The following is a 48,609-nucleotide window of genomic DNA, read 5'->3' on the forward strand; positions in this document are numbered from 1 at the left end:
GGCGCAGAAAGTGCTGGAAACGACGTATGCGAATCCGAGTTTTTTCCAGAAGGATGCTTCCGATGGGCAAAAGATTCAGAGCTCGACCGTCATTCTGGACAATAAGACCGGCGGCGTCATGGCGCTGATCGGCGGGCGCGATTACCAGCAAAAAGGGTTCAGCCGCATTTACTCGCAGCGTCAGCCGGGCTCCTCGTTCAAGCCAATTGCGGTCTATGGACCGGCGCTCGAAACCGGCAATTACACGCCGTATTCGGTGCTGGACGATACGCAGACCTCTTTCGGCAATGGCACGTATTCGCCGCGCAACTTCGACCGGATTACGCATGGGCAAGTGACGATGTTCGAAGCGGTGAAAAAATCGTACAATTTAGCACCTGTCTGGCTTCTGGAACAATTGGGCGTGACGCAGGGCATGGACTTTGCGAAAAAGCTCGGGATTCCGCTGGATCCGCAGAAGGATCGCAACTTGTCTATCGCGCTTGGCGGCTTGACGAATGGAGCTTCGCCGCTGCAGATGGCGGGCGCGTATTCCGCTTTCGCGAATCAAGGCGTGCAGAACAAGACGCATGCGATTCTGAAAATTACGGATGCCGGGGGCAAGGAAATCGCCGCTTACAAGCAGGAGAAGAAGCAGGTCATGAAAGCCAACACGGCTTATTATATGACCTTGCTGCTTCAAGGGGTCGTCGACGGCGGGACAGGAACGAAGGCCAAGTTCAACCGGCCCGTTGCCGGCAAAACCGGCTCCACCGGCCTGGATATTAAAGGCATTGAGCAGTACGACCGCGACGTCTGGTTCGTCGGCTATACGCCGGAGTGGACGGCGGCGGTATGGGAGGGCTTCGACAAGGTCGATTCGAAGCATTATGTCACGGTGGGCAGCGGCGGACCTTCGGCGATTTTCAAAGAGATCATGTCGAAGTCGTTGGAAGGACGTCCGGTGACGAGCTTCGTGAAGCCGGCGAATGTGCCGGATTTGACGGAACCGCCTCCGGTCGGTACGATTACCGATCTTGCGGCCGTCTATGTGCCGGAGAAAAAAACGGTGAAGATTACCTGGAGCCCGACTGGCGATAAAATGGGCTACCAATTGTATCGCAAAGGCGCTGCCGACGCGGAGGCCAAAATGGTCATTCAGTCGGCAACGCCGGAAGTCGACGATCCTACGGTAGAAAGCGGCGCTTCTTACCAGTACTACGTGATCCCGCTCGCACTCGATACGAATACGCAGGGGCCGAAGTCGAACGTCGCGACCGTCGACGTTCCGAAAGATACGGGCCAGCCGACCGGCAGTCCCGGCACGTCGCCGTCCCCCGGCGTATCGCCGACGCCGTCTCCAGGCGCTCCAGGCTCGTCACCATCGCCTGGAACCAAGCCGTCCCCTGGCGTCTCCCCTAAGCCTGGTGAAGGCGGCGTGCCTGGCACGAGCCCAACCCCGACACCGAGCCTGAAGCCTGGCGCGGGCGGAGGCGCCGGTGCCGGCGGCCCCGGCACGGGGACCGACGGAGGCACGGGAGTAGGCATCGGCGGCGGTACGGGCGGCAATACGAGTCCGACGCCAAGTCCGACGCCGACGAATAAGCCTGCGGACGGAACGGTCCGCAGCGGCACTTAATTTTTAACGATCATGGAGGCTAATCGCAATGAAACGATCTATTCAACGAAGCAAGACAATGGAGCTGCTTCCTCTTGCAGTATTGGCTTTGACACTTGTCGTCAGCGGCTGCGGCAATAAGCCGGAGAAGGGGGCTGCTTCTCCGGCAAGCTCTGCGGCGGCAAGCACGGCGCCTGCCGGCTCTACATCGACTGCGCCGGCAGCCACGGCTGCGGCAAACAGCGCTCAAAAGCAGTGGAGCAAAGCGCCGGATATGACCATTGATACGAACAAAACGTATCAAGCGGAAGTCACGACCTCGAAAGGCACATTCACGATCGATCTGTACACCAAAGAAGCGCCTAAGACCGTCAACAACTTTGTGTTCTTGTCCAAAGAAGGGTTCTACAATGGCGTGACGTTCCATCGCATCATCAAGACATTCATGGTGCAGACCGGCGATCCGACGGGGACAGGCCGTGGCGGTCCGGGCTACAAGTTCGCGGACGAGCTCAAAACAACGCATAAATACGAGCCGGGCACAGTCGCAATGGCGAACTCCGGCCCGAATACGAACGGCTCGCAGTTCTTTATCTGTTCCGGCGCCGATTGCGCGAATTTGAATCGGATGCCGAATTATACAATTTTTGGAAAAGTGACCGATGACAGCATGGCGACGATTGCCAAAATCGCCGACACACCGGTAGAACTCGACCCGAATGGCGGCGATTCTTCGCCAAGTAAGCCGAAAGAAAAAGTAACGATTAACACGATTTCCATCAAAGAAAAATAAACTATAGCAGCACATGATTTTATGGTGAGTTGTACAGGAGTGGATGCTTCGTGAAACAACCATGCCTATTGTTCCACGGTTTTACAGGCGGGCCGTACGAAGTTGAGCCCCTTGCCCGTCATTTGCGCGAGCAGGGACAGCACTGTGAGGTGCCGCGGCTTCCCTGGAACGGGGAGACGCACCATCAGCTTCATACATCCCGCTGGGAAGATTGGGTAAGTGCCGCCGAACAGCACGCACAGCGGTTGACGGAGGCGCACGGCAGTTTTGATATGGTGGGCTTTTCAATGGGCGGTCTGCTGGCTGCGCATCTTGCTGTGCGCTTTCCGGTCCGCAGGCTCATCTTGCTCAATACGGCTGTCATCTATGTCAGCCCGGGCAAGATGCTCAGCGTGATGCGGGATGAATGGAAATACAAGCGGAAGATTTCGCTGGATAAGGCCAAATCGACGCCACTGCTCGCCACATGGCAGTTTACGCGTCTGGTTCGGCATTTGAAGCCGGAGCTTAGCCTTGTCGATAAACCGACGCTGATCGCCCAGTCGGAGAACGACCAAGTGATTCATCCGCTAAGCGCCCGCTACATTTACAGCAAGGTGAAGGGACAGCGCGAACTGTATTGGCACAGCCGGGGGGATCATCTGATCTGCCTGAGCGAGGATGCGCCGGTGCTGTTTCGGCAAGTGAGTGCATTTTTGGAAAAGGAGTAGTCGAGCAGATGGCAAAGCCGGATGTAAACAAGAAGCAAAGTGCTCCTGCTGCGCCAGCTTCAAGACGAAAACGGGTCTCGACAGGCAAGAAAAAAGCGCCATCTAAGCTGTACCGGTCATTCGTGAGATTTTTCCAGCTTGTGGTCGGCGCTTTTATTTTGCTTGTATAAGAGACAGTATTTATTCAGTGGAAGGTACAAATCGGCGTGCAGCAGCCGCTGCCGAATCAGGTTGACGTCGGCATCGTGCTTGGCGCTTCGTTGCGGCAGGATACGCCAAGTCCAGGCTTGCAGGAACGTCTGGATTTGGCGGTCGATTTGTACAAGCAGGGGCGCTTCAAGCATGTGATCGTTTCCGGAGGGTTGGACCATAACGGGTCGAAGCTGACGGAAGCGGAAGGCATGCGCAATTATTTGGTGGCGAAGGGCGTGCCGGAGAAACAGATTCTGCTGGAGCCTCGCGCGACCAGCACGTATGAGAACTTGTTATTCAGCAAACAAATTATGCAGGAAAACGGACTTGTCAGTTCGATTATTGTGACGCATCGTTATCACAGCGCCCGTTCACTTGATATTGCCGAAACGATTGGGCTGCAGCAGCCTGTTGTGTCGTCGATCCGATCCGAGGTGCTGTTCATGCCGTATCACGATACGCGCGAAACGTTGGCTTATACGAAATGGTATGGCACGAAGCTGCTTTTGAAACTGGGGATTCCCGTTTCGGAGGCGGCTTTTTCTCATTTTGGCTGGTGAAGCGCAAAGAAGCCTGGCAATGCTTCGCCAGGCTTCTTTACTGCGTATGCACCTTCCAAGGCGCTAACCGTTCACAATCGTTCCACCATTCACATGCAAAATTTGCCCCGCCATATATGCGGAATCGTCGCTGGCAAGAAAGACGTAGCTTGCCGCCAGCTCGCCCGGCTGTCCCGCGCGCTTCATCGGCGTCGTCGAGCCGAATTCGGCCACTTCCTCCGACGTGAACGTAGAAGGAATAAGCGGCGTCCAAATCGGACCGGGGGCTACGCCGTTGACGCGGATGCCTTTCGGGCTGAGTTGAAGGGAAAGCGAACGGGTGAAGCTGACGATCGCGCCTTTGGTCGCTGAGTAGTCGACGAGCTGCTCATGCCCGTGATACGCGGTGATGGAGGCGGTGTTAATGATGGCACTCCCTGCTTTGAGATGCGGCAGCGCTGCTTTCGTCAAATAAAATTGCGAGAAAATGTTCGTTCGGAACGTACGCTCCAGCTGTTCGGAGGTGATCTGCGTAAAATCGGTTTGCGGATGTTGCTCGCCGGCATTGTTCACGAGAATGTCCAGCTTGCCGAACGTGCCGATGGCTTGTTCAATGATTTTTTGGCAGAACGCTTCGTCACCGATGTCGCCGGATAACGAGACACATTTACGCCCTGCATGCTCCACATGGCGCTTCGTCTGCTCTGCATCGTTATGCTCGTTCAGGTAGACGATGATGACATCGGCGCCTTCCTTGGCGAACGCAACAGCGACGGCGCGGCCAATGCCGCTGTCTCCGCCGGTAATGACAGCGACTTTGTCTTTCAGCTTCCCGGCGGGCTTGTAGCTGGCTTGCTCAAAATTGGGCAGCGGATTCATCTCGGATTCGATGCCCGGGCATTGGTTCTGATGCTGCGCCGGAAACATCGGCTTGGGTTGTGTAGCGGTTGTCATGGTGGTGCTCCTTTCATCCCTGAATGCATGGGCAAGCAGTTCGCCGTCAGGCGAACGACCCGCCTGTGAAATTCTTCATTAGGATGTAACAAGGAGCAGGAGATCATACTTGCTTCACGCGATAGTGATACCGGTATACGGTGTCAAAACCCAGCTTGCGGTAAAGGTTCTGCGCGGGCTTATTGTCGGCGACTACCTGCAAATACAGCCTGGATGCCCCCTGTTCCAAACTCCAAGATGAGAGGGCTGCGAGCAAATGGTAGCCATAGCCGTTCCCGCGGTGCGCTTCGTCGATGACGACATTGAAAAAGCCGGCCCATTCGCCCTCTACGACAACTGTCGCTACGCCAATCACTCGATCCCCAAGCCTCAATTGCACGAACGCCTTGGGCGCCGGCATCCGATCGTAGAGCTTGATGTAGAAGTTTCGCCGAGACTCGGCATATCCTTCAAGTTGCAGGAAACGACTGATCCACGCTTGCGAAGCGCTTGGGGCCAAACGAACTTCCGGCGCGGCAGCGTCCGAGCAGCGGCGCGCCAGCTTGTCTTGCGCCAGTTGCGCGGACCTCCCGCTCTCCGCGGTCATAATGACACAAGGCGTATCCACGAGATAGCCATTCGCCTCCAAATAAACGTCCAGCCCTGCCGGTGAGGCATCGCCGACTTGAAAAATCGCCGGCAGCTCCAGCGCCCGGTAATACCGTTCAATCTCCTCCAGCCAGTCCGGCTTGGCCGGAAATTCACCGTTGGTCAGCACGCTGTTTGCTCGCCGAGTTACGCCTTCGGACGCGCGAAGCTGCCAGCTCCCCAGCGCATCCGTTCTTTCGCTGGGCCAGGCACACGCAGCAATCCCATCCAGAAATCGGTAATAGCGAATGTCATTGGTCATTGTTGTTCACCTCAGGTACAATAGAACTGAAATCAAGAATCTATTAAATATACAACATTCAAAGGAGAACCGTCATGCGATTTATCGATAACGAAGGCATCACAGACCCGCGAATCAATCTCGCCATTGAGGAATATGCGCTCAGAGAGCTGCCCGCCGAGGAAAGCTACCTGCTTTTTTATATCAACGAACCATCGATCATTATCGGCAAAAATCAGAATACGATCGAGGAGATCAATCCGGATTATGTGAAGGCGCATGGGCTTCATGTCGTGCGTCGTCTTTCCGGCGGAGGAGCCGTGTATCATGATTTGGGAAATTTGAATTTCAGCTTCATTACGAAGGATGATGGCGATTCCTTTCATAATTTCCGCAAATTCACTGCACCGGTCGTTGATGCACTTGGCAAGCTGGGCGTGCAGGCAGAGCTAACGGGGCGGAACGATCTGCAGGTCGGCGAGCGGAAAATATCAGGGAATGCCCAATTCTCGACCAAAGGCCGGATGTTCAGCCATGGGACACTGCTTTTTGACTCGGAAATGGAGAACGTCGTGTCGGCCCTTAAAGTGGACCCGGACAAAATCCAATCCAAAGGCATCAAATCGATCCGCAGCCGTGTGGCGAACATTGCCGAGTTTCTACACGAACCGCTCACCATGGCAGCGTTTCGTTCGAAATTGCTGACTTCAATCTTTGGGACAGAGGAGGAGGCTCAGATTCCGGTGTACAATCTGACGGAGGCGGATTGGCGGCGAATTCGGCAAATTTCCGAAGAGCGTTATGCCAATTGGGACTGGAACTATGGCAAAAGCCCGAAAAGCACGATCCAACAAGCGAAGCGGATCGAAGGGGTGGGCAAAATCGACGTGCGGATGACGATTGAAGAAGGCAGCATAGCAGCTGTCAAAATTTACGGCGATTTCTTCGGCGCCAGCGATGTGGCGGAGCTGGAAGCGCGGTTGACGGGTGTTCGTTATGAGGAATCCGCGATTCGCGAACGGTTGGCAGGCGTCGAGTTGAAGCGGTATTTCGGGCAGTTGACCTTGGACGCTTTTGTCGCTTTGCTCCTGGTCTAAATCGGCATTTTACCGCGTAAGATGGTGGATACGAACATTCAAACCATCATGCTTATGAGGTGATCGACATGAGTGGTAGGAGCTTGCCATCCAGACAAATCAATATCGTTCTGCGGCAGCCGGAAGGCGGCGGACAGCGCCGGCTTGCAGATGGAACGGGCGGGCAGACGAACGCTTCCCCTCTTGCTGAAGCTGAGCCGCAAACGACGGGCAAACGTACGCCGATGGACGGTCCGTTATCGGACATTTTCAAAGAGCTGAATCAATTGATCGGCCTCGATAATGTGAAGGCACTGGTGCATGAAATTTATGCGCTGCTGCAAATCTCCCAGTTTCGGGCGGAAGCGGGGCTTGCGAGCAATGCGCACGTGTATCATATGATTTTCAAGGGAAGTCCGGGAACGGGTAAAACGACGGTGGCGCGGCTGATGGGGCGCATGTTTCATGCGATGGGCGTGCTGAGCAAAGGGCATTTTATCGAGGTGGAGCGGGCGGATCTGGTCGGCGAATATATCGGGCATACGGCGCTCAAAACGCGTGAATTGATGAAGAAGGCGATGGGCGGGATCCTCTTCATTGATGAAGCCTACAGCCTGGCGCGCGGCGGCGATAAAGATTTCGGCAAGGAGTCCATCGATGCGTTGGTGAAAGGGATGGAGGATAAAAAGAATGAGTTTATTCTCATTCTCGCCGGTTACAGCGATGAGATGGAGCAATTTCTGTCGATGAATCCCGGGCTGCCGTCGAGGTTCCCGATTCAGATCGAGTTTGAGGACTATCCGATCGAGCAGCTTTTACAGATTACGGAACTTATGGCTAAGGAACGCGAGTACGTGCTGCTGCCGCAAACGCTGACGAAGCTGAAGGCTCACTTGACGGAAGAGCGTGCGGCGACCTGGCGGGCGTTCAGCAATGCGCGCTATGTGCGTAATATTTTAGAGAAAGCGATGCGCCATCAAGCGGTCAGGCTGCTCAGCCAGTACGTGAATGCACCTTCCAAGCACGAGCTGATGTCCATCAGGCCGGAGGATCTCAAATTTAAATAACGGTATTGGGTTCGCTTTCATCGAGCGGGCCTTTTTTTTTGCAAAATTTTAATTGACAGTTAAACGGATAGGAGTAAAATAGACTGAGTGATGGCGATTGATAATCATTATCAACAAACAAATAAATACCACTGTAGTTAGGGGCTGTGGCAATGAAAAAAACGATCCTTTCGGCTTTCGTAGCCTTGTTAATCCTTCTCAACGTTCCTCTCCTTGTTTTCGCCAAAGGTGAGGACGAACTGGCCAAAGCCGATCAAGGCATCATCCAGGCCATTCAAGCTGCGGAGACCGGCAAGCTGGATGAGGCGTCCCAGTTGTTCGACAAGTTCCAGATGGGTTGGCTGTCTTATGAAGACAGCATTAAGGAACACTCGCTCGCTGCTTATCAGAAAATTGAAGAGGCGATGGGGCAAGTTTCGCTCCAGACACTCAAACAACCGATAAATGCGCAAAAGCTGATAGAAGCTTTGAAACTGCTGCATGAGATGAACGCTAATTTCATAAGCGGCAATCTGCAGGCGTTTGGTGGAGCGGTGCAAAATAACGGCGATGTAACGGTCGCTTCACTGGTCAAGCTGCTGGAAACGGCCACAGATCAACTGAAAGCGAACGACTCGGCAGGGGCGGCGGCAAGCATACAGTCCTTGCGCGATTCGTGGCTGGTTATCGAGGGCATCGTCCTTACGCAATCATCGGCGGTCTACACCTCGATGGAGCGAGACATGGTTACGGCGTATGCACAGCTCACCGCAAATCCGGTGCAGACGAGCCAAGCGGCCGAGACGATTGCGCGTATGCACAAGGATTTAGAGCCGCTTGCCGCCAAATCAAGCTATACGATGCTGGACGCGACCACGATTCTGCTGCGTGAAGGGCTTGAGGCTCTGCTCGTGATTATCGCGCTGCTGGGCTTTCTGAACAAATCCGGCCACGGCGACAAAAGGCGTTGGATTTGGTACGGCGTCTACGGCGGCCTCGCGATCAGCGTGGCGTTGGGCATCGTCGTGCAGCAGCTATTCTCGGCGAGCGCCTTCGGCAACAACAACTTCCTGATAGCGGGCTGCACGGGCATTTTTGCCTCAGTCATGCTGCTGTATATGAGCTACTGGCTGCACAGCAAGTCCAGCATCTCGAACTGGCAGGCGTACATACGCAATCAGAGCATAAAGGCTCTCGCGACAGGCAGTCTCGTATCGCTGAGCATTCTCGCGTTCCTGGCGGTGTTCAGAGAAGGCACGGAGACCGTTCTGTTTATGATCGGGATGGCGTCGTCCATTTCCCTCGGCTCTTTGCTCGGCGGCGTTGCCATCGGCGTTGTGCTGCTGATCATTATCGCATTCCTGATCCTCAAAATCGGCTTGCGCATTCCGATGCGGCCATTTTTCTTGGTTTCCAGCATTTTCGTATTCTATTTGTGCTTCAAATTTGCCGGTATGGGCGTGCACGGTTTGCAACTAGCCGGTTATTTGCCGGCGACGACGGCTTCCTGGCTGCCTAGCTGGGATTTCTTCGCCCTATATCCAACGCTGGAAAGCGCGATTCCGCAGTTGGTTCTGCTGGTCTTTGCCTTAGCGGCGGTTCTATGGGACTGGCGCAAGAAGTTACAATTTCGCAAGACGATGATTTCGCAATAAAGCGATATGCCTATGGAGGGGTTTTCAAATGAAAAAACAATTAACCGTTATACTCGTTGCTGCGGCAACCACACTCGCGCTGGCAGGCTGCGGCAAATCGGAACCGACAGAGGTTGCGAAAGTTCCGTTTAAAGAAGGGGCTGCGACGATGATTGCAAGCGTCGATTCACTTAAGACGCAGCTTGATGCTTCAAAGGTCAAAGAGGCTAAGAAATTGTCGGATGCGTTGGAAGAACAATGGGCGAGCTTTGAAGACGAAGTGAAGCCGAAGTATCCTGAGCTCTATTTCAAAGTAGAGAAATTTTTAGCGCCGCTTGAAGCCGGTCTGAAAGAGGATAAACTCGACTTCCCAACCCTGACCGTCCTGAACACGAACTTGAAAGCGGCGCTCACCGAGCTGTCGACGTCTTTTACAGAAAATAAAGGTGCTGTCAACAAAGATGTGATCGAGGCAACACCGGCGCTGAAGGAGGCTGCGGCAGCCTATAATCAATATGTGCAGGACCAGGGGAAACAACTTGTAACACTGCTGGATCAACTGAATACGGCGGTGAAAAGCGGCGATTTGCAAAAAGCGCAGGAAGCGTACGGCGCATCGCGCATGCCGTATGAACGCATCGAACCGATCATCGAAACGTTCGCCGATTTGGACGGCGTGATGGATGCGCGCGTAGATGATTTTAAGAACGAAAAAGATCCGAACTTCACCGGCTATCACCGCATTGAATACTTGCTGTTCGTGAAGAAAAACGTGAAGGACGCCGAGCCGTTTGCGGCTCGACTGCTGGAAGACGGCAAGAAAATGCAGCAAAGCATTGCGGGAACAACGATTGCGCCAACCGATTTTATTGCGGGCGTTGGCGAATTGATGGAGGAAGCGCAATCCAGCAAAATTACCGGTGAAGAAGAACGCTGGAGCGGAGCGACCGTGCCGGTCATTCGGGCGAATGTGGAAGGCGCGCAAGCGATCTACGATCTAGTGAAGGGCGAGTTGAAGAAGAAAGATCCTGCGCTCGATGAGAAAATCAACAAAGGCTTGACGGACGTCATTGCCGCCATGAATTCGTTATCTCCTGCCGGACCGACGTGGAACGATTTTAGTAAAATAGAGCAAGCGAAGCAAGTCGAGTTGAAAAACAAGCTGGAAGCGTTGGCAGAGCCGTTGGTAAAAATGCCGGGTACGCTCAGTAAATAAGGCTTAATAGGGGAGATACGGGATGTCGAATAAAATGAACCGTCGGGCGTTTCTGGGGATGACAGCGGCAGGCGCCGCAGGGGTAGTGCTCGGCGATTTGCTGGGGAAGGCCAATTCAGGCTTCTCAGGGGACAGTGAGCAAGCTTCTGCCGCGACTGTAAACGAAACGCTGGACTTCTACGGCGTCCATCAGACCGGCATTGTCACGCCGCAGCAAAACTGCGTCAATGTGGCAGCTTTCGATGTGACGACAGACAACGTGAACGAGCTGCGCGAGCTGTTCCGCAAGTGGACAGACATGGCGGCCTCGCTGATGGCCGGCAAGCCGCTTGCGATCGAGCCGCAGCCTTTGGAGTTTCCGCCGACCGATACCGGCGAGCAGATGGGCCTTCAAACTGGCAAGCTGAGCCTGACGTTCGGCGTCGGCGCCACGTTGTTCGAGAAGGACGGGGCCGATCGCTTCGGCCTCCGCTCTCGGAAGCCTGCAGGGCTCACGGAAATGCCTATTTTCCATAAGGACTCTTTGGAAGATCAGCTGACGCACGGTGATATTATCGTACAAGCGTGCTCCGATGACCCGATGGTCTGCTTCCACGCCATTCGCAACCTGGCCAAAGAAGCGCGGGGGGTGGCTCACCTCCGTTGGCAGCAAACCGGCCAGCTTGGCGTCAAGTCGGAAGGCACGAAACGCAACCTGTTCGGCTTCAAGGATGGTACGGCGAATCCGGCGCTGCAGGACGAGACGTTTATGAACAAAAATGTCTGGGTGGACGCGTCGGACGGTGTGCCTTGGCTGACAGGCGGCACGTATATGGTTTTGCGGCGCATTCAGATGCGGATCGAGACGTGGGATCAGCAGACGTATGCCCAGCAGGAAGGCATCATCGGTAGGCAAAAGGTGTCCGGCGCGCCGATGGACGGCCGCAAGGAAGCGGATGTGCCGAACTACGCCGAAGACGCGCAGGGCAAAGTGACGCCGCTGGACTCTCACATCCGGCTGTCGAATCCGCGCACGGGCGAGAACTCGGAGCGGGAGCGCATTTTACGGCGGGGCTACAATTTTATGGAGACGCTAGACAGCGTAGGCCGGATGAACGCGGGCTTATTGTTCGTCTGTTATAACCGGAACATTCAAACGCAGTTTGAAGCGATTCAGAAGCGGCTGACGAACCCGAAAATGCCGGACCAGATGCTCGCCTATACGGAAACGAAGGGCGGCGGCTATTTTGCCGTACTGCCGGGTGTGACGGCGAAGGGCGGTTATTTGGGGCAAGCGCTGTTTGGATAAGCAAAGCGTACGTGATGAAGACGTTTTCCGCTCACGCGGTGTCGTGGGGAGGAAACGTCTTTATTCATTTTTTCCACCCTGGGCAAATTGACTTTCCCTTTCATTTCCTCCACAATGATGAAGGAAATAGCGAGGAAGATCTGACAGCGCGTGGAAGCCTGATCAGGGGATAGAAAGGAGTCATGTAGATGAAAGCAGTCTCACATACCGTGGAGCAGGACGTCGCCGATCGGGCGGTTCTCGTCAGTCTTGTGACACAGAAACAGAAGAAGAATGAAGAACTCGCGGAATATTCCTTATATGAGCTAGTGCAATTGGCGGAAACAGCCGGTGTTGCCGTGCTGGATACGATGACGCAATATAAAGAGTCCAAAGATACGAAATGGTTCATCGGCAAAGGCAAGGTCGAGGAGCTGAAAGCGAAGCTGGAGGAGCTGGGCGGTAATACCGCAATTTTCGATCAAGAGCTGTCCGGTGCGCAGGTGCGCAATCTGGAGGCGGCGCTGGATGTGAAAATCATTGACCGGACACAGCTGATTTTGGACATATTTGCACAGCGGGCGAAGACGAGGGAAGGTATTATCCAGGTCGAGCTGGCACAGCTTACTTATTTGCTGCCAAGGCTTTCCGGCCAGGGCAAAAACTTGTCGCGGCTCGGCGGTGGCATCGGGACCAGAGGTCCCGGCGAGTCGAAGCTGGAGACGGACCGCCGGCATATCCGGGGGCGCATTGACGAGCTGAAGGCGCAGCTGGCGGAAGTCACGCGGCATCGGACGCTGCATCGGGAACGCCGGAAGAAGAGCGGCGTGTTTCAGGTGGCGTTGGTCGGATATACGAATGCCGGCAAATCGACGCTTTTGAAACAATTGACGCAGGCCGACGTCTATATTGAGAACCAGTTGTTCGCAACGTTGGACCTGACGTCCCGCACGATGACGCTGCCAAGCGGCAAAGAAATCGTGATCACGGATACGGTCGGCTTTATTCAGAATTTGCCGCATGATCTTGTTGCAGCTTTTCGGGCGACGCTGGAGGAAGCCAACGAGGCGGATTTGATCCTGCACGTCGTTGACAGCTCGTCCGATATGCGTAGCGAGCATATGCGTGTCGTTGCCGAGGTGCTGGAGGAGCTTGGCGCTCATCAGAAGGAGCAGTTGACCATTTTTAATAAAATCGATCAGTGTTCGCAAGAAGAGCAGGAGCTGCTTACAGCGCCTGGAGAGTTTCTGAAAATCACCGCTTTCTCTGAGGCGAATCTGGAGCTGCTGCGGAACACGATCCAGGATAAATTGATGGGCGACACGAAGACGTTTCGCATTCCTGCGAACCGGGGGGATCATCAGGCATTGATGTACCGAATCGGAGATGTTTTGGAAACCGATGTGAACGAAGATGCGATGGTGTTCAAAGTGCGTCTGAATAAAGAGGACTATGCCAAGGTTGCATATCAGTTGACTGCATATGAGGAGCAGTTAGCGCAGCATGAGGCTGGGCATGATGAGGGAGAGAATCAGTAACGATGGAGTTCGGGGAAAAAGTCATGGCGCTCATGGAGCGCGCGGAACGGTTGGCTGAGCCTGCGTATCGGCAAATCGAGCGGACGATTGACCGCAATCAATGGAAAGTAATTGCCGCTTTTCAAAAACATAAAGTAAGCGATTTTCATTTTGCTTCCTCGACAGGCTACGGCTACAACGACCGCGGCCGCGAGGTGCTGGATCTCGTGTATGCGGACGCGCTGGGTGCGGAAGCGGCGCTGGTGCGTCCGCATTTCGTCTCCGGCACGCACACAATCGGAACGGCGCTGTTCGGCGTTCTGCGGCCGGGTGATCATCTGCTGTATATTACGGGCAAGCCCTACGATACGCTGCATAAAGTGATCGGGAAGCCTGGCGACGGCACAGGCTCGCTGCAGGATTACAGCATCGGGTATGACGAAGTCCCGCTGCTGGAAGACGGATCGCCGGATTACCCGGCGATTGCGAGGGCTATTCAGCCGAACACGAAGGTGATCGGCATTCAGCGTTCCCGCGGCTACTCCTGGCGGCCGTCGTTCACGGTCGCGCAAATCGGCGAGATGGTCCGATTTGTCAAAGAAATCAACCCTGCTCTGGTCGTTTTCGTCGATAATTGTTACGGCGAATTTACAGAGGAGCAGGAGCCAACCGAGGTCGGCGTCGATCTCATGGCCGGCTCGCTGATCAAGAACCCCGGCGGCGGCATCGCGCCCTCCGGCGGGTACATCGCCGGCCGCGCCGACCTCGTCGAGCGCGCGGCGTACCGCTTGACCGCCCCTGGCATCGGGGGCGAGGTCGGCGCCATGCTGGGTGCGACACGCAGCATGTTCCAAGGGCTTTTCCTGGCCCCGCATCTCGTGGGCCAGGCTGTCAAGGGCTCGGTCTTCGCCGCGGCGGTATTCGAAGAGCTCGGCTTCACGAGCCATCCGCGTTGGGGTGCGCCGCGGACGGATTTGATCCAGGCGATCCGCTTCACGTCCGCGGAGCATCTGATTACCTTCGTGCAGGGCATCCAGAAGGCGTCCGCCGTCGATTCGCATGTCGTGCCGGAGCCTTGGGACATGCCGGGCTACGAGCATCCGGTCATCATGGCGGCGGGCACGTTCATTCAGGGCGGCAGCCTCGAATTGTCGGCGGATGCACCGATTCGGGAGCCTTTTATCGCCTATATGCAGGGCGGCTTGACCTACTCACACTGCAAGTTAGGTGTACTAACGGCCATCCAACACATGGAAGACAAGGGATTGCTTTGAAATTAAAAAGTGTGACCAAACCTTACACTCCTTGACACGTTTTTGTTAGATGGGTACAATAAGAGTGAGGTACTTACTGGACCAGGAGTGATTAGCATGAGCGATGAAATACGTAGGAATATGGCGCTTTTCCCGATCGGGATCGTCATGAAGCTGACAGATTTGACCGCTAGACAAATACGGTATTACGAACAGCATGAGCTGATTATTCCAGCGCGCACAGCCGGCAATCAACGCCTTTATTCGTTTAACGATGTGGAACGTTTGCTTGAGATTAAGGACTTGATCGAGAAAGGCGTCAATATCGCAGGGATCAAGCAAGTGCTGCTTCCTGTCGACAAGGATTCCGAAGACGCTACAATCCTCAACGAGCAGACGGAAGTGAAGCGTAAGGAGTTGACCGACTCCCAATTGCACAAAATGCTCAAGCAGCAATTAATTGGGGGCAGCAAGAGGCCTGATCAGGTGTCGTTGATCCAAGGGCAGCTTTCCAGATTTTACAAATAAGGACGTTCAATTTGAGAGGAGCGGGCACGTTTGAGCTACAACAATAACTATACCAAAGAAGACATTCTGCGCATTGCGAAAGAAGAAAACGTACGTTTCATCCGCCTGCAATTCACGGATTTGCTGGGCAGTATTAAAAACGTGGAAATTCCTTTTTCCCAACTCGAGAAAGCGCTTGATAATAAAATGATGTTCGACGGTTCTTCGATCGAGGGCTATGTGCGCATCGAGGAATCCGATATGTATCTGTACCCGGATCTGGATACTTGGGTCATTTTCCCTTGGGTCACGGAGAGCAAAGTGGCTCGTTTGATCTGTGATATCTATATGCCTGACGGCACACCGTTCCCAGGCGATCCGCGCGGCATTCTGAAGCAAGCGCTTAAACAGGCGGAAGAAATGGGCTACACCGCAATGAACGTGGGTCCGGAGCCGGAGTTTTTCCTGTTCAAAACGGATGATAAAGGCAACCCGACGACAGAGCTGAACGACCAGGGCGGTTACTTCGATTTGGCGCCGATGGATCTTGGCGAGAACTGCCGCCGCGACATCGTGCTGACGCTTGAGGAAATGGGCTTTGAAATCGAAGCATCCCACCACGAAGTGGCGCCGGGGCAGCACGAAATTGACTTTAAATATGCGGATGCGATTAAAGCAGCCGATCAGATTCAAACGTTCAAGCTCGTGGTCAAAACCGTTGCGAGACAGCATGGGCTGCACGCATCCTTTATGCCAAAGCCGCTGTTCGGCATGAACGGTTCCGGTATGCACTGCCACCAGTCTTTGTTCAAAGGCGAGGTCAACGCTTTTTACGACGAAAGCGACAAGCTCGGCTTGAGCGCCGTAGCGAGACAATATATGGCGGGCGTACTGCGTCATGCACGCTCTTTTGCCGCGATTACGAACCCTACGGTCAACTCGTATAAACGTCTCGTGCCAGGCTATGAAGCGCCTTGCTACGTGGCATGGTCCGCGAGCAACCGCAGCCCAATGATCCGTATCCCGGCTTCTCGCGGGTTAAGCACGCGCGTTGAAGTTCGCAACCCGGATCCTGCTGCCAATCCGTATCTGGCACTGGCGGTTATGCTGGCTGCAGGCCTCGACGGCATCAAGAACAAAATGCAGCTTCCGCCGCCAACCGACCGCAACATCTATGTGATGAGCGAAGAAGAGCGCGAAAGCGAAGGCATTCCAAGCTTGCCGCTTAACCTCAAGCAAGCATTGAACGAGCTGATTCGCGACGACGTGATTTGCGATGCGCTTGGCGAGCACGCGTTGGCGCACTTCTATGAGCTGAAAGAAATCGAGTATGATATGTATCGGACCCAAGTTCACCAATGGGAAAGAGATCAATATCTCATTCTGTAAACTAACTGGATAATGAGGCCCGTCAGTGTTCAGTCCGGCTGAAACTGATGGGCTTTTTCACGAGAAGGAGCGGACTTATCATGGAAAATTTTGAACGTAATTTAGAGAAATATGCGGAACTCGTTATTAAAATTGGCGTCAATTTGACCAGTGGTCAAGACCTGCTTGTTGAAGCGCCTTATGAATGTTTAGATCTTACGCGTTTGATTGTGCAAAAAGCGTATGAAGCCGGGGCTAATTTCGTTCATGTCCACTTCCAGGACGATGTGATTTCGCGCAGTAAATTCGATCATGGGACGGAGGCTTCGGTTGATTACTACCCGACGTGGTACACGACGATGCTGGAGCGGTTTGTGGAGAACGGCGGTGCGCTTCTGAATATTAAGGTACCGAATCCGGATCTATACGAAGGCATTGAGGCTGCGAAAATTTCACGAAACTCCAAAGCTGCGGCAAAGGCTCGGGCCAAGTACCAGCATTATGTGCGAACAGGCGCTTTCAGCTGGTGTCTCATCAAAGCGCCTACGGAAGCTTGGGCAGCAAAAGTGTATGCCGATCTGCCGGCGGATCAGCGCGTCTCCGCGATGTGGGATGCGGTGTTCAAAATCAACCGGGTCTATGAAGAAGACCCAGTTGCCGCATGGCGTGTGCATTTGGATGAATTGCGACGGATGCGCAAGGTGCTGAATGACCGCGGTTATAAGGCACTGTGCTATCGAGCGGAGGGCACCGACCTGCGCGTCGCGCTGCCTGAAGGGCATATTTGGCTCGGCGGCGACAAAGAGAACGCTAGCGGCATTCGCTATGTGGCGAACATGCCGACAGAAGAAGTGTTCACGATGCCTGAGAGAACAGGCGTTCGTGGTACTGTTACAAGCACCAAACCGTTGAATATCAACGGTGCGCTTGTGGATCGCTTTTCGTTTACATTCGATGAGGGGAAAGTAGTTGATTTTACTGCTGAGGTTGGCTACGAACATCTTGCGAAACTGCTGGAGATGGATGAGGGCGCGCGGTATTTGGGCGAGGTTGCGTTGGTACCGTTCGATTCGCCGATTTCGAATCTGAACCGGATTTTCTACAATACGGGCATCGATGAGAATGCATCGTGCCACTTGGCGCTTGGCAGCTGCTACCCGATCAATATCAAGGACGGCGCTAGCTTGACGAACGATGAGCTGAAAGCGAGAGGCGGCAATACTTCGCTGATTCATGTGGATTTCATGATCGGCACTGCCGATTTGGACATTGACGGAGAACTGGCGGACGGTTCGGTGGAGCCGATTTTCCGCGCAGGGAATTGGGCGCTTACGTTCTAATGGAGGCGTGGGGGAGCGGTGGCTTTGTACGGGGTTATCTGGCGGATCGCCTTTTTTCTAGCGGGGCTGCGGAGTCTCTGCAAATGCGCTAATAAGGCTTTGTCGTGCCGTTTGACGAACCGAATGCGCACTTTTTAACAGATTAACGTCTTTTCATTCCGCATATTCGGGTGTAAGATCAACCTCGGAAGCATTCCATCAATCAATTATTGGATTGCGTGTACAGACGACTAAGAGTAATTGAATTGAGATACCTTCTAGTACGAAGAAAAGTTGTGATTGTTCGCGGTATCCAAGTGGTATTAATGTAGGGGACACCGCTGAGAATCCCGCTGCGACACCGAAGGATGGATTCGGAGCGGACGGGGATCGCAAAGCCTGCAAATCTGCAGGAATAGTCATCGTTCTGCTCTCTATTTGATGAAAAGCCTGCAAATCTGCAGGCATTTTTTGTGAGGGGCCCTCTTTTTGGGAAGGTTCAACCCCATAAACTGCTTTATCGCAGGCATTTTGAGGAAAATGCCATTTTTGTGGAGAATTCCTGCTTTATGCAGGAATTAGCCTGTCAGCTCTCTTTGCAAGGCACCTGAATAGCCAACCATACCGGTTCGCACGACACCACATCGGCTGAAAATTCGCGCAGTCGACTGCTCTGCAGCCAGTTACTCCATAGGGAGCTGCCGCTAAGTCAGCTAGCTCCGGGGGATTGCCCGATTCTCAGTTGGAGGCGTACCGCCGCCGCAATAAATACGAACAAGGCCGCNNGCGGCCTTGTTCGTATTTAACTTAAATATCGCGGAACAGTCCAATCACACGTCCGAGAATCGTGACATTCTTCAAGCGAATCGGCTGAAGTGCGGAGTTCTCCGGCTGCAAACGAATGTGATCTTTTTCTTTGTAGAAACGTTTCACAGTTGCTTCATCGTCTTCCGTCATCGCGACAACGATGTCGCCGTTATTGGCGGTTGGCTGCTGCTTGACGATGACGTAGTCTCCGTTGTGAATGCCTGCCTCGATCATACTATCTCCGATTACGCTCAGCATGAACACATTGTTGTCTCCAACCATGCTGGAAGGGAGAGGGAAGTAGTCTTCAATGTTCTCGGTAGCTGTAATAGGAACACCCGCAGTTACTTTCCCGACTAACGGCACGCGCGCAACGGAAACGGCAAATTGCGATTCGACGCCGTCCAGACCAAGAATCTCAATGGCGCGAGGCTTGGTAGGGTCACGGCGAATCATGCCTTTTTTCTCAAGACGCTCCAAATGCCCGTGAACCGTTGAACTGGAAGCCAGTCCAACCGCTTCGCCGATTTCCCGAACAGATGGCGGATAACCCTTATCTTTCACTTCGTTCTTAATGAATTCTAGAATCGCTTGTTGACGCTGCGAAATCTTGCTCATGTGATTATCACTCCAGTACTGGGAATCATTACATAAAGTATAACACAGAACCCGAGTTCGTACAAACATAAGTTCGAACAAATTGTTGACTCAAACATGTGTTCGTGTTATTCTGATATCAGAACAAATGTTTGGGAGATGATTTTATTATGTATATCGCGTATTCACAAACGTCCACAAACTCTTCACTTCATAGATCTGCTCGTGCATCCAACCAAGTCGCCAGTCGAAGAAGAATGGTGAGAACAATCGTTCGTTACGTTGTCATCGCTGCTATTCTTTGCGCCGTTTTCTCGTTCGGCGCCATTGTCCAAGCCTACGCCGGCGACGGAGGAGCTGCCAATCCGAACGCTTCCACATCGACAGTGACGGTAGCTAAAGCCAAGGTACAGGAAAAGATCGTTATCCAGCAGGGAGATACGCTTTGGAGCATTGCGCAGGCGCACGTTTCGAAGGAAAGAGATGTTCGTACTTATGTCGAGAAACTCAAGACGTTGAACCATTTGAAGTCTAGTGCATTGCAGGAAGGTCAGGTACTTTTGCTGCCGTGAGTACCAGCATGCCGCATCATCCATATTACGAGCTGAGGCACAGCGCATCCTAAGCGTTGTGCCTCTTTCTGTTGTGTTCTTGACATTCCTATGGCTGAATGGCAAAGTAGTAGTCAGATTGTATTTTTGGACTGGAGGTACAGCGATGAGCGACAGCATGGATAAGACCGTTGAGCGGATCAACGAGCTGGCTCGCAAAGCCAAGACGGTTGGCTTAACGGATGCGGAGATCGACGAGCGGAATGAATTAAGAAAGAAATATATAGAAGCCTTTCGCAGCAACCTGAAAGTGCAACTGGATAACATTAAGTTTACCGATGAGCAATAAGCTTCAAAGCGGCCATCACGATGACATTCAAAGGGGAAATGAATGAGATGACATTGAAAGCTGTTTTATTTGATTTGGACGATACGCTTCTATGGGATGACCGCAGTGTGAAGGAAGCTTTTGAAGCGACTTGTGCGGAGGCTGCAAAGCTGGTTGGCGTTGATCCGGCGCAGTTCGAAACGGCAGTTCGTCAAGAGGCCCGCGGCCTTTATGAGTCGTTTGAAACGTTCGCGTTTACGAAAATGATCGGAATTAACCCGTTTGAAGGCCTGTGGGCCAACTTTACGGAAGGTGAGAACGAAAACTTCCGCAAATTGGAGAAGCTTGCGCCGGGCTACCGTACGGAGTCTTGGACGAGAGGGCTTAAGGCGCTTGGTGTGGAAGATCGCGAGCTTGGGTACAAGTTGGGCGAGCTGTTCGCAGCAGAGCGACGCCGTCGCCCTTACGTCTACGAGGAAACGTTCCGGGTTCTGGATGCTCTAAAAGGCAATTATCAATTGCTGCTGCTCACGAACGGATCTCCGGATTTGCAAAAAGAAAAGCTGGCTGGCGTGCCGGCGATCGTGCCTTATTTTGATCATATCGTTATTTCAGGCGAGTTCGGGGAAGGCAAACCTGCTTCCTCTATTTTTCACCATGCATTAGGGTTGCTCGAGATCGCGCCAGAAGAGGGGATTATGATCGGGGACAAGCTGACGACAGACATCCTTGGATCGGGCAGCATTGGTATGAAAAACATCTGGATCAATCATCATGGTTTGACGAATAGTGATGAGATCAAGCCGGCATTCGAAGTATCGCGCCTGCAGGAAGTGCTCCCGATTATTACAAGTTTATAAATGGTCATGCGAGCGGCTCTTCTTTCATGAGAAAAAGCCCAGCCAAGGAGGAAGAACGCGTCTTGCTCCCAGCTGGGCTTTTTATTTATGCTGTTACGCTTTGATGAAGTCAGGATCTTCAACGTTGTAAGCGATCCAGCCGTCTTTTTCGATGAAGAGACGAACGGCTACGATTTGACGGTTATCCATCAATGTAAAGAAGTGGTTGGTATTCTCAGGAACTGAGATGACGTCGCCGGGTTCAAGCTCAACGTCAAAGTAGCCCAGTTCTTCGGATTTGATGATGAAAATGCCTTTACCGGAAACGATGGCACGAATTTCATCTTCGGTGTGCGTGTGGACTTGCTCGAATTTTTTGAGCAGTTCTTCAATGTTAGGCGTTGCATCGGAAAGGGAGATAACGTCCCAGATCTCATAGCCGCGGCGTGCAGCCAAATCTCTAATTTCGGCGTCATAGGTTGCCAAAATCTCAGCTTTTTCCTCATCGTTCAGCACGAATTTTTCGCGCAGCGCTTCTGGCATTTTGTTAGCATCCCAGTGTTCGTATACGACTTCTTGGCTATCCAAAAAGGCTTTGACGTTCGCTTCGCCTGTGATGCGCTCGTTAGTATTGCGAATTCTAATTTCTGCCACTTGGCATCCCTCTTTCTTTCTACAAAATATAATCATTATTATAAAGCAAAGAAAGTTAACTGTCGATGGAAGATCATAAGAAAATCCGATAAATTCCATTGGAATTTATGATAATTCAAATTCTTTTCATAGAAGCTCGATTCTGTTACACTAAAATGTAACATATTTTGTCGATTTTTAAGCTTGGGTAGGATACATGAAGGGGAGTCAAGCCGTGAAGAAACCACCAATTACCGAACAGATGAAGAAGAAGATTATGATCCTAGATGGTGCCATGGGGACGATGATTCAGCAAGAGAATTTAACGGCTGATGATTTCGGCGGCGATGACCTGGACGGCTGCAACGAAATTTTGTGCGTCACTCGTCCAGATGTTATTCGCAAAATTCATGAAGCTTATTTTGCCGCTGGCGCGGATCTAATAGAAACTAACACATTTGGAACAACGAGCGTTGTTCTTGCCGAATATGATTTGCAGGACCGGCACCGCGAGCTGAATATGGCTGCAGCCAAGCTGGCGATTGAAGCTGCTGAGAAATATTCGACGCCGGAGTGGCCGCGTTACGTGGTTGGGGCGATGGGACCTACGACCAAGACACTGTCTGTTACAGGCGGGGTTACGTTTGCTCAACTCGAAGAGAGCTATTACCAACAAGCGTTGGCGCTTGTTGAGGCCGGCGTCGATGCGCTGCTGCTCGAAACGTCGCAGGATACGCTGAACGTGAAAGCAGGTAGCATCGGCATTCGCCGCGCGTTTGAAACGACCGGCATCGAGCTGCCGATCATGATTTCGGGAACGATTGAACCGATGGGGACGACGCTCGCGGGGCAGAATATCGAATCCTTTTACATCTCACTCGAGCATTTGAAGCCGATTTCGATGGGACTGAACTGTGCGACTGGACCGGAATTTATGAGGGATCACATTCGTACGCTTTCGGACATTGCAGAAACGGCGATCAGCTGCTATCCGAACGCAGGATTGCCGGACGAGAACGGTCACTATCATGAGTCGCCGGAATCGTTGGCCAAGAAGATGGCCGGTTTTGCCGAGCAGGGCTGGCTCAATATTGCTGGGGGCTGCTGTGGAACGACGCCCGCGCACATTCAAGCGATGGCTGAGACACTGGCGAATTACAAGCCGAGAACCCAATACGGCACGCATCCGCCTGCGATTTCCGGGATTGAGACGGTGTATATCGAGCCGGAGAACAGACCGATCATGGTCGGCGAACGGACGAACATTTCGGGTTCCCGTAAGTTTAAGCGCCTGATCAAGGAAGGCAAGTACGAAGAAGGCTCGGAAATTGCTCGGACCCAAGTGAAAAACGGAGCGCATATCATCGACATCAACTTGCAAGACACGGATGTGGACGAAGCGAAGGCAACGGAAGCGTTCATGCAGGAAGTTGTGAAAAAAGTCAAAGTTCCGCTTATGCTGGACTCCACTTACGATCATATTATTGAGCTTGGGTTGAAGTACTCCCAGGGGAAAGCAATCATCAACTCGATCAACCTGGAAGATGGCGAAACGAAGTTCGAGGGCATTCTGCCTTTGATTCATAAATACGGCGCTGCGGTCGTGTGTATCCTGATCGACGAGCGGGGCCAAGCGGTATCACGTGAAGCGAAGCTGGAGGTTGCGACGCGTGCTTACGAATTGTTGACAGAGAAATACGGGATGAACCCGGAGGATATTATTTTTGATCCGAACATGTTCCCGGTTGGCTCCGGCGATCCGCAATACATTGGTTCCGCTGTGGAAACGATCGAAGGCATCAAGTTGATCAAAGAGAAATATCCGAAGGCGAAAACGATTCTGGGTCTCAGCAATATTTCCTTCGGCTTGCCGGATGCAGGACGTGAGGTCCTGAACTCCGTCTATTTGTACCACTGTACGAAGGCCGGTCTCGACTATGCGATCGTGAACACGGAGAAGCTGGAACGTTACGCTTCTATTCCGGAAGCGGAGCGTCAACTGGCGGAAGAACTGATCTACAACACCAACGACGAGACGCTTGCGAATTTTGTTGCGCATTTCCGGGAGAAGAAGGTCGAGAAAAAAGAAAAAATTTCGAATCTGACCCTGGAAGAACGCCTTGCTTCCTATGTCGTTGAAGGTACCAAAGAAGGTTTGATTCCAGATCTTGAAATTGCGCTGCAGACGTATGCACCGCTTGAAATTATTAACGGACCTCTCATGAAAGGCATGGAGGAAGTCGGTCGTTTGTTCAACAATAACGAATTGATTGTCGCCGAGGTGCTGCAGAGCGCCGAAGTCATGAAAGCGTCCGTTACGTACCTCGAGCAATTTATGGAGAAGTCGGACTCCGCGGTCAAAGGGAAAATTATCTTGGCGACTGTGAAAGGCGATGTCCACGATATTGGGAAAAATCTTGTTGAGATCATCCTGTCCAATAACGGTTATCACATCGTGAACCTCGGCATTAAAGTACCGCCAGAGCAAATCATCGAGGCGTATCGCAGGGAGAAGGCGGATGCGATCGGTCTCTCCGGGCTGCTTGTCAAATCGGCGCAGCAAATGGTCGTCACGGCGCAAGATTTGCGTACGGCTGGCGTCGATGTGCCGATTCTGGTCGGCGGCGCTGCACTTACCCGGAAGTTCACCAAAACGCGTATTCAACCGGAGTACGAAGGCGTTGTGCTTTACGCGAAGGACGCGATGGACGGCCTCGATATTGCCAACCAGTTGACCGACCCGGAGCAGCGTCAGCGGCTTATTCAGGAGATTCGCGAGAGCATGGAGTCGGATGTGATGGAGTCTGCGAAAAAAGAAGAGAAGTTACCGCAGCTTACGCGCGTTAGTTCATCCGCCGTATCCAAAGACGTGCCAGTGCAAGTGCCGCAGGATACCGAACGTCATATTTTACGCGACTACCCAATCGGTCATCTTATGCCTTACGTGAATATGCAAATGCTCTTAGGGCACCATCTTGGGCTCAAAGGGAAAGTCGAGCAGTTGCTCAGCGATAAAGATACCAAAGCGCTTCAACTCAAGGATACGGTCGACTCCATCCTGCACGATGCGCAGCATAACGGCATTATCAAAGCGCACGGCATGTACCGGTTCTTCCCTGCGCAATCGAATGGCAATGATGTTATCGTGTACGATCCGAACGATACGACGAAAGTACTGGAGACGTTCACGTTCCCGCGGCAGGATAAAGAACCGTACCTGTGTCTTGCGGACTACTTGAAATCTGTTGACAGCGGGGAAATGGATTACGTCGGTTTCCTTGTGGTCACTGCGGGACACAATATTAATGAGCTTGCCAAAGCATGGCGGGATAAAGGAGACTACCTGAAATCTCACGCGCTGCAAGCGACGGCGCTTGAAGTGGCGGAAGGTTTTGCCGAGCGTATGCATCATATGATGCGTGACGTATGGGGCATTGCGGATCGGGTCGATATGACGATGCAGGAGCGTTTTGGAGCGAAATATATCGGCCAGCGTTTCTCCTTCGGATATCCGGCGTGCCCGAGCTTGGATGATCAAGCGAAGCTCTTTAATTTGCTGAAGCCGGAAGACATCGGTATTGAGCTGACCGAATCATTTATGATGGAGCCGGAGGCATCCGTTTCCGCGATCGTTTTCGCACACAAAGAGGCGCGTTATTTTAACGTTGGATAAGGTCGGATAGATTGGGGTAATGGTTTAGTGGAACTTTATTTTTTGGGTACGGGAGCCGGCATGCCGTCGAAGCAGCGCAATGTAACGTCAATTGCCTTGAATTTGCTGGATGAGCGCGGCACGTACTGGCTGTTTGACTGCGGGGAAGGCACACAGCATCAGATTATGCATTCCCCGGTGAAGCTAGGGCGGACGGAGATCCTGTTTGTGACGCATTTGCACGGCGACCATCTCTATGGTCTGCCAGGACTGCTCACGAGCCGCTCATACGTTGGCGGAGACACGCCTTTGAAAATGTTCGGCCCGAAAGGCCTCAAACGCTTCGTTGAAACGGCGCTTGAAGTTAGCGGCGCACATCTAGGGTACACGCTGACAATTGAGGAGCTTGATGAAGAGGGCGTCATTTTCGAAGACGACAAATTTATCGTGGAGACGGCGAGGCTGGAGCATCGTATCGAGTGCTTCGGCTACCGGATCACCGAGAAGGACTTACCCGGCAAGCTGATGATGGATAAGCTGAAAGAGCTTGGTGTTCCGGCGGGACCGCTCTATGGGAAACTCAAGCAAGGCGAGCAAGTCGAGCTGCCGGACGGCCGCAAGCTGGACGGCCAAGATTTCGTCGGCGCGCCGCTGCCGGGGCGGGTGGTCGTCATTTTGGGCGACACGCGGTACTGCGAAGGGGCGAAGCGGCTTGCACGCGGAGCCGATGTGCTCGTGCACGAAGCGACGTTCAGTCAAGCGAAGCAGGATTTGGCATACGCGTTCGATCATGCCACATCAATTGACGCGGCGCGCGTTGCGGAGGAAGCAGGAGCGAAGTCGTTGATTATGACGCATCTCAGCTCCCGCTATCAAGGCGATGACGTGGAGGAATTGCTGCTCGAGGCGAAAGCCATCCATGGCGACAGTTACATCGCCAAAGATTTATGGAGTTTTGAAATTCATCGAAAGATGTCGTAGTTTCTGGATATTTCCTAAAAATGATCCTTTCGCTCTGCAATTGGCAGCGCGAAGGGATTTTTTTATGATTTATCTTGCAAATCGTCGAAATATTCGCAGGAATTTGCGTACAATTCTCCGAATACATTCATACATTCATAGTAACGGTTACAGCGTCTGGAGAGCCCGGCCCATTCCACGTTAATCGAGGTGAAGGTATGGAAATTACACTTGCTGAAGTGCTGCTTTCTGTCTTTATTTCCTCGGTCTTTTTTATTATGTTGAAGGAGATACGAAAAACGTATAAAGATTCGGAATAATTCGAAATTTATGATTTTATACCCTGTTCACGGGAACGGGGGTTCTGTTACAATGATTGTAAACGCTTTAATGAAAGAGGGTGACCATAACGTATCCAGCGGCGAGACGAGCTGTACTTCCAATTCTCTTGTTTTTGGTTGCAGCGGGATTTGCCCTGATGTTTCATAAGACCGCATTCGCTGCGGAGATTCCAGTTTCACAGGGCAAATCGGCCGTTGCTTCAACTGTGACGGGTGCGACATATGGCGCAAATCAAGCGGTGGATGGCTTTATCGGCACGAAATGGCTTGCTTCATCTACCCAGCTTCCGCAGTGGCTGACCGTGGATTTGGCGCAGTCGGTACATATTAGCCGGGTGGAGACCGTGTTCGAGCATGTGGGTAGTTCTTATGCCTACAAATTAGAAACCTCGACAGACGGCATCAACTGGCAGATGTTTGCAGACAGATCGTCGAATACAGCGGTGAATTTTCCTTTTTACACGGATACCGGCGATGCTTCGGCTAGATTTATACGGCTTACAGTGGTCGGGGTCGGCTCACCCGGGGATCGGGCTGGGGTGTACGATTTGCGCGTATACAGTGCCAACAATCCGCTTGCACTGCTGTCTCAAACTAAAACGACGGCTGCCTACAGCAGTTTTTCAAACGCCTGGGGTTCGGATAAAGCTGTCGACGGCCAACTCACGACGAGTTGGGCGCCGAGCACAACCTCGCTGCCGCAGTGGTTGATCGTTGATATTGGCCAGCTTCGCAATGTGCAGCGCTTCGAGACGACATATGCAAATCCCAATGATGCATATGGGTATAAAATCGATTTTTCCATCGACGGCTTGACCTGGTACACGTTCGCTGACCGAACGGGCAATCTGCAGCAGGCAGAGCCGCGCTATGTCGATGAAGGCAATGTCACGGCACGGTATTTCCGACTGACAACCACTTCCGCTGAATCGGGATTATATGCCAATGTAGCCGAATTTCAAGTGTACGGCGTGAATGATAGCTTATCGCCTGGCACGACGTCTTATCACCATTTAGCCTTAAATGCGGCTTCTTATGCTGTGGGAGCAGGGGATACGAGTTCCGTTATGCTTTCCGGCGTCTATGCGAACGGCAGCTCGCAATCGATCTCGTCGGGGGCAACGTTTACCATTGCCGATACATCGGTGGCAACGGTCAGTGCGTCGGGTGTCGTGACAGGGGTTTCGCTTGGTACTACAACATTGACAGTCTCGTATAACGGTCTTACGACGACGGCTACTATTTCCGTAACATCCACGCTGTCCAATATTAATCGCATCGCGTTTGACAGTTATGCCTATTCGCTGCAAGCGGGTTCCAGCCGTTACCCTTACGTGGTCGCCTATAAAAGTGACGGTAGCACGCAGACGCTCACAACAGGATTGTCATTCGGCAGCTCGAACACGTCGATCGCTGCGATCAGCACGAACGGTACCATTACGGGTATCAATGTCGGTGTGGCTACGATTACGGTTTCCTATGGCAATTTTACAGCATCGGCAACTGTTACAATAACTTCGCAGGTATCTTGGTTAGAAGCCAGCGAAAGCAGTGTGACGATGAGCAAGGGCACATCGCGCAGTCTGTACATCCATGCCTACGACAATCAAGATAACATGACGGACGTCACCTCCGGCGCGACGCTTACCAGCTCGAACACTTCCGTTGTGAGTGTAGGCAGCAACGGGTATATTACGGCAGTCGCGGCCGGCACGGCTACGCTTACGGCTACTTACAGCGGGGCTTCCACAACGATCTACGTCACAGTGCAAATGGTGGATAATCAAGCGCCAACGTGGAATTATGGCTCGACGTTAACGGTGACAGTGGATACGGAGAATGCTGCAACGCTGAGTTGGACGGCTGCATCGGATAACGTCGGTGTAACCTCCTATCGCATTTACCGAGATACTGATCTACTGACGACGGTGAGCGGCAGCGAGCTTTCCACACAACTATCCGAGCTCACTGCAGGCAGCACGATGCATTTCCGCGTAGAGGCGGGAGACTTGGCGAACAATTGGTCCCAGAACGGACCGACGGCGGAATATACGGTTGCGGGCAAAATGCTGCTGCCAACGGGCAGTCCTACGTTGAATCTGACGGCTCAGGTGGAGCGGGTCAGCGGTCCGGATGGACATATGCGCTCAAGTGTCACGATAAGCGAAGCGGAGCTTTCCGGGGCGATAAGCTCGCTCAATAGCGGTCGAACGACGACACTGTCCGTACAGATGCAGGACTATCAGGATACTTCTGTGGTGACGCTGCCCTCATCTTGGCTGTACAGCTTGCAGGATACAGGAGACAGGGCCAATCTTCAAGTCAATTTGAATGATGTTAAGTTCACGATCCCGCTGCGAGTGTTTAAAAGCCACATCAGCCAAGCCGCAGCAAGGGACGGCCTGTTTCAGGTATATATCCGGCATGAAGCCGGGGAGATTGGGGCCGCCATCGCCAGCTATGTCTCGGAAACGGGAGGGACGTTGCTTTTGTCCAATCCGGTTGAGTTTCAGCTCCGTGCGGGTGGCAGCGACATTGCTAAGTACGGCTCCTATGTTGAGCGAAGCATCGTACTGCCAGGCTCGTCCTATTCCGGCAATACGACGGCTGCTCGCACGGAAGGGGATACCGGTAAGCTGACATTTGTACCGTCGGTGCTGACGAACGAGAATGGCCAGACGATGATTGTCATTAAAGACCAATTTGGCGGGTTATACACCATTATTCAAGCGGATAAAGCCTTCCAAGACATGCAGACGCATTGGGCCAAAACCGACGTAGAAAAGCTTGCCGCGAAAGACATTGTAGCGGGGGTGGATGAACAGCATTTTGCACCGGAAAAAGAAGTGTCCCGCGCCGAATTTGCAGCGCTGCTAGCCCGTGCCATGGGACTTCTTGCTACTGCCGGCGAGGCTGCGGCTGCTTTTTCCGATATTCAAGCTGGGGATTGGTTTGCAGGTCCGGTTGCCCTCGCTTCGACGGCGGGCTTGATTGACGGCTATGACGACGGCACCTTCCGGCCGTTAGATCAAGTGACGCGCGAGCAGATGGCCGTTATGATTCAGCGGTCCATGCAGATGGCCGGGCATGCGGTGGAGCCCAGCAATCAGGAGGCGGTGCTTGAGCCTTTCTCCGATCAAAACACGATCGACGGCTGGGCGCGAGAAGCGATTGCGGGCACGCTGGAACGGGGGCTGATGCAGGGTGTGACGGAAACGAATCTGAACCCGCATGCCAACGCGACGCGCGCGCAAGCTGCCGTCACATTAAGCCGGCTTTTGGTTTATTTGAATTTTATGAACTGAACAGGGTGCCAGAACCGTAGAATGCCTATTGAAGGCAGGCTGCGGTTCTTTGTTTATTACAAATTCTTCACAACACGAAAATAAGAGCTTAATAATCCTCTGCTAATCTGAACGTGAAAGACATTACTCGAGAGGCGTGAGGAAGATGAGCGGAGTACTTCTGAATACGGCGCCGGAGCCGGCTAGGCTGACGGTTCGATTGGCTAATTGCGACCGTGATATTGAGCAGGCGATGCGACTTCGTTATCAAGTTTTTGTGGAAGAAGAAAAAAATCTTCGTCTTCGCAATGAAGGGCAGCTTGAGGCTGACGTGTATGACGCCTTTTGCGATCATTTAATTGTTCAAGATCTGGACACGGAGCGAATCGTCGGTACGTATCGACTGCTGCCGGGAGATCGCGCACTCGACGGTATCGGGTTCTATTCGGAAACCGAGTTTGATCTTACCTCTTTTGAATCCAATAAAAGACATACCCTAGAGCTCGGCCGCAGCTGCATTGCGCCTGAATACCGCGGAGGCAGAGCGATTCAGCTGCTTTGGGAAGGTATCGCCGGCTATATTGCCGAACGCGACATCACGTATTTGGTTGGATGCGCCAGCGTCCATTTTCAAGCGCTTGCCGAATTGAACTTAATCTACTCCCTGCTGTGTCACAAGCAAGTGCTGACCGACCGCTTCGGCATTAAGCCGCTTACGACGCATCGTATTGCGGGACTCGAACGGGTTGACATCGCATCCAGCGAAAAAGAGCTGTTCCGCAGCTTGCCGCCTTTGATGAAGGGCTACCAGTGGCTGGGCGCGGAAATTGGCGGAGATCCAGCCTATGACGAGTTGTTCGGCACCGTTGATTTCTTCATTGTCCTGCAAAAGGACAAAGTGACGCGGAGATACAAACGGCATTTCTTAGCACCTTGATTTTTAGAGGAGGGGACCGGCTTGTATGAATGGATTGCAAAGCTGACCACGGGAGAAGGGCAAGGCTGGTTATGGCAAAAAGTTCTCTCGCTGCTGCCGGTCCGCATTGTTTTCGGGTTGTGTTCAATATTAGCGTATTTCACCATGTTTGCAGCCCGGAAGGGCATATTGGCTCAGATTAGCTGCAATATGGCGGATCTATTGGGCCCGATGTCCACTGCGCAGCTCCAATTACTAACCAGACAGTATGTGTGCAACGCCATGATTACGCTGTATGAGATCATTTTTCTATCGAAACGCCTTCCTCCTCTCGCGGCTAAGCTGTTTCAAGTGGATGGCGAGGCCCATCTGGAGGAAGCGCTCAAACAGGCGAACGGAAAAGGTTTTATCGTATATACGCCGCATGTGGGCAACTTCTTCTATTATTACTGGTATTTGTCGCGAAAATATGATTGCCTGACAGTTGCATCCGCCGGAAGTCCGGAGCTTAGGCCGATGTACCTGCAATTTCAAGCGATGGGCTGCCAAGGGCTTGATTACGATAGCATGCCGCCGCTGGAGCTGTACCGTACTTTGAAAAAGCATGTCAACCGCGGTGGCGTGGTGTTTTTGCTGGGAGATTTCTGGCGGCCTTCGTTTCCGGTTTCCCGGTTTTTCGGCCGGATGACTCGAACGCCGGAAGGCGCTGCGATGCTTACGTTGGAGCAGAAGGTGCCCATTGTACCGATGCACGGTTACCGGAGGCGGGACGGGAAACATCGGTTGGTCTTCCATGAGCCGCTGGTCTACAGCCAAAGCAATGCGCTTAATGGCCGGCAAGCGAGAGCCGAAGTGAATGTGGAATTAAATCGTTTTATGGAAAACGTGATTCGAGAGCATCCTGCAAGCTGGTTCTATTGGTTCAATGCCCACGAACGATGGGAGCAGGAAGCGGATATCAGAGATGTAGGCGACTCCAAGCTTGTGGAAAGTGCGGTAAGTTAATTCCGAATACTGAAGAGGAGGGGTGATGGACCTATGGATACGGCAAGTCATCTGTTATTTGGCGTCACGTTGGCTGGGTTAGCTTGCTTGGAACCTGCCGTCGTACAGGATCCATCTCTTGGGCACGCGATTCTTGCCGGCACGTTGATTGGGTCACATGCGCCGGATTTCGATGCCGTCGCCCGGCTGCGCGGATATGCGAATTATGTTAAAGTGCATCGCGGTATTACCCACTCGCTGCCTGCGTTATTGATTTGGCCGCTTGTGATTAGCCTGCCGTTAGCGGGAATTTTTGGCGTATGGGCGCATATGTTGAGCCTGTATGTATGGATTTTGGCTGCGGTGGTGTTTCACGTTGGGTTGGATCTTTTTAATGTATACGGTGTTCAGTGTTTGCGACCGTTTACGCGCAGGTGGCTGCACTTGGATACTCTGTGCTTGTATGAGCCGTTTTTGTTCGGCCTACATACGTTTGGCGCTGTGATTTGGCTCGCCGTCTGGCATGGCGCAGGGGGAGCGTATGTGGGCGAGATGTTTGCGCTGATCTATGCCGCAAGCTTCTTCTACATCTGCGTTCGCTTCAGACAGAGGAGCAGGTACATCGCAGGCGTGAGAAGTGAGCTTGGGCTGGCGGACGCCGTTTGTCATCTCATCCCGACACTCAGCTGGTTTAAATGGCAGTTTGTGGTGGAGAGCGAGAGCCATTTTTATCTAGGAGAAATTAGAAATGGCCGCATTCGGATCGAGGAACAATATGGCAAGCAGCCATACGGCAGCAGCTCTCATCCGGTGGTGCAGGCGACGATGACAGCGGCAGGCGTACGGGCATTTCTCCATTTTGCCCAGCGCATTCATGTGTCCTGGAAAGCGAAAAGCGACGGCTATGTCGTCGAATGGCGCGATGTTCGGTTCTGGCACAAGCGGAAGCTGCCGTTTGGCGTGGATGTGCAGTTGGATGAGAATCTAAATGTGGTCAGCGACAGCTTGGGCTGGAACAAGAAAGCTTGGGATCCGCCGTATGTATGACGAGGAAGCCTTACTCCGATGGGAGTAGGGCTTTTTATTTGTCTTCTTTTCCAAAGGAGTTTCGGCCGTTCCTGGCGAATTTATGGTACAATAGTCCTAGATACAAAATGGATTGTATAAGATTTCTGTTCCGACGGAAGGTGGCACCATATGAAAGTGAAAAAATCGCGCGACGAAGGCTTTACGCTCATCGAAGTATTAGCGGCGACGGTCATTTTATCGATCGCTTCGCTGGGGATGATGGCGTTTTTCCTGCATGCGATGTCGTACAACAAGGGCAATCAAAATAAAACGGTGATGATCAATCTGGCGAGAAATGCGCTTTTTTATATGGAGAAGCAGTCGTTTTCGGATTTGGAGACGTACTTCAATGGAAGTTCGGATTTGTCGTTGCCTAGTCACGATAAGATAGATTTATCGACTTCGGGTTGTACGGAAACGGCGGGGAGTTTGATTTGTCCTCGGGAGCATCAGATTTTATCCAAGTTTTATGGGATCGGGGATGTGTTTAATCCGGAAGTGAATGGAAAGTTGTATCAAGTCGTGGTTACCTATCAGGAAAGTCGCAAGCGAGATTATTTATTGCCAATTTCCGTCACAGTGAAGGACACATCGGGCTCAACGGATAGTATGCGTTATCAAGCGAATGTAGAGGGGGATATCGTCGATGAATCCATTCGTTAAGCTATGGCGAGAAGATAACGGATTGTCTCTGATTGAATTAATTGCTGTTCTGACTATACTCTCAATGGTGATGGGTACGATCTATGGCGTGATCACGTATGGATTTACAGCCTACAACAAAGTCACGGTTGAAAACTCGTTGAGAGATGAAGCAGATACGGTGATGTCTGCTATTATGACTGAGATGTATACGGTTGGACCTACGACAATTGAAAGTATTCCAAATGAAAATGGAATTCAGCTAACGCGTAAGGAAATTACAGGCAATACGATTACAGCGAATAGTCAAATCTACTTGGAAGCTCCTGATGCTGAGGGATTGGAAACAAAAACACAAGTGGTGATGGGAGATTACACGAAAAATCCCCCTGAAAGAAACATTGTTGAAATTAAATCAGATTTGAATGGCTCTCGAATTCAATTGGAATGCAACGGCATTGTTTCGTGCAACAGCGGACTAATTGTTGTCGATTTACACTTACAGCAAACGGACAATAAGGGTGTTGTGCATATATTAAACTTGAAAAGTCGATTCGGATTTTAGAAAGGAGGGGAGGCCGTATGCGATTACGTTGGAGAGACGAAAAAGGTGCGGCATTGTTGCTCGTTCTGTTCATCATCGTGGTATTCACGATGATTGGCATGGCTGTTATCAGCGCTTCCATTGGCGGAGCTGTCAGAACAGAAACGAAGCAAAAGGATGTTCAGAGCGTGCATCTGGCGGAGAAGGCATTGAATGAGGCAGTAGCGATCGTAAAGGGGAAGCTTGCGGGATATGAAACCATTAATTTGGATCAATTGCCTGCTGATTTAAACGATTGGTTGATTGATATAGAAAATCGGAACGGCGAGGTGAGAGAGGATTATGCGGAGCAATATGGGGAAGGTGAAGCGGGAATCGTAATACATGCGTTCCTGAACCCTGAAAAAAATGTTGATGAGGGTCGTCCTGTTATCACAATAACGTCGACGGCTACAATTAAAGGTGTTCAGCGTGTTCTGCAACAGGATATTGAAATTAATTCGTTTCCGGATATATTGAATTACGCAGCGGGCTCGGAGGAAGGTGATTTCGTCATTAACGGATCTCCTTATTTTTTGGGTTCCGACAACAACGGCGGTAATCTTTACGCGGGCAAAAAACTGCTAATTAAAAATCAGGCGGAATATTACTATCAAAGCGATGCGGTGAAAAAAGAAGGTACGACATTCCCGACTCTAAATGGCATTGCATATGTGCAGTCATTGGACAATATTCAGTACTGTGACTCCAGCCTTACGCCGCTTTGCGATAATTACAAATCGATCAAAGAGTTCAGCGGAGATGTCGAGGCGAAAGAAGCGAATCAAATATTACGTTGCGATAACATGAGTGAAGAGGAATGTCAAACCAAATTACAGATTAAAAACAAAAAAGATTTCATCGGCATTAATATGAAAGATTCCTTTGTGGATAAATTGACGGAGGCAATCGGCGGTTCAAAGGATGATCGCGAAAAAATTTCGAATCAATTTGCTAATAAAACGGCTGTTATGCAGTACTTGATATCCAGCGGGAAACTGGCGAAAATTAGTCCACTTAAGCCGAATGGTTCTGAAACGTCCGAGCAGATGGACACCTATACCACTGAAATGGCCGATTTTCAAAGTTATATTAATGGCGTTAATAAGAATGGAGAAGATTATCACGAAAAACTTGAGGCTTCGAGTCAAGGGTCTATCCTCTATCGTGGCGATTTTCATATTAACAACGAGGATTTTTCAAAGCTGGAATTCAGCACGGAAGCCAAGGAACACCACAGTGATGATAATAATAATGGGTTTGATGATAGTAATTGGTTTATTATTTTCGGAGATCTCGATATTAGCAATACGTCGAGAACACCGGTTAAGATTCGAGCGAATCTACTCGTCACAGGTAACGTAACCATTCGCGGGAAGGTGGATATGAACGCTACGCTGTTTACACTTGGTCAGACCGTGATTGAAGATGCCACAATTCGAGGTTTGGAGGAATTAGATAGTAAAGGCAATCCTGTACGAAAAGAATTAGTTCTTTTTAGTGCAGGAAGCATTCTGATTACAAGGGTTAACACCGAGGCGAATGGAACGTTTAAAAGAATTCCTGAGAACGGCTTTACGAGCGCAGTGGGCGCAATTGAAAGCGAAATTCAAATTTTGGATGCTTTTTTTTATACCGATTCTACAGCGGATCTGTATGGTGTTGGTTCCATCTTTTGGATAAATGGCGGTTTCTTCTCAAAAGGCAAACTGACGATCAACGCATTGCGAGGGAACGCTGACGTGACTTCGGACGAGTATATTGAGGGCGAGGGGAATCAAATCGGTCAATCGGCTATTGCTGGAGACAGAGCGAGATTTATCATCTCCTACAATAACTCGATTATCGAGGATCAAGCAGCGGCCCTTCCGAGAGTAAATACGGTTCAGTTAATTCGTGGCAAGCGTGTCATGCCTTAGGTAAATAAATGAAAGAAAAGGCTCAGAGCACAATGCTCTGAGCCTTTCTTTCGGATTAATACCGGTTGTTGTAAGTTTTTTGCGAAATCACATTGATGGTGACAGAGTCACTGATACTCGAATTGTTCGGATCGCTGACCGTAATGACAGCTGTCCCGACTTTCTCGCCAGTTGCAACTCCAGTTTCCTTATCGAATGTAACAACGTTCGGATCGGATACTGTCCATTGCAACTCGTCACGAACCTCGTCTTTGAGCAGGGAAGGTACGATGACAAGTGGTGTCCAAAGGTTGGTTGAATCTGGGTTGCCGTCCAATACTAGTGTAATCGGGCCTTCCGGTAAGAAGAGACCGGTTATCGATTGATTAACGGTAATCTCTTTCTCTTTGGATTTTCCACCGACCAGTACACGTACGATGACTTTTCCTCTTTGCTTGCCTTTCAAGCTAATTGTCGCACCTGACTGGTTGCTGAATTCACCGGTACCCGTTGTGCCTTCCTCAACAATAAACCATTGGAAGCCATCGTGTACAGCATCAGGACGTTCGATGACGGCTGTCAATTTCGTTGAATCGCCGACGTTGATCGAATCATGTTCTGCTGTAATATCAACGGAACGAACAGGGTTTGTGACATTGATTGTAAAGCTTGCGTTGTAGGTTTTGTCTTTATCGGTTGTTATCGTGATTGTACCGTGAACGACACCGACTTTGAGGCCGGTAAATTCCTTGTTGAAATCATCGGTGGAATTGGGATCAAGCGGGCTAATTGCCCCGTTGGGATCGTCAATATCCCATTTTACGTGCTTCACAGATTGGTTCGTAGATTCGAAGGAAGCTTTGATCTCAATCTTATCTCCAACTAGCAACGACGTGGGAGCATCTACACCCGCGCTGCCATTTAACACCAGCGAAACACCTGGTTGAATGACTTTTACCGTTCCCGTTGCCGTAAGTGTCGGATCGCTCTTCGCTACGATCGTTATTTGGGCTTCACCCACGCTTATCGCCTCGATATTGCCTGCTTGGTCAACGGTTACGTGAGAAGAATTACTCGACCATGTAAAATCATTTGGAATGATATTTGCCGGAAGAATGAGGGGTGCGAGTTGTTTCTTTTCATTAATATCAATCGTTGTATCTGGCAAATCAAGTGAGAATACCGTTACCTTGCTTGTAGCCTCGTAAGTGTTGCCTTTCGTTGAGACGAGCGAGACAGAAAGTGGAATATCTCCTGGCGATAAACCGGTGATGTAACGAATGTCATTGCTTTCAGCTTCGTTGGTTCTCCATCTCGCGTACTCATTGTTGCCTGGCTTCCATGATGTAGTAGCGATCTCCTCATTGACAGTTGTGAAGTTCAGTTTCAATTCCAACTCACTGCCGACACGAAGTAAATTGGACGGATGAGAGATGGAAAGTTTCGGCTGCATCACGGTAATCGTGGCTGATGCCGATTTGTTCGTACCATCCATCGTTATGGCGCTGATAGTTGCGCTGCCGACCGATTTACCTTTTACCGTGCCTGTCGTGCTATCAATAGTTAAAACATTCGAGTTGTTGGTACTCCAGCTCAATGCTTTATTCGTTACGTTAGCAGGAGTGAACGTTACAATTGGCGAGTAGTCCTCGTTAACGCGAATCGTTTTGTTACTCAAGCCAATGGATTGAGTTAAAACCGGCTTGACTGTAAAACTGAAAATCGCCGTGTAGGTGCTGCCAGCGTTTGTCGTAACGGTCAATGGAACATTTACGGTTCCCGCTGCAGTTCCAGTAACGATGCGTTTCATGTCGCCGTCTGTCTTCCAGTCTGCTTTGTCCCGATTGTCAGGCTCCCATGTAACACTCGCGATAGTCTCATTGACCGTTTGCAAGGTGGCTGCCAATGTTATGCTGTCACCTACGTAAACGCTTGTCGGACCGCTAATGGTCAACGACGGCTGCATAACCGTTACCTTCGCCGTCCCAGAAACATTCGATCCGTCCGTTGCACGAACGGTCAGCGTCGTTTCTCCAGCAGCCTTACCTGTTAGTACGCCGCTATCGCTGATCGAAGCAACATCATTGCGCGAAGATGTCCACGTAAAGTTAGGGTAGTCCGCATTCGAAGGTGAATAGGACGGCGTTAATTTAACGTTTTCTCCAACGCGAATCACTTTGTCCGAAATCGACACTGAACTGATCGGTATAAATACGCTGACGTTGTAATCTTTGGAATACGAGCGACCTTTGTCGGTCGTTACGCTTACAGTAACCGTGACCGTGCCTTTTTGGTTACCGGACAGCGTGCCTTTAATTTTATTATCGACTGTAAAATTGGCCACAGCTGGTTTGGATGAAGTCCAACTGACGGAGGTGACATTTTCATTGACGGATACCAATGCCGCAGTCAGGTCTATTGTAGAACCAACGGCTACTTGAGTAGGCCCGGTGATGTTCAACCCTGGTTGAATAACCGAAACGATGGCGGTCGCCACTAATCCACTGCCATCTTTGGCTGTAGCGGTTACAGTGGCCGTACCTGCGTTAAGCCCGGTAATTTCACCACTAGCATTAACCGTTACAGTGGCAGGGGTGTCGGATGCCCAAGTAAAGTCCTCATTTCGCTGGTATGTTGCATTCACCGGCAATATTTTAGGAATCAGCTTCGTCGTATCGCCTTTGGCAATCGTAACGTTGTCCAAAGTCAGGTTTGTCGCTTTCACGAAAGCCGTGAAGACCTTGTTCGAGAACAAGACGTTTTGATTCGTATTGGTTGCGTAGTCTTTGTAAGTCAGGTTTGCGTTAGAAAGTGAATAATCGCCGCTGTTTTTAGGCTTCACGACAACATTGAAAGTTGTATTGTCAGCCACAAATTGATTGCCATCTCTCCGGTAGGGAATGTCGGTAATATCCCCTTCAAGCGTGAAACCTGTTGCCAGCGATCCTGTCGCTGTAAGTGTGTTCGGCTTCGAAACGATTTCCAAATTCGCGGGTAGCACTTCCTTGAAATGCAGGCCGGTAATTTTTAGATCATCGACATTTGTAGCCGCGCTATAAGGCTTGGCAAGTGGTTTGATCGTGTAGTTGACCGTCACCGGTTGACCAACTTCAATTTTTTCCGTGGAAATCGTTCGTTCAGGCGTCAGCGTTGTCGAAGTAATCACTTTGACAGCTACGGATTTCGTTTCCATGGCACCTGATGAATCTCGCGTTGTCACAGTAATTGTCAAATCGCCGCCGCTGGCTGCAAGGGGATTCGTGAACGAGCGAGTGATGGTTTCACCTTTGTTCGTTTCTGTATCCGCAAGCATGGTATCTGTTTTGGAATGCCCGGCACTGTCTGTATAAGTGAACTTGACGTTAGAGATGACCTTCTTATCATTCAAATCCAGGTCGTCCGGTTTAAAAGTAACTGAAATCGGGCTGTTCGCCGAAATATAGTTTTTGCTCGTATTGTCGAATGGAGCAGGTGATAAGATGTCCAGCGTCGGCTTATGGTTGGAACCGATAAACGCGCGATACATCGTGTTGACGAAAAGCTGCTGCTCCCATTCGGGGAATGCGCTGTTCCGGGTCGAGTTCACGAAGTTGTGTCCCGTACCGGAGTATGTGACATTACCTTTGGAATAGGTGTAGTAATGGTTCCAGCTATCTTGAACATCCCGCGGTGAACCGTTGATATTGTACCACGGAATGATCGTAGGATCGTTAAGATCAAGTCGGAAGTATTGATCATGCGTCGTTGCAACTTGTGGTGTCATTTCACTAATGTAAAAAGGGAACTGGGTCAGCAATCCTTCATTCACTTTGACCGTCGAAGTGGATGTATTCGGTGCATTGAGACCCATATTAGTCATCGGGCTGAGCTGTCCGGTTGCAGTTTGGAAATATTTGATCCAAGTCTGATTGCCTTGATACACGGTATCATGTGTAAACATGACGCCTTGTCCGGTGCCAATGTACGCTTGTACAGCAGCTGCCGCTGTCTCTGATATATTAGCCGTGCCGTTATACGAGTCGTTGAATCCGAATATGACCATGTCATACTTACTATTCAATTGACTGTATTCCGTGGAGTTGAACGTAGTGAAGTCCATTACTGTGATGTTAATTTTGTAATCGTTGGTGTTCAGATAGCTTTGATTCATGTTAGCGGAATCTTTCAACGAGCTCTTGCTGTTTGTTGAATTCGGAAGCACTTGCAGCACGTTAATCGTCGGTGGCTGATCTTTGAATCGGAAAACGCCCGATACCGCATCCTTGAGCTTGCCTGTGCTAGTCGTATCTACTAGCTCTAGTCGCCAGTAATACAAACCGGAGTAACCTTTAGGCAGAGTGAAGCTGATGGTGTTGTTCTTGAGCGAGGTCACAGCCTTCGATTGAACCAGATTCGATGCCTGGAATTTCAACACACTGTCTATTCCCAAATAAAGGTTAGCCACCAGATTGCGCTGCTCCAGGTTACGCACATTGGAGACGTTGAATGTATAGGTGAGCGTGTCGCCGGGCGAGAAGGAAGAACTGCGATTCGCGCTGGCCGAGTAGTCGGTTGGCTGCCCTGTAAGGTTCAGCTGCGGTCTGACATTGGCTGCAGTCAATAAGTGCGTTTGCCCCAGAAAAGCGCTCAACGAATTGATCTGTGTTTGGTTCACCGCAATGACATTGCTGACAGGTGATGATACATAGGTATTGAAAAGGTTGTATAAGTTGCCTTTGCTTTGGTTCCAGGTGCCGTTGTTCAGATAGCCTTGATAAATTGGGCCGCGTTTAGCAGAATTATCATTATAATAGATGACCGGAAGACCCTTGGTTATGTATTTGTCTTTAATTTCTGTCGCTTTTAACTGTGTAATATCGTTCTCTTTGTAACGGGTGTTGTGATTGTTGCCAGTCTCCGATGTCGGGTTGAACAAGCTTTTGCCAAAATAGATGGCATCGTATTTCCCGTCAAGCTCATCGCGAAGGGCAACGAACGTTTTAATTGAAATCGTTTCAAGCTTAAGATTGCTGTTCGTGCCGAGCAGGTTTTTCAGATCGGATACGATGGTATCCGTGTCGCCGCTGGACGGTTTGTCCAAATCCTTGATCTCAAGAATTTTGAGCGGCTTTGTGAGATCGAAATAAGTGAGTGCGAATTTCTCTTTGTCCGTAATGGACGAGGAACTTGGCGACATGGAGGTTGAATCGTTCGGTGCTGTCACATAGCCGTAGCCGGTTACCATTGATTGGAAAGAAACCGTACCGTCCGCATTCGAACTCATTGTGAATTTTTGATTGTCAGCTACGGAAGACGAGTTGGCTTTTAGCGGATTATTCTTGCTGGAGTCAACGGAAACATAGTTCCCACTCGCCCTCGATTTCAGCGCATATTTCCCATCACTCTGTTCGATCAAGTCAAATAATTCCCCAAACCAGGGATCGTCTGCATTTGCTTTCAAACTTGAGCCGCCGTCCTGCCCCGCTGACACGTACTTCCCATTCGACGCCTTAAGCGCGACGGTAACGCTGTCTCCGCTGGCTGCCAATGCGCGAGGCGTTAATGGTGTACCCGCGAGACTGAACAGTGAGGCAAGCAATGTAACGATTAGAACCATACTGATCTTCTTAAAGGCGCTTGACAACATAATCTCTCCTCCTTTTTCTATCTGTTATATGTATGAGACTATTTTACTACTTTTTCGGCATGAAAGCATACAGTTTGTGCACATAAAATCGAAAAATATTTTAATTTTTGGCAAAGAAATAAATAATTCACGTCGCTCCTAGCGCGAAATAAGGAGGACTTTCAAAAGTTTTCAAGAAAATATATACGGAATGTATCCAGTGTAGTATAATTCCATTGGAACATATGGGTATTTATACCTACTTAATGATGGTTATCGGAGTTGAACGCGTATGGCGCTAGTGAGAAAAAGACTAGGGGATTTGTTAGTCGAAAGCGGAATTATTGCGGAGGCTCAACTTCAAGAAGCGCTTCAGGAGCAGCGGAAAACAAAACAGAAACTCGGCGATCTGCTGATAACGCAAGGGTATATTACTGAGCAGCAGCTAATTGAGGTACTGGAGTTTCAACTTGGGATTCCGCATGTCAGCTTGTTTAAATATCAGATCGACCCGGAGATTACCAAAATCATTCCGGAAAGCATGGCCAGACGCTATCAAGCCATCCCGCTGCAAAAAGAGGGCGGTAAGCTGATGGTCGCCATGGCGGATCCGCTGGACTATTTTGCCATTGAAGAAATGCGGATGAGCACAGGTTATCGGATCGAGCCGGCGATTACGAGTCGGGATGAACTGCAGCGCGCAATTGCCCGTCATTATGGCCTTCAAGATTCCATGAGCCAGATGATGACGGATATGCCGACGACCGAAGACATCAAAGAGACGGAAATCACCGATGAAGATTCGCCGATTGTTCGGCTCGTGAATCAAATGATTCAACAAGCGGTTCAGCTCAAAGTATCCGATATTCACGTGGACCCCGGCGAGGCGAATGTGATGATACGGTATCGCGTTGACGGCCATCTCCGAACGGAACGGGTCATTCCGAAGCAGATGCAAGGCTTTATTACCGCAAGGCTGAAAATTATGGCCAAGCTGAACATCGCGGAGCGACGCCTTCCTCAGGACGGACGCATCAAAATGCAGGTCGACTTCAAGCAAGTCGATATTCGGGTATCCTCCTTGCCAACTATTCACGGGGAGAAAATCGTGCTCCGGCTGCTCGATCTTTCAACAGGCGTCAAGCCAATTGAGCAATTGGGCCTGAATGACCACAATCTGCATGTGTTCCGGGATATGATTGAGCAGCCTTACGGGATTTTGCTCATTACGGGGCCGACAGGAAGCGGGAAAACGACGACGCTGTACTCCGCTTTGAATCATTTAAATCAGGAAAATGCCAACATCATCACGATTGAAGACCCGGTCGAGTATCAACTGCAGGGGATTAACCAGGTGCATGTTAACCCGACAATCGGGTTAACGTTTGCGGCGGGGCTGCGCTCAATTTTGCGGCAGGATCCGAACATCGTCATGGTCGGGGAAATTCGGGACTCCGAAACGGCGGAAATTGCCATCCGGGCGTCGCTTACGGGTCATCTCGTTTTATCCACATTGCATACCAACGATTCCGTCAGCACCATTACCCGTTTTCGCGACATGGGCGTCGAGCCTTACTTAATTGCTTCGTCACTGATCGGTGTTGTGGCACAGCGGTTGGTGCGGCGAATTTGCACGGAATGCAAGGTTGCATATACGCCTACAGAGCAGGAGCAGTTTTTTATGCGCAACAAAGGGATTCACGTTGACAGGCTTCACAAAGGAACGGGCTGTGGAAACTGCAATCGGACAGGATACCGGGGACGGTTTGCCATTCATGAGATTTTGGTGGTCAATGAAGAGCTTCGCAAATTGATCAGCAATAAAGCGTCCGTGCAAGAAATGCGAACGGCAGCGCAAGCGAACGGTCTCATTCAGTTGATGGACGACGGCATTCAGAAAGTGAAACAAGGCTACACGACATTACAAGAAGTTATCCGGGAAACCGTTGCTTATTAATGTGAAGGGGGGTGGAAAAAGGTGTCAGGTTCATTAGATCGGATCATTAGTTTATTGAAGCATGCGCACGAGTCGAAAGCATCGGATTTACATTTGTCAGTCGGTTCTCCTCCGGTGCAGCGCGTTCACGGCACCTTGCAGCCGATCGGAGCAGAACCGCTTCAGGCGGAAGAAACACGCGGTATGGCGGAGGCTTTGCTGAGCGGTGAGCAGATCGAACGTTTTCATCAGGCGGGAGAACTGGATTTTTCCTATGAGCTGGAAGGCTGCTCAAGATACCGGATCAATGCGTATCGACAGCGGGGGCGTGTAAGTGTTGCGATTCGAACGATTCCCAGAACGATTCCATCGCTGGAACAGCTTCAACTTCCGCATGTTATCTCCACACTCGCGCTCAAGCCGCAAGGTTTGGTGCTGGTCACAGGGCCGACAGGAAGCGGGAAGTCTTCGACGTTGGCAGCCATGATTGACTACATCAATCGTAAGGAAAAAAAGCATATCGTGACGCTGGAAGATCCCATCGAGTTTCTCCACACGCATTCGTCGTCGATAATTGATCAGCGGGAAATAGGCAGCGATACACGTTCGTTCTCGAACGGCCTCAGGGCGGCGCTGCGCCAAGATCCGGACGTCATTCTGGTCGGCGAGATGCGCGATTTGGAGACGATTTCGGCGGCGGTTACGGCAGCGGAGACGGGGCACTTGGTTTTTGCGACTTTACATACGACGGATGCGCCGCAAACGATTGATCGGATTATCGATGCATTTCCGGCGCATCAGCAAGGGCAAATTCGCGTGCAGCTTGCCGCCGTTCTTGTGGCGGTCATCTCGCAGCGGCTGTTCCCGAAGCCTGGCGGTCAAGGGCGGACCTGCGCAACGGAGATCATGATAAATACGCCGGCGGTCGGCAATTTGATCCGTTCGGAGAAGATTCATCAGATCAAAAGCATCATGCAAACAGGCCGCAGCCAAGGCATGCATACCCTTGAAATGGCCATAAAGGAGCAGATGCAGCAAGGACTCATCGATCCGATTGCGGCAAGGGCCTATTTGGCTGAGGGCGGTGCGTTGTAATGTCCGATTTTATCTATGAGGTCAGAGGAAGCGGCGGGAAGCAGTTAAGAGGAAAAATATCCGCTGCAGACAAGCCGACGGCTGTGCAGGAGCTGCGCAAGAAAGGCTATGTCGTTCTTTCCGTGAAGGAAGAGCAGTTCCGGGCGTTAAAAAAGGACATTTACATCGGCAATCCTGTCAAAACGATTCATTTCATCGTCTACTGCCGGCAATTCGCTACATTAATTCGCGCGGGCGTGAATATCGTGGAGGCGACGAGAATTTTGGCGGCGCAGACGGAGAGTAAGGCACTGAGAGTCGCCCTGACGGATGTCGCTTCGAGTATCTCGAAGGGAGTATCCTTTTCGCAGTCGATTGCAGAACACCGGCGTATTTTCCCGCCTATGTTTATTAACATGGTACGCGCAGGCGAAGAAACGGGGGACTTGGAAGGAACGCTGGAGCGGCTTGCCAAGTTTTTTGAGAAAGAGCATGTGACCAAAGAAAAGATCAAGTCAGCGATGACATACCCGGCGACGGTTGGGGGCCTATCGATTGTGGCGGTTGTGTATTTGTTAAAATCCGTCGTACCGCAGTTCGTCAGCACATTTGAATCGCTTCACGCGGAGCTGCCGTGGATTACGCGTTTTGTTCTTGGCGTCAGTAACAGCATTCAGCATCAATGGGTGACTTGGTTAATCGTAGTTGCAGCCGTCGTTCTTGTGTATCAGGTTGCGCAAAGGAATGAGAAAGGCGCTTATGCGATTGACTATATGAAGCTGAAAATTCCGATTTTCGGCAAGCTGAAGCTAAAAGGCTCTGTGGCGCTGATGACGCGCACGTTGTCTTCGCTCTACTCAAGCGCAGTACCTGTCCTGCAGTCGCTCGCGATCGTGGAAGAGGTCGTTAACAACAAAGTCATTGGCAGCTTTATTCGCAAGTCGGCCGATTCGCTTCGTCAAGGAAATCCGTTATCCGAGCCTTTGAAACACGCGTGGGTGTTCCCGCCTCTAGTAACGCAGATGATTGCAATTGGTGAGGAAACGGGAGCCTTGGATCAAATGTTGGAGAAAATCGCTGATTTCTACGAAATGGATGTCGAGAATACGGTGGATCGTTTGAAATCCCTCTTGGAGCCGTTATTGCTCGTGGTCCTGTCGGGGCTGGTTGGCGGTATTGTCGCAGCGATCATGCTGCCGATGTTTAGTATGTATGGCAATTTAGGTTGAGATTAAATAGGAGGATGGAACTATGCTGATTAAAATGATGAATCGTTTGAAAAAGGAAGAGAAGGGTTTTACGTTGGTTGAGCTCTTGGCGGTAATCGTGATCTTGGCAGTTATTGCGGCGATTGCGGTGCCCTATATTTTGGGGGTAATTGAGAAATCGAAGAAGAGTGCGGATGTGGCTACATTCCATCAAGTTTACGAAGCTGCAAGATTATATGTCACATCTGAAAATATCGATATTTCTTCCTCAACGCCTAAAGTTATTAAAGTTCAAGGTGATCTAATAGCTCATAAATATCTTGATCCCGGTATTGTACTACCTAGCAGTAAACTCAAAATATTGCTTGGCAAAGTTACCTTTACCTCTGGAGCACTGACATCCATTCAAATTGGAACAGGTGAAGATGATACTTCAACTGAATCATGGACACTTGATGGCCCCTCTGCGGTTTCAAGTACAGGGGAAACGGTTAAAGATACAACTGTTCTAACATCTGAAAGCTAATATTGTTTTATCGCAATAAAAAGGAATCGGTCCATTCCGATTCCTTTTTTAAAATCAAAGAAAGCGGCCCCAAACCATGAACGCACTCATCGCTTGTTATGTTTTCATCCTTGGCCTCGTCCTCGGTTCATTCTACAACGTTGTGGCGCTTCGCGTGCCAGCCAAACAATCCATTGTCAAACCGCCATCGGCATGCCCGTCGTGCGGAACGCAACTGAAAACAAGGGACCTCGTCCCGGTGTTTTCTTATCTTTTTAGCCGGGGAAAGTGTCGGCATTGTCAGTCCAAGGTCTCGATCCTCTACCCAATTGGAGAGCTGGCTACTGGCCTTTTATTCCTGTGGGTGTATGTAACATACAGTATAAGCTCAGAAACGATCGTAGGCCTTACACTCGTCAGTTTATTAGTAATCATTACGATCTCGGATTTGAAATATATGCGAATCCCGAATCAAGTACTGCTCTTCTTTTTGCCAATCGTAATCCTTCTGCGCCTCTTCGTGCCTGGTAACCAAGCATGGTGGAGTTATGCGTTAGGAGCTGTGGTCGGCTGTGGCATCATTGTGCTGATCGCACTCGTGACGCGCGGCGGCATGGGGATGGGCGATGCGAAGCTGCTATTTGTCTGCGGAATTGTGCTGGGGTGGTCGCATATTCTGATTGCTTTTGTCCTGGCGTGCTTGCTGGGAAGTCTCCTCGGCGGCGTTCTGCTGCTTAGCGGCATTATCAAACGAAAACAACCGATTCCATTCGGGCCTTATTTGGCGGCGGGTGTGCTGATTGCCTATGGCTATGGATCGGATCTGATACAGGTATACCTGAATTTACTTGGATAGCGGGATGTGATCATGATGCTCGGCTTTGGAAAAAAAAGAATCGGGATTACCATTGATCCTACGGGCGTTCGATACGTTTCCGTCAAAAAGAAAAAGCAGTGGGAGATCGGAAAAAGCGGCTCTATGCCGATTGCCCCCGGAATCATTATTGAAGATCAGATCATGAATGCCGACATGCTGGGCCACCAAGTGAAGGAATGGGTGAAAGCTGAGAAGTTGAGGGGATGGGCGGCGACGATTGCGATCCCGACCTCTCAAATCATTATCCGCAAAATGAAAATCCCGAGCATCAAAGCGACGGAGCTGCGCCAACTGGTGGATCTTGAGGTGGAGACCGCGCTGCATTTGCCTTTCGAGGATCCGATCTATGATTTCGTGCAGGTGGGGCAGGATCAGGAAAGTACGCAAGTGCTAGTATTTGCGGCGCCGAAGAAGCTGATTGCGAGTTATGTGAGTCTTTTTGAGGCGGCGGGCGTGCATGTCAAAGCGGCTGAAATCTCGGCTTCGGCCCTCACAAGGGCGATCGCATCAATGCAAGAGGCGTCGTTCGAAGAAACGATGCTGATTTCTTTGGAGCCCGGTTCGCTGGAAGTATATATGCTGCAAAAAGGCAATCCGATTTTCATGCGTACGATTACGCTGATGGAATACGCGAACAGTCAGGAAGAGAAGTTGTCTGCGGATCAGATCGGGGAAATTATCGCCGAAATTTCAAGAATGTTGAGCTTTTACCAATACAGTATTCAGGAAGGCAACAGCCGCATTTCGCAAATTCTGGTGACTGGGGCGAACGAAAGCCGCGTTCAACTGGTGAATGAATTGCAGCAAGCGCTAACGGAGATCAGTGTCGAGGCGATTAACTTCGACTTGCTTACGACAAGTAAAGTGAAAGATTTTGAGGCAAATGCGTTTAGAACCTCGATCGGGGTCGCGATGCTGCAAAAAGGACAAGCGTTCATCAACCTGCTGCCGCATCGTCAAACGGAGACGAAGGTGAAAGCTTTTGTATTCATGCTTTTTGCGATTGCGTGGCTGGCTTGTACGGTTCTTAGCGGGACCACCTATTGGACCAATAAAAAGGAAATTGCCTCGAATTCAACGAAGATTGCCCAATTGAACACACAGCGCGCGGCAGCGGAAGCCAAGTTGACCAAAAAGCCCGATGCCGCCTCGGACCCTGCCGCGTTTATTGCGGCTACGAAAGCATCGCGCAAGGATGTCGTTGCGACGGTAAATACGCTGATGAAGACGCTGCCTCCGGATGCGCATGTGAGCACGTTGGCTTTTGCCTCGGATTCGCAGATTACGCTATCGGTACTGTTTGCACGAATGGAAGATTCGGCGCGCTATTTGTTTGATTTGCGGAAATTGAACCTGGGCGAGTCGGTGCAATTGCTATCGATCTCGGAAACGTCAGGTGGGGCGAATACGGCGGGGGGCAGTGCGTCAGATGCCGTTGGAACGTCTGCAAACACACAAGGGACTA

The 48,609-nt window shown here is 51.0% G+C and carries 38 protein-coding genes; 33 read left to right on the forward strand and 5 right to left on the reverse strand.

Annotated features, from left to right (window positions below; translation table 11 throughout):
• The 5 genes from EJQ19_RS30800 to EJQ19_RS30815 form a co-directional block, all read left to right on the forward strand.
• The coding region (locus EJQ19_RS30800; RefSeq protein WP_277600993.1) for a transglycosylase domain-containing protein at nucleotides 1–1,618 on the forward strand (1,618 nt) is incomplete at its 5' end.
• A 28-nt stretch (nucleotides 1,619–1,646) separates the two neighbouring features.
• Nucleotides 1,647–2,390, forward strand: coding sequence for a peptidylprolyl isomerase (locus EJQ19_RS30805; protein WP_241243161.1), 744 nt, complete (start codon nucleotides 1,647–1,649; stop codon nucleotides 2,388–2,390).
• Nucleotides 2,391–2,440: 50 nt separating this feature from the next.
• Nucleotides 2,441–3,100: an alpha/beta hydrolase gene (locus EJQ19_RS30810; RefSeq protein ID WP_241243162.1), complete on the forward strand. Its 660-nt coding sequence runs from the start codon at nucleotides 2,441–2,443 to the stop codon at nucleotides 3,098–3,100.
• Between the two features lie 8 nt (nucleotides 3,101–3,108).
• Nucleotides 3,109–3,270: a hypothetical protein gene (locus EJQ19_RS32075; protein ID WP_164716841.1), complete on the forward strand. Its 162-nt coding sequence runs from the start codon at nucleotides 3,109–3,111 to the stop codon at nucleotides 3,268–3,270.
• Between the two features lie 36 nt (nucleotides 3,271–3,306).
• A complete protein-coding gene (locus EJQ19_RS30815) occupies nucleotides 3,307–3,852 on the forward strand; it encodes a YdcF family protein (RefSeq protein WP_241243163.1) in 546 nt (181 codons plus the stop codon).
• Nucleotides 3,853–3,915: 63 nt separating this feature from the next.
• Here the strand turns inward: EJQ19_RS30815 and EJQ19_RS30820 are convergent, their stop codons facing one another.
• On the reverse strand, nucleotides 3,916–4,785 hold the full coding sequence (locus EJQ19_RS30820) for an SDR family oxidoreductase (RefSeq protein WP_126145039.1): 870 nt from the start codon (nucleotides 4,783–4,785) through the stop codon (nucleotides 3,916–3,918).
• Nucleotides 4,786–4,888: 103 nt separating this feature from the next.
• Nucleotides 4,889–5,674 (reverse strand): GNAT family N-acetyltransferase, encoded by a 786-nt coding sequence (locus EJQ19_RS30825; protein ID WP_126145040.1) that lies wholly within the window; start codon nucleotides 5,672–5,674, stop codon nucleotides 4,889–4,891.
• A gap of 74 nt (nucleotides 5,675–5,748) precedes the next feature.
• On the opposite strand from EJQ19_RS30825, the gene EJQ19_RS30830 reads away from it, so the two are divergent.
• The 10 genes from EJQ19_RS30830 to EJQ19_RS30875 all read left to right on the forward strand — a co-directional run bounded on the left by EJQ19_RS30830 (nucleotide 5,749) and on the right by EJQ19_RS30875 (nucleotide 17,877).
• Nucleotides 5,749–6,750, forward strand: a complete 1,002-nt coding sequence (locus EJQ19_RS30830; RefSeq protein WP_126145041.1) for a lipoate--protein ligase — start codon at nucleotides 5,749–5,751, stop codon at nucleotides 6,748–6,750.
• Nucleotides 6,751–6,818: 68 nt separating this feature from the next.
• Entirely contained in the window at nucleotides 6,819–7,796 is a 978-nt protein-coding gene (locus EJQ19_RS30835; protein WP_126145042.1) for an AAA family ATPase, read from the forward strand.
• A gap of 152 nt (nucleotides 7,797–7,948) precedes the next feature.
• Complete coding sequence (locus tag EJQ19_RS30840; protein WP_126145043.1) at nucleotides 7,949–9,430, forward strand: FTR1 family iron permease; 1,482 nt, start codon at nucleotides 7,949–7,951, stop codon at nucleotides 9,428–9,430.
• A 28-nt stretch (nucleotides 9,431–9,458) separates the two neighbouring features.
• Complete coding sequence (locus EJQ19_RS30845) at nucleotides 9,459–10,625, forward strand: EfeM/EfeO family lipoprotein (protein WP_126145044.1); 1,167 nt, start codon at nucleotides 9,459–9,461, stop codon at nucleotides 10,623–10,625.
• Between the two features lie 22 nt (nucleotides 10,626–10,647).
• Nucleotides 10,648–11,913, forward strand: a complete 1,266-nt coding sequence (efeB, locus tag EJQ19_RS30850) for an iron uptake transporter deferrochelatase/peroxidase subunit (RefSeq protein WP_126145045.1) — start codon at nucleotides 10,648–10,650, stop codon at nucleotides 11,911–11,913.
• 188 nt (nucleotides 11,914–12,101) lie between these two features.
• Nucleotides 12,102–13,430: a GTPase HflX gene (hflX, locus tag EJQ19_RS30855; RefSeq protein WP_126145046.1), complete on the forward strand. Its 1,329-nt coding sequence runs from the start codon at nucleotides 12,102–12,104 to the stop codon at nucleotides 13,428–13,430.
• A gap of 2 nt (nucleotides 13,431–13,432) precedes the next feature.
• Complete coding sequence (locus EJQ19_RS30860; protein WP_126145047.1) at nucleotides 13,433–14,683, forward strand: methionine gamma-lyase family protein; 1,251 nt, start codon at nucleotides 13,433–13,435, stop codon at nucleotides 14,681–14,683.
• Between the two features lie 96 nt (nucleotides 14,684–14,779).
• Nucleotides 14,780–15,190 carry a MerR family transcriptional regulator gene (locus EJQ19_RS30865; RefSeq protein ID WP_126145048.1) on the forward strand — a complete coding sequence of 137 codons (411 nt, stop codon included), beginning with the start codon at nucleotides 14,780–14,782 and terminating at the stop codon, nucleotides 15,188–15,190.
• A gap of 30 nt (nucleotides 15,191–15,220) precedes the next feature.
• On the forward strand, nucleotides 15,221–16,558 hold the full coding sequence (gene glnA / locus EJQ19_RS30870; RefSeq protein ID WP_126145049.1) for a type I glutamate--ammonia ligase: 1,338 nt from the start codon (nucleotides 15,221–15,223) through the stop codon (nucleotides 16,556–16,558).
• Between the two features lie 80 nt (nucleotides 16,559–16,638).
• Nucleotides 16,639–17,877, forward strand: coding sequence for an aminopeptidase (locus EJQ19_RS30875; RefSeq protein ID WP_126145050.1), 1,239 nt, complete (start codon nucleotides 16,639–16,641; stop codon nucleotides 17,875–17,877).
• Between the two features lie 786 nt (nucleotides 17,878–18,663).
• Here EJQ19_RS30875 and lexA read toward each other — a convergent pair.
• Nucleotides 18,664–19,281, reverse strand: a complete 618-nt coding sequence (lexA, locus tag EJQ19_RS30880; RefSeq protein WP_126145051.1) for a transcriptional repressor LexA — start codon at nucleotides 19,279–19,281, stop codon at nucleotides 18,664–18,666.
• Nucleotides 19,282–19,430: 149 nt separating this feature from the next.
• On the opposite strand from lexA, the gene EJQ19_RS30885 reads away from it, so the two are divergent.
• The 3 genes from EJQ19_RS30885 (at nucleotide 19,431) to EJQ19_RS30895 (ending at nucleotide 20,999) form a co-directional block, all read left to right on the forward strand.
• Entirely contained in the window at nucleotides 19,431–19,832 is a 402-nt protein-coding gene (locus EJQ19_RS30885; RefSeq protein WP_241243164.1) for a LysM peptidoglycan-binding domain-containing protein, read from the forward strand.
• Nucleotides 19,833–19,977: 145 nt separating this feature from the next.
• Nucleotides 19,978–20,160, forward strand: a complete 183-nt coding sequence (locus EJQ19_RS30890; protein ID WP_126145052.1) for a DUF896 domain-containing protein — start codon at nucleotides 19,978–19,980, stop codon at nucleotides 20,158–20,160.
• Between the two features lie 47 nt (nucleotides 20,161–20,207).
• Nucleotides 20,208–20,999: an HAD family hydrolase gene (locus tag EJQ19_RS30895; RefSeq protein ID WP_126145053.1), complete on the forward strand. Its 792-nt coding sequence runs from the start codon at nucleotides 20,208–20,210 to the stop codon at nucleotides 20,997–20,999.
• A gap of 93 nt (nucleotides 21,000–21,092) precedes the next feature.
• On the opposite strand, the gene EJQ19_RS30900 is transcribed toward EJQ19_RS30895, so the two are convergent.
• Nucleotides 21,093–21,632, reverse strand: a complete 540-nt coding sequence (locus EJQ19_RS30900) for a 1,2-dihydroxy-3-keto-5-methylthiopentene dioxygenase (RefSeq protein ID WP_126145054.1) — start codon at nucleotides 21,630–21,632, stop codon at nucleotides 21,093–21,095.
• 241 nt (nucleotides 21,633–21,873) lie between these two features.
• Between EJQ19_RS30900 and metH the strand changes: the two genes are divergently transcribed.
• The 9 genes from metH to EJQ19_RS30945 all read left to right on the forward strand — a co-directional run bounded on the left by metH (nucleotide 21,874) and on the right by EJQ19_RS30945 (nucleotide 35,960).
• Nucleotides 21,874–25,284 carry a methionine synthase gene (gene metH, locus EJQ19_RS30905; protein ID WP_420901711.1) on the forward strand — a complete coding sequence of 1,137 codons (3,411 nt, stop codon included), beginning with the start codon at nucleotides 21,874–21,876 and terminating at the stop codon, nucleotides 25,282–25,284.
• Between the two features lie 27 nt (nucleotides 25,285–25,311).
• Nucleotides 25,312–26,244, forward strand: coding sequence for a ribonuclease Z (gene rnz / locus EJQ19_RS30910; protein WP_126145056.1), 933 nt, complete (start codon nucleotides 25,312–25,314; stop codon nucleotides 26,242–26,244).
• Between the two features lie 457 nt (nucleotides 26,245–26,701).
• Nucleotides 26,702–29,869, forward strand: a complete 3,168-nt coding sequence (locus EJQ19_RS30915; protein WP_126145057.1) for an S-layer homology domain-containing protein — start codon at nucleotides 26,702–26,704, stop codon at nucleotides 29,867–29,869.
• Between the two features lie 145 nt (nucleotides 29,870–30,014).
• Nucleotides 30,015–30,785 carry a GNAT family N-acetyltransferase gene (locus tag EJQ19_RS30920; RefSeq protein ID WP_126145058.1) on the forward strand — a complete coding sequence of 257 codons (771 nt, stop codon included), beginning with the start codon at nucleotides 30,015–30,017 and terminating at the stop codon, nucleotides 30,783–30,785.
• Nucleotides 30,786–30,806: 21 nt separating this feature from the next.
• Nucleotides 30,807–31,769, forward strand: coding sequence for a lysophospholipid acyltransferase family protein (locus tag EJQ19_RS30925; protein WP_126145059.1), 963 nt, complete (start codon nucleotides 30,807–30,809; stop codon nucleotides 31,767–31,769).
• 33 nt (nucleotides 31,770–31,802) lie between these two features.
• Entirely contained in the window at nucleotides 31,803–32,795 is a 993-nt protein-coding gene (locus tag EJQ19_RS30930) for a metal-dependent hydrolase (RefSeq protein ID WP_126145060.1), read from the forward strand.
• A gap of 150 nt (nucleotides 32,796–32,945) precedes the next feature.
• A complete protein-coding gene (locus tag EJQ19_RS30935; protein WP_126145061.1) occupies nucleotides 32,946–33,479 on the forward strand; it encodes a prepilin-type N-terminal cleavage/methylation domain-containing protein in 534 nt (177 codons plus the stop codon).
• Entirely contained in the window at nucleotides 33,463–34,023 is a 561-nt protein-coding gene (locus EJQ19_RS30940; protein ID WP_126145062.1) for a prepilin-type N-terminal cleavage/methylation domain-containing protein, read from the forward strand. Before EJQ19_RS30935 ends, EJQ19_RS30940 begins: the two co-directional genes overlap by 17 nt.
• A 17-nt stretch (nucleotides 34,024–34,040) precedes the next feature.
• Nucleotides 34,041–35,960, forward strand: a complete 1,920-nt coding sequence (locus EJQ19_RS30945; RefSeq protein WP_126145063.1) for a hypothetical protein — start codon at nucleotides 34,041–34,043, stop codon at nucleotides 35,958–35,960.
• Nucleotides 35,961–36,015: 55 nt separating this feature from the next.
• Here EJQ19_RS30945 and EJQ19_RS30950 read toward each other — a convergent pair whose 3' ends face one another.
• Nucleotides 36,016–41,565 carry a DUF5057 domain-containing protein gene (locus EJQ19_RS30950; RefSeq protein WP_126145064.1) on the reverse strand — a complete coding sequence of 1,850 codons (5,550 nt, stop codon included), beginning with the start codon at nucleotides 41,563–41,565 and terminating at the stop codon, nucleotides 36,016–36,018.
• A 271-nt stretch (nucleotides 41,566–41,836) separates the two neighbouring features.
• On the opposite strand from EJQ19_RS30950, the gene EJQ19_RS30955 reads away from it, so the two are divergent.
• The 6 genes from EJQ19_RS30955 to pilM form a co-directional block, all read left to right on the forward strand.
• Nucleotides 41,837–43,501, forward strand: coding sequence for a GspE/PulE family protein (locus EJQ19_RS30955; RefSeq protein WP_126145065.1), 1,665 nt, complete (start codon nucleotides 41,837–41,839; stop codon nucleotides 43,499–43,501).
• A gap of 21 nt (nucleotides 43,502–43,522) precedes the next feature.
• Nucleotides 43,523–44,575, forward strand: a complete 1,053-nt coding sequence (locus EJQ19_RS30960; RefSeq protein ID WP_126145066.1) for a type IV pilus twitching motility protein PilT — start codon at nucleotides 43,523–43,525, stop codon at nucleotides 44,573–44,575.
• Entirely contained in the window at nucleotides 44,575–45,783 is a 1,209-nt protein-coding gene (locus tag EJQ19_RS30965) for a type II secretion system F family protein (RefSeq protein ID WP_126145067.1), read from the forward strand. Before EJQ19_RS30960 ends, EJQ19_RS30965 begins: the two co-directional genes overlap by 1 nt.
• Before the next feature lie 22 nt (nucleotides 45,784–45,805).
• Nucleotides 45,806–46,288 (forward strand): type II secretion system protein, encoded by a 483-nt coding sequence (locus tag EJQ19_RS30970; protein WP_126145068.1) that lies wholly within the window; start codon nucleotides 45,806–45,808, stop codon nucleotides 46,286–46,288.
• Nucleotides 46,289–46,364: 76 nt separating this feature from the next.
• Nucleotides 46,365–47,123: a prepilin peptidase gene (locus tag EJQ19_RS30975; protein ID WP_126145069.1), complete on the forward strand. Its 759-nt coding sequence runs from the start codon at nucleotides 46,365–46,367 to the stop codon at nucleotides 47,121–47,123.
• 12 nt (nucleotides 47,124–47,135) lie between these two features.
• A partial coding sequence (gene pilM / locus EJQ19_RS30980; protein ID WP_126145070.1) for a pilus assembly protein PilM occupies nucleotides 47,136–48,609 on the forward strand: 1,474 nt, incomplete at its 3' end.

Source organism: Paenibacillus whitsoniae (genome assembly GCF_003955665.1).
GTDB lineage: Bacteria > Bacillota > Bacilli > Paenibacillales > NBRC-103111 > Paenibacillus_E > Paenibacillus_E whitsoniae.

Bases quoted from the DNA above. Each gene is read 5' to 3' on its own strand.
- EJQ19_RS30805 (WP_241243161.1), top strand. From the start codon at position 1,647: ATGAAACGATCTATTCAACGAAGCAAGACAATGGAGCTGCTTCCTCTT.
- EJQ19_RS32075 (WP_164716841.1), top strand. From the start codon at position 3,109: ATGGCAAAGCCGGATGTAAACAAGAAGCAAAGTGCTCCTGCTGCGCCA.
- EJQ19_RS30820 (WP_126145039.1), bottom strand. From the start codon at position 4,785: ATGACAACCGCTACACAACCCAAGCCGATGTTTCCGGCGCAGCATCAG.
- EJQ19_RS30825 (WP_126145040.1), bottom strand. From the start codon at position 5,674: ATGACCAATGACATTCGCTATTACCGATTTCTGGATGGGATTGCTGCG.
- EJQ19_RS30830 (WP_126145041.1), top strand. From the start codon at position 5,749: ATGCGATTTATCGATAACGAAGGCATCACAGACCCGCGAATCAATCTC.
- EJQ19_RS30835 (WP_126145042.1), top strand. From the start codon at position 6,819: ATGAGTGGTAGGAGCTTGCCATCCAGACAAATCAATATCGTTCTGCGG.
- EJQ19_RS30840 (WP_126145043.1), top strand. From the start codon at position 7,949: ATGAAAAAAACGATCCTTTCGGCTTTCGTAGCCTTGTTAATCCTTCTC.
- EJQ19_RS30845 (WP_126145044.1), top strand. From the start codon at position 9,459: ATGAAAAAACAATTAACCGTTATACTCGTTGCTGCGGCAACCACACTC.
- efeB (WP_126145045.1), top strand. From the start codon at position 10,648: ATGTCGAATAAAATGAACCGTCGGGCGTTTCTGGGGATGACAGCGGCA.
- hflX (WP_126145046.1), top strand. From the start codon at position 12,102: ATGAAAGCAGTCTCACATACCGTGGAGCAGGACGTCGCCGATCGGGCG.
- EJQ19_RS30860 (WP_126145047.1), top strand. From the start codon at position 13,433: ATGGAGTTCGGGGAAAAAGTCATGGCGCTCATGGAGCGCGCGGAACGG.
- EJQ19_RS30865 (WP_126145048.1), top strand. From the start codon at position 14,780: ATGAGCGATGAAATACGTAGGAATATGGCGCTTTTCCCGATCGGGATC.
- EJQ19_RS30875 (WP_126145050.1), top strand. From the start codon at position 16,639: ATGGAAAATTTTGAACGTAATTTAGAGAAATATGCGGAACTCGTTATT.
- lexA (WP_126145051.1), bottom strand. From the start codon at position 19,281: ATGAGCAAGATTTCGCAGCGTCAACAAGCGATTCTAGAATTCATTAAG.
- EJQ19_RS30885 (WP_241243164.1), top strand. From the start codon at position 19,431: ATGTATATCGCGTATTCACAAACGTCCACAAACTCTTCACTTCATAGA.
- EJQ19_RS30890 (WP_126145052.1), top strand. From the start codon at position 19,978: ATGAGCGACAGCATGGATAAGACCGTTGAGCGGATCAACGAGCTGGCT.
- EJQ19_RS30895 (WP_126145053.1), top strand. From the start codon at position 20,208: ATGACATTGAAAGCTGTTTTATTTGATTTGGACGATACGCTTCTATGG.
- metH (WP_420901711.1), top strand. From the start codon at position 21,874: ATGAAGAAGAAGATTATGATCCTAGATGGTGCCATGGGGACGATGATT.
- EJQ19_RS30915 (WP_126145057.1), top strand. From the start codon at position 26,702: ATGTTTCATAAGACCGCATTCGCTGCGGAGATTCCAGTTTCACAGGGC.
- EJQ19_RS30920 (WP_126145058.1), top strand. From the start codon at position 30,015: ATGAGCGGAGTACTTCTGAATACGGCGCCGGAGCCGGCTAGGCTGACG.
- EJQ19_RS30930 (WP_126145060.1), top strand. From the start codon at position 31,803: ATGGATACGGCAAGTCATCTGTTATTTGGCGTCACGTTGGCTGGGTTA.
- EJQ19_RS30935 (WP_126145061.1), top strand. From the start codon at position 32,946: ATGAAAGTGAAAAAATCGCGCGACGAAGGCTTTACGCTCATCGAAGTA.
- EJQ19_RS30940 (WP_126145062.1), top strand. From the start codon at position 33,463: ATGAATCCATTCGTTAAGCTATGGCGAGAAGATAACGGATTGTCTCTG.
- EJQ19_RS30945 (WP_126145063.1), top strand. From the start codon at position 34,041: ATGCGATTACGTTGGAGAGACGAAAAAGGTGCGGCATTGTTGCTCGTT.
- EJQ19_RS30950 (WP_126145064.1), bottom strand. From the start codon at position 41,565: ATGTTGTCAAGCGCCTTTAAGAAGATCAGTATGGTTCTAATCGTTACA.
- EJQ19_RS30955 (WP_126145065.1), top strand. From the start codon at position 41,837: ATGGCGCTAGTGAGAAAAAGACTAGGGGATTTGTTAGTCGAAAGCGGA.
- EJQ19_RS30965 (WP_126145067.1), top strand. From the start codon at position 44,575: ATGTCCGATTTTATCTATGAGGTCAGAGGAAGCGGCGGGAAGCAGTTA.
- EJQ19_RS30970 (WP_126145068.1), top strand. From the start codon at position 45,806: ATGCTGATTAAAATGATGAATCGTTTGAAAAAGGAAGAGAAGGGTTTT.
- EJQ19_RS30975 (WP_126145069.1), top strand. From the start codon at position 46,365: ATGAACGCACTCATCGCTTGTTATGTTTTCATCCTTGGCCTCGTCCTC.